Annotated in this window: 34 protein-coding genes and 4 pseudogenes (1 of these 38 running past the window's edge); 25 read left to right on the top strand and 13 right to left on the bottom strand. The window is 42.4% G+C overall.

What is annotated here, in order from left to right:
• The 4 genes in view from ACESQI_RS17540 to ACESQI_RS17525 are tightly spaced (at most 54 nt apart) and all read left to right on the top strand, a layout consistent with a single transcriptional unit that may run on beyond the window.
• A protein-coding gene (locus ACESQI_RS17540; protein ID WP_304322044.1) for a cation:proton antiporter crosses the window boundary here: on the top strand, positions 1 to 298 show its end. Its footprint begins 1,949 nt before the window's first position; 298 of the gene's 2,247 nt are visible here — the last part of the coding sequence; the start codon falls outside the window, past its left edge; it ends in the stop codon at positions 296 to 298.
• A gap of 21 nt (positions 299 to 319) precedes the next feature.
• Positions 320 to 2,878: an alpha-glucan family phosphorylase gene (gene glgP, locus ACESQI_RS17535; RefSeq protein ID WP_004295277.1), complete on the top strand. Its 2,559-nt coding sequence runs from the start codon at positions 320 to 322 to the stop codon at positions 2,876 to 2,878.
• Between the two features lie 16 nt (positions 2,879 to 2,894).
• Positions 2,895 to 3,704, top strand: a complete 810-nt coding sequence (locus ACESQI_RS17530; RefSeq protein WP_004295276.1) for an arginase family protein — start codon at positions 2,895 to 2,897, stop codon at positions 3,702 to 3,704.
• Between the two features lie 54 nt (positions 3,705 to 3,758).
• Positions 3,759 to 4,295 carry a methylglyoxal synthase gene (locus ACESQI_RS17525; protein ID WP_004295275.1) on the top strand — a complete coding sequence of 179 codons (537 nt, stop codon included), beginning with the start codon at positions 3,759 to 3,761 and terminating at the stop codon, positions 4,293 to 4,295.
• A 210-nt stretch (positions 4,296 to 4,505) separates the two neighbouring features.
• Here the strand turns inward: ACESQI_RS17525 and ACESQI_RS17520 are convergent.
• Together ACESQI_RS17520 and ACESQI_RS17515 are read right to left on the bottom strand one after the other, a co-directional pair.
• Positions 4,506 to 4,634: pseudogene (locus tag ACESQI_RS17520) on the bottom strand (transposase); the annotation flags it as partial.
• Between the two features lie 128 nt (positions 4,635 to 4,762).
• Positions 4,763 to 4,939, bottom strand: a pseudogene (locus tag ACESQI_RS17515) (Ppx/GppA family phosphatase); the annotation flags it as partial.
• A gap of 73 nt (positions 4,940 to 5,012) precedes the next feature.
• Here ACESQI_RS17515 and ACESQI_RS17510 point away from each other — a divergent pair.
• The 20 genes and pseudogenes from ACESQI_RS17510 (at position 5,013) to ACESQI_RS17415 (ending at position 30,625) form a co-directional block, all read left to right on the top strand.
• Positions 5,013 to 5,329 (top strand): annotated as a pseudogene (locus tag ACESQI_RS17510) (helix-turn-helix domain-containing protein).
• A 224-nt stretch (positions 5,330 to 5,553) separates the two neighbouring features.
• Entirely contained in the window at positions 5,554 to 5,925 is a 372-nt protein-coding gene (locus ACESQI_RS17505) for a transposase family protein (RefSeq protein WP_005641938.1), read from the top strand.
• Complete coding sequence (locus ACESQI_RS17500) at positions 5,879 to 6,343, top strand: IS5 family transposase (RefSeq protein ID WP_005650024.1); 465 nt, start codon at positions 5,879 to 5,881, stop codon at positions 6,341 to 6,343. Before ACESQI_RS17505 ends, ACESQI_RS17500 begins: the two co-directional genes overlap by 47 nt.
• An 8-nt stretch (positions 6,344 to 6,351) precedes the next feature.
• Entirely contained in the window at positions 6,352 to 6,663 is a 312-nt protein-coding gene (locus ACESQI_RS17495) for a helix-turn-helix domain-containing protein (protein ID WP_004295270.1), read from the top strand.
• A gap of 833 nt (positions 6,664 to 7,496) precedes the next feature.
• Positions 7,497 to 9,698, top strand: a pseudogene (locus ACESQI_RS17490) (SusC/RagA family TonB-linked outer membrane protein); the annotation flags it as partial.
• 11 nt (positions 9,699 to 9,709) lie between these two features.
• A complete protein-coding gene (locus ACESQI_RS17485) occupies positions 9,710 to 11,479 on the top strand; it encodes a RagB/SusD family nutrient uptake outer membrane protein (protein WP_195661008.1) in 1,770 nt (589 codons plus the stop codon).
• A gap of 29 nt (positions 11,480 to 11,508) precedes the next feature.
• A complete protein-coding gene (locus ACESQI_RS17480) occupies positions 11,509 to 13,155 on the top strand; it encodes a hypothetical protein (protein WP_195661007.1) in 1,647 nt (548 codons plus the stop codon).
• Positions 13,152 to 14,000 (top strand): endonuclease/exonuclease/phosphatase family protein, encoded by an 849-nt coding sequence (locus ACESQI_RS17475; RefSeq protein WP_195661006.1) that lies wholly within the window; start codon positions 13,152 to 13,154, stop codon positions 13,998 to 14,000. The genes ACESQI_RS17480 and ACESQI_RS17475 overlap by 4 nt, the downstream gene beginning before the upstream one ends.
• A 17-nt stretch (positions 14,001 to 14,017) precedes the next feature.
• Positions 14,018 to 16,525: an endonuclease/exonuclease/phosphatase family protein gene (locus tag ACESQI_RS17470; protein ID WP_373126611.1), complete on the top strand. Its 2,508-nt coding sequence runs from the start codon at positions 14,018 to 14,020 to the stop codon at positions 16,523 to 16,525.
• Between the two features lie 33 nt (positions 16,526 to 16,558).
• Positions 16,559 to 18,277 carry an alkaline phosphatase gene (locus tag ACESQI_RS17465; RefSeq protein WP_195661004.1) on the top strand — a complete coding sequence of 573 codons (1,719 nt, stop codon included), beginning with the start codon at positions 16,559 to 16,561 and terminating at the stop codon, positions 18,275 to 18,277.
• A gap of 113 nt (positions 18,278 to 18,390) precedes the next feature.
• Positions 18,391 to 18,909 carry an RNA polymerase sigma factor gene (locus tag ACESQI_RS17460; protein ID WP_229127685.1) on the top strand — a complete coding sequence of 173 codons (519 nt, stop codon included), beginning with the start codon at positions 18,391 to 18,393 and terminating at the stop codon, positions 18,907 to 18,909.
• 137 nt (positions 18,910 to 19,046) lie between these two features.
• Positions 19,047 to 20,012: a PorP/SprF family type IX secretion system membrane protein gene (locus tag ACESQI_RS17455; protein ID WP_002558117.1), complete on the top strand. Its 966-nt coding sequence runs from the start codon at positions 19,047 to 19,049 to the stop codon at positions 20,010 to 20,012.
• Between the two features lie 14 nt (positions 20,013 to 20,026).
• Positions 20,027 to 21,463, top strand: a complete 1,437-nt coding sequence (locus ACESQI_RS17450; protein WP_002558116.1) for an SUMF1/EgtB/PvdO family nonheme iron enzyme — start codon at positions 20,027 to 20,029, stop codon at positions 21,461 to 21,463.
• A 2-nt stretch (positions 21,464 to 21,465) separates the two neighbouring features.
• A complete protein-coding gene (gene gldL, locus ACESQI_RS17445) occupies positions 21,466 to 22,242 on the top strand; it encodes a gliding motility protein GldL (protein ID WP_002558115.1) in 777 nt (258 codons plus the stop codon).
• 12 nt (positions 22,243 to 22,254) lie between these two features.
• Positions 22,255 to 23,751 (top strand): gliding motility protein GldM, encoded by a 1,497-nt coding sequence (gene gldM / locus ACESQI_RS17440; protein ID WP_196040043.1) that lies wholly within the window; start codon positions 22,255 to 22,257, stop codon positions 23,749 to 23,751.
• A gap of 27 nt (positions 23,752 to 23,778) precedes the next feature.
• The gene (gene gldN / locus ACESQI_RS17435) at positions 23,779 to 24,891 is read left to right on the top strand and encodes a gliding motility protein GldN (RefSeq protein ID WP_007487421.1); all 1,113 of its coding nucleotides are present in this window, start codon (positions 23,779 to 23,781) and stop codon (positions 24,889 to 24,891) included.
• A gap of 74 nt (positions 24,892 to 24,965) precedes the next feature.
• Positions 24,966 to 25,550, top strand: a complete 585-nt coding sequence (locus ACESQI_RS17430) for a porin family protein (protein WP_196040042.1) — start codon at positions 24,966 to 24,968, stop codon at positions 25,548 to 25,550.
• 242 nt (positions 25,551 to 25,792) lie between these two features.
• Positions 25,793 to 28,249 carry a primosomal protein N' gene (gene priA, locus ACESQI_RS17425; protein ID WP_234129908.1) on the top strand — a complete coding sequence of 819 codons (2,457 nt, stop codon included), beginning with the start codon at positions 25,793 to 25,795 and terminating at the stop codon, positions 28,247 to 28,249.
• A 34-nt stretch (positions 28,250 to 28,283) separates the two neighbouring features.
• Positions 28,284 to 30,083, top strand: a complete 1,800-nt coding sequence (locus tag ACESQI_RS17420; protein ID WP_278510314.1) for a glycoside hydrolase domain-containing protein — start codon at positions 28,284 to 28,286, stop codon at positions 30,081 to 30,083.
• A gap of 80 nt (positions 30,084 to 30,163) precedes the next feature.
• Positions 30,164 to 30,625 carry a low molecular weight protein-tyrosine-phosphatase gene (locus tag ACESQI_RS17415; RefSeq protein ID WP_007487419.1) on the top strand — a complete coding sequence of 154 codons (462 nt, stop codon included), beginning with the start codon at positions 30,164 to 30,166 and terminating at the stop codon, positions 30,623 to 30,625.
• 117 nt (positions 30,626 to 30,742) lie between these two features.
• On the opposite strand, the gene ACESQI_RS17410 is transcribed toward ACESQI_RS17415, so the two are convergent.
• The 10 genes from ACESQI_RS17410 to ACESQI_RS17365 all read right to left on the bottom strand — a co-directional run bounded on the left by ACESQI_RS17410 (position 30,743) and on the right by ACESQI_RS17365 (position 52,475).
• Positions 30,743 to 32,284 carry a Gfo/Idh/MocA family protein gene (locus ACESQI_RS17410; RefSeq protein ID WP_256143592.1) on the bottom strand — a complete coding sequence of 514 codons (1,542 nt, stop codon included), beginning with the start codon at positions 32,282 to 32,284 and terminating at the stop codon, positions 30,743 to 30,745.
• A gap of 54 nt (positions 32,285 to 32,338) precedes the next feature.
• Complete coding sequence (locus tag ACESQI_RS17405) at positions 32,339 to 34,429, bottom strand: glycoside hydrolase family 2 protein (protein ID WP_229091455.1); 2,091 nt, start codon at positions 34,427 to 34,429, stop codon at positions 32,339 to 32,341.
• 42 nt (positions 34,430 to 34,471) lie between these two features.
• Entirely contained in the window at positions 34,472 to 35,581 is a 1,110-nt protein-coding gene (locus ACESQI_RS17400; protein WP_373126610.1) for a glycoside hydrolase family 105 protein, read from the bottom strand.
• An 815-nt stretch (positions 35,582 to 36,396) separates the two neighbouring features.
• A complete protein-coding gene (locus ACESQI_RS17395) occupies positions 36,397 to 37,746 on the bottom strand; it encodes a glycoside hydrolase family 88 protein (RefSeq protein ID WP_281961975.1) in 1,350 nt (449 codons plus the stop codon).
• Between the two features lie 85 nt (positions 37,747 to 37,831).
• The gene (locus ACESQI_RS17390; RefSeq protein ID WP_373126609.1) at positions 37,832 to 42,289 is read right to left on the bottom strand and encodes a polysaccharide lyase family 8 super-sandwich domain-containing protein; all 4,458 of its coding nucleotides are present in this window, start codon (positions 42,287 to 42,289) and stop codon (positions 37,832 to 37,834) included.
• Between the two features lie 143 nt (positions 42,290 to 42,432).
• Positions 42,433 to 44,295 (bottom strand): RagB/SusD family nutrient uptake outer membrane protein, encoded by a 1,863-nt coding sequence (locus ACESQI_RS17385; RefSeq protein ID WP_195660996.1) that lies wholly within the window; start codon positions 44,293 to 44,295, stop codon positions 42,433 to 42,435.
• Positions 44,296 to 44,308: 13 nt separating this feature from the next.
• Entirely contained in the window at positions 44,309 to 47,665 is a 3,357-nt protein-coding gene (locus ACESQI_RS17380) for a TonB-dependent receptor (protein WP_195349636.1), read from the bottom strand.
• Positions 47,666 to 47,824: 159 nt separating this feature from the next.
• A complete protein-coding gene (locus tag ACESQI_RS17375; RefSeq protein WP_025867432.1) occupies positions 47,825 to 48,994 on the bottom strand; it encodes a discoidin domain-containing protein in 1,170 nt (389 codons plus the stop codon).
• Positions 48,995 to 49,019: 25 nt separating this feature from the next.
• A complete protein-coding gene (locus ACESQI_RS17370) occupies positions 49,020 to 51,353 on the bottom strand; it encodes a M60 family metallopeptidase (protein ID WP_122201736.1) in 2,334 nt (777 codons plus the stop codon).
• A gap of 102 nt (positions 51,354 to 51,455) precedes the next feature.
• A complete protein-coding gene (locus tag ACESQI_RS17365) occupies positions 51,456 to 52,475 on the bottom strand; it encodes a FecR family protein (RefSeq protein ID WP_122201735.1) in 1,020 nt (339 codons plus the stop codon).
• Positions 52,476 to 52,599: 124 nt separating this feature from the next.
• On the opposite strand from ACESQI_RS17365, the gene ACESQI_RS17360 reads away from it, so the two are divergent.
• Positions 52,600 to 53,142, top strand: coding sequence for an RNA polymerase sigma-70 factor (locus ACESQI_RS17360; protein WP_002558098.1), 543 nt, complete (start codon positions 52,600 to 52,602; stop codon positions 53,140 to 53,142).
• 95 nt (positions 53,143 to 53,237) lie between these two features.
• Here the strand turns inward: ACESQI_RS17360 and ACESQI_RS17355 are convergent, their stop codons facing one another.
• Entirely contained in the window at positions 53,238 to 57,101 is a 3,864-nt protein-coding gene (locus tag ACESQI_RS17355) for a TIM-barrel domain-containing protein (RefSeq protein WP_373126608.1), read from the bottom strand.
• Between the last annotated feature and the right edge of the window lie 570 nt (positions 57,102 to 57,671).

Here is a 57,671-nt window from a genome sequence, read left to right as displayed (position 1 = left end):
TACGGACCGACAGTTGGAAAGCTTCCGGACATCCATGGAGCAAAAGAAGGTAGAAAGGAACGGGAACGGAACATCCTCGCAGGATGAGATGGAAATAGGGCAATTTCCTGTCGAAGGAGGTTCACCATTGATCGGAAAGACGATTCGGGAGGCAGACATATCGGATAGCATCATTATCGGAATAGAGAGGAGTACCGTGAATATTATGAATCCAGACCCTGATACAATTTTCAAGGAGAATGATACGGTATGGATTGTCGGTAAACGAAAAATAATAAAAGGACTGAATAAAGATTAGGACTTATTTAATTAAAATGTCATGGAATATTCAAGTTATAATGTAAATACCCCTCAGTGGAGGGAGATTACAGTAGGTTCACATCTTCCTGCAGAACTGCGAAAACTTGCAGAAATCGCACATAATCTCTGGTGGACATGGAATGATGACGCAAAGAAACTGTATTGTGATTTGGATTCGGAACTTTGGAAAGAGGTGGAACAGAATCCGGTATTGTTTCTGGAGCGGATAAATTATGAGAAGCTTGTAGCGCTGGCACATGATGAGAACTTTGTCTATAAAATGGATGCCGTCTATTCCGCCTTCAAAAAATACGTAGATGTGGAACCGGATCACCAGCGCCCGTCAATAGCTTATTTCAGCATGGAATACGGCTTGGATGAAGTCCTTAAGATATATTCCGGCGGTTTGGGAATGTTGGCGGGGGATTACCTGAAAGAGGCGTCGGACAGCAATGTGGACCTTTGTGCCATAGGACTTTTGTACCGTTACGGTTATTTTGACCAGTCGCTTTCCATGGACGGCCAGCAGACAGTCAATTATAAAGCGCAGAATTTCGGGCAGCTCCCGATTGAAAAGGTAATGCAACCGGATGGGAAACAACTGGTAATCCACGTCCCCTATGCCGACAGTTTTGTGGTACATGCCAATGTCTGGAAAGCCAGTGTGGGGCGTATTCCCCTTTATCTGCTGGATACGGACAATGAACTCAACAGCGAGTTTGACCGCCCTATCACTCACCATCTGTATGGAGGCGACTGGGAGAATCGGCTAAAACAGGAAATACTGCTTGGCATAGGCGGGATGATAACGCTGAGAGCTTTAGGTATAACGAAAGATGTATATCACTGTAATGAGGGGCATGCCGCACTGATCAATATCCAGCGGCTTTGTGATTACATAAATGGCGGCTTGAATTTCGGGCAGGCCATGGAGCTGGTACGTGCTTCCTCACTTTATACCGTACATACTCCCGTACCCGCTGGTCATGATTATTTTGACGAAGGGCTTTTCAATAAATATATGAAGGGATATCCTGGCAAGTTGGGTATAACCTGGGATAACCTGATGGATCTCGGGCGTCACAATCCGGGAGACAAGGAGGAACGTTTCTGCATGTCTGTCTTCGCCTGCAAGACCTGCCAGGAGGTAAACGGTGTCAGCAAGTTGCATAAATCGGTATCCCAGCAAATGTTTGCGCCGATCTGGAAGGGATACTTCCCGGAAGAGAACCATGTGGGTTATGTAACCAACGGGGTACATCTGCCTACCTGGTGTGCGGCAGAATGGAAAAAGCTTTTCAAGGACAATTTTGATGAGAATTTTTTCTGCGACCAGTCCAATCAGAAAATCTGGGAGGCCGTCTATGGCATCCCGGATGAAGAGATATGGAATACCCGGTTAAAACAGAAAGCAAAATTGCTGGACTATATCAAAAGCAAATGCAGCAAGGACTGGCTCAGGAGTCAGATTGATCCGGCATTGAGCGTTTCCATTTTTGAGAGATTCAATCCCGATGCTCTTCTAATAGGCTTCGGACGCCGTTTTGCTACATATAAGAGGGCTCATCTTCTGTTCACGGATATAGACCGACTTGCCAGGATTGTGAATAATCCGAAATATCCGGTACAGTTCATCTTTGCAGGCAAAGCCCATCCCAATGACGGTGCCGGGCAGGGGCTGATCAAGCAAATCGTGGAAATATCCCGGCGTCCGGAATTTTTAGGTAAAATCATATTCTTGGAGAATTACGACATGGACCTGGCACGCCATCTTATCTCGGGGGTGGATATTTGGATGAACACCCCTACGCGGTTGGCAGAAGCTTCGGGTACGTCGGGCGAGAAGGCATTGATGAACGGTGTGCTTAATTTCTCCGTGCTGGACGGTTGGTGGTATGAAGGATACCGTAAGGATGCTGGATGGGCACTGACTGATAAAAGGACTTATCAGAATGAACAGTACCAAAACCAGCTGGATGCCGAAGCCATCTATTATTTGTTGGAGCATGACATCCTGCCACTGTATTACGAGCATGGGGGGAAGAACTATTCGGAAGACTGGGTCAAGTATATCAAGAACTCAATCGCACAAATCGCTCCCCATTTTACCATGAAAAGACAGTTGGACGACTACTATGACAGGTTCTATAACAAACTGTCAGAGCATTTCCACATTCTGGCAGCCGACAACTTTGCGAAGGCGAAAATGATGGCTGACTGGAAAGCAAACGTCCGAAGCAGATGGGATGCCATAGAAATCAAATCCATAGAGGCAGGGAATGGGCTGAATGCCACGGTTGAAGCCGGAAAGGAATATGAGGTGACGGTTGTCGTTGATGAGAAAGGCCTGGATGACGCAATCGGAATAGAATCGGTCATTATCAGGCGTGAAGACGGTCAGGATCACATATATGAGGTTATTCCCCTTTTGCCGGTTTCCAAGAATGGGAATTTATATACCTTTAAGGCGACATCCGGCATTTTCAACGCTGGAAGCTTCAAGCAGGCCTTCCGTATGTATCCCAAGAATGCTTTGTTACCTCACCGACAAGATTTCTGTTATGTACGATGGTTTTAATGAACAGTAAAAGGATATGCAAAAACAACGTATGAGCGGGCAAAATCAAAAAACAGATAAACGGATAGCATGGCCGATCATCATCATGAACTTCACGGGAGTGTATGACTACGAGGCGTTTGCCCGGAACAATAAATTTATATGGCTGGATTGTCGTCATCTTTATGGTACAGATGGCTACTGTGACAGGGAGGGGGCTTTGGCTTTGAAGGGGATGATTGCTGATTATCCGGCGGAGGGAGTCCATTTCATCGATTCAGGCAATTATCATTATTTGACTAAATTCTGGACAGACAAACTTGAAACTCCGTTTTCGCTGATTGTGTTCGACCACCATCCCGATATGCAGCCACCGTTGTTTGACAACATACTTTCTTGCGGAAGTTGGGTAAAGGATATATTGGACCATAACAACAACTGCAAGAAAGTAATTATCGTAGGTTCTTCAGACAAACTGATACAGGCTGTGCCGAAAGGATATGAAAGACAAGTTCGGTTTTACAGTGAAACTACGCTCATGCACGAAGAGGGTTGGCAGAACTTTTCTTCCGGACATATCAACGGACCGGTTTACATTTCCATAGACAAGGATGTCTTGAATCCGGCTTCGGCAGCAACAAACTGGGATCAAGGTTCTCTCAGCTTATGGGAATTGGAGAAACTGCTGGCTGTTATTCTTCAGAAAGAACAGGTAGTAGGCATTGACATCTGTGGGGAATGCTCCACAACACTCAATCTTTTTGAAGAAAAACGGGAAACCGTCATGGATAGCCAGGCAAACAAAGAATTGCTCAGATTTATCCGGTCATCCTCCGGCCTTCAATAGAATTAGTTTTTTTGTTATTATAATTATCATATAAAAATAAAATAATTTAGCTTTATGGAAACAATTGTTCGTAGAATTGGACTTGTTGCACACGATGCAATGAAAAAAGACATGATAGAGTGGGTTCTCTGGAACTCGGAACGTCTGATAGGACATAAATTCTATTGTACGGGTACAACCGGTACACTAATTAAAAAAGCCCTTGAAGAAAAACATCCTGAAATCAAATGGGATATCACAATCCTGAAATCTGGTCCTTTAGGAGGTGACCAGCAAATTGGTTCGCGGATCGTAGAAGGAGAAATAGACTATCTGTTCTTTTTTACAGATCCGATGACACTACAGCCGCATGATACGGATGTGAAAGCATTGACCAGACTGGCTGGAGTTGAAAATATTGTTTTCTGCTGTAACCGTTCGACTGCGGACCACATTATTACGAGTCCCTTATTCACTGACCCAACTTACGAACGTATTCACCCGGATTACACCAATTACACGCAGCGTTTTGAAAACAAGGGAATCATATCTGAAGCAGTGGAGCAAGTGAAAAAGCGGAGGAATAAAAGTGAGAATAACATTTCTAAATGAACTGTAATAAGTAGTAGAATATTTATAAGGCTATCTAAGAAACAAGTTGTTTACATCTTTCAGAATAGGTATCAGCTGAATAGTAATCTGCTAAGTTTGTGTCAAAACGTTGGCACAAACTCTTTTATATTTTACAGTTCTGCTATATTTTCTTTTGGCTATGCTGCTTTTTCCAGGGGCAGCGGATTTTTCCGGTTGGCAAGCTTTCCTTTAAGCGTATAGCCTAGCCAGTCTGAACATGAAGAATTTCAGATCAGCCACCCCTCTAAACTGGCTTCGAAGAGCTTTGATTTTAGCATTGAACGACTCCGCTGAAGCATTTGTCAATCGTTCTTCAAAATTTTAGGGGAAATACCTAAAGATACAAAAAGCCAACTAATTCGCAATACTTTTAGTATGAATTAGTTGGCTAATTTTATAGGATTTACTGAATATCCCCTAGTTAAAACAGCTATGCACAATTCCTTTTATTCCGTTTTCAGGTATATGGCATACAAATTGTCAATAATACCATCTGCTAAGCCAATGACCGGAACATGGATATACTCAGCTTTGACAATACCTGCAATTATCAGAAATATCTCAGCGGCGGGAACAATAACATCTGCACGGTCAGTTTTCAGATTAAATTCTTCCATGCGCTGTTATACCGGCACCACGAGTGACCGTTTCTCCGGATGGTATGAATTTGAAGTATCAACATAAAATCGGATTGTTATGGAAACCGTATGTTTTGAAAGGAAGGCGTTCGAGGAATTTGCCATGAAAATCGAACGGTTCATACATAGGGTGGAGGGAATCCCCATCTGGATTTGAAAGGCGTGAAGAGGACGGCTGGCTGGCTCGACCACCAGGATGTCTGCCTGAAGCTGAAAATCAGCAAGCGCACCTTGCAGACCTTGCGGGATAACGGCACGCTCGCCTATACCAAGATAGGCAACCGTACCTATTACCTGCCGGAAGACGTGGAGCGTATCGTCACGAAAGTGGAGGACAGACGCAAGGATGCACGCTACAGGGGGCACACCATTTGAAGGAATTGAACTGAAGTATCAACAAAAGACAAATGAGCAGTATGTATAATAGAGTTTATATCGAATAATTGATTAAAGCGTTCTTTGATTTATCTTTGTGATCTAAAAAGTTCAATTGATGTATTACGACAAGATTCGCCACCGTCATAGCCAAGTGCTTGCTGCGACAGGATTAACTCCTGCTGAGTTTGACGCTTTGCTAATAACTTTCAAGTACCATTGGGATGAATATTACAGCCATTTTACCTTGGAAGGTAAAGTGCGCCAACGTATATCTTACAACAGTGTTGTCTCTGATTCAGGACAAAATGTTCTTCATATTGGTATATCTGAAGACCAATCCCCTTCAGGAACTCCATGCTATTCAGTTTGAGATGACCCAGCCCCAGGCCAATAGATGGATTCACCTTCTTTCTGAGATTCTCCGGCGTACATTGAAAACGCTTGGTGAATTGCCTGACCGTAACTCCAAACGTCTGATACACATTCTTCAAGGGTGCGAAGAAGTCTTGTTGGACGGAACCGAGCGACCTATTCAGCGTCCTTTGGATGAAGACTGGCAGTCTGCATGCTATAGTGGTAAAAAAAACTCATAGCATAAAGAATAACCTGTTATGTACTAACAATCTTCGGATTGTATGGTTGAGCTCCACATACAAAGGTCATGTCCATGACAAAAAGATTTGTGATGAAGAACCTCTTCTACTTCCCAAAGGTATTAGGCTCTGGCAGGATACAGGTTTCATCGGACACAAACCGGATGGAGTTGAAATATGCATGCCCAAAAAGAAACCTAAAGGGAAAGAGCTTACTTGTGTTGAAAAACAAGAGAACAAGCGGATTTCCGGAGTTAGGATTAAAGTGGAGCATGCCATAGGTGGTATGAAAAAATGCCGTATTGTCAAAGAACGATTCAGATGCCATAAATTCGGTTTCGAAGATATGGTGATTCTTATTGCTTGTGGATTACACAACTTCAGAATCAGTCACAAAATGAGTCATATAACAAATTAATCTATATAATGTTTAATGAATTGAAAACGAAAGACGATGCGTGGATGCAGTCCATCCACGAGCGTATCGACCGGCTGTCGGCGATGATTGACGGCATTTTCGGAGATGGCGCGGTTCCGCCAAAAGAAGACGTGTACCTGTGCGACAGTGAGGTGGCGTGTATGCTGAAAGTCAGCCGCAGGACATTGGGCGAGTATCGGAGCAACGGCACGCTGCCTTACTATGTACTTGGTGGCAAGGTCTTGTACAAGAGGAGCGAGATCGAGCAGGTGTTGGAACGGGAATATAGGAGTGTCGGCAAGGCGCGGGGAAGCGGATGAAGATTCCATTTACCTGTTTTTTATGCACTTGTACAGGCTGCGGGCATTAAGACTGTCCGCATAAAGGCTGGACGTTTGCGTGCGCCAGCCACAGACTGTTTTTTAGAGGTGAGGGAGTTTGCCGTCTGGAAAAAGAACCTCTTTTTGGACTTTGGCACAAAGTCGTCCCCTGCCCGGTATCAGACTGTAATTCCTGTATGCAATCCTTTTCTGACTGTTCTCGTAACAGTCTGTTTCAATCCTGCCTGACCTTTGTTTACTTTTCATAAAGAGACTGTACCGCCTTTGTGACCGGGATATGAAACCGAAAGATTGTTTTTGACGGTTGCTAAAAAAGAAAAATCAAAGGTGTTTTGCATGTTCCGTAAAAAATCGTACCTTTACATAAAGTGAGTTGCACATCAACGCAATTGATGCAAGTATGTAGAAACCAGAACGGTTGCCAACTCGTTACCTCGTTTTTTGATGATCCGCATAAACTTTTATTCTTAGCGGATTATGTGATTCTTTCAAAAATAATCTCTATTTTGGGAATACGGCTTTCTGAATATCGGAAATTCTATGTGCCTGCCGTTTTACATCCCCTCCCTACAATCTACAACGACATGCTATCAGAACACTTCCCCATAAAATTTCTATTTTTCCTGTGAAATTATTCTCTTATTCAAAAAAAATAGTATCTTTGTCCTATAAAAGTTGTTCATAAGTATGAGACTGTAAAGTACTGAAATTAGCACAATCTCCAAATCGTTACCTTAGACTTTTCAGAACTTCCATAAGCGTTTGTCTTTCAAATTAATCCATCAAATTGATAAGAATTTAAAGTAAATTATTACATAAGCGGTCGCTATTTTCATCAGGACGGTATTATGAATGTGCATAATGATAAATATGACAGCTATTCCATCCGTTCAAAGATAAATGTACAAGCCACCTCATGGTTGAGGTATTCTAATAATACCAGTTATTATACGTCTAAACGTTTCTTCCCCGGCATGTCATCCATGGCGAACACACTACGTTTGTCTTATGTCCATGCATTGGCTTGTGTTCCGGCTACCAATCCCGACGGCACTGCTGTGTACATCAATCCCAATTCAAATGCTACGGCTACCGTTATGGATGGTGTGAGTGCTTTGTTGCTGCACAATAAGCACCGGAATACAAATTATGATCGGGAGGTGATTACCAGTAACAGGTTTGATTTTCAGATTTGTAAGGGATTGAATCTGATAGCCGAACATGCTTATTCGTTCAGATACCGTGAATATCGTAATCGTTCAACCAATGTGCCTTATTCTGAAAAGGCAGGTGAAGTACAGTGGCTCACCACAGAAAAGAATCAGGATTATTATCAGGAACAGCATTATCGTATACAGAATCATAATGTAAATGTTTTTGCTACTTATGATGCCAGCTTTAATCACAGCCATAATTTAAAATTCATGGTCGGAAGTCAATATGAAAGTTATGGCAATAACAATATGAAAGCGCGTCAGCTTGATCTGAAGAGTGATGAACTGGATGCTTTCAATCTGGCTACAGGTGAGATTACTGTTTTAGAGGGCAGCATCAAAGAGTCTGCTACATTAGGATTCTTCGGGCGCCTCAACTACGATTATCAAGGTCGATATCTGGTAGAACTTTCGGGGCGTACCGATGGTTCATCGCGTTTCGCACGGGGGCATCGCTGGGTATTTGTACCATCGGGTTCTCTGGGCTGGCGCATCAGCGAAGAAGAATTCTGGAAACCTTTGAAAAATGTATGGGATAATTGCAAAGTACGTTTGTCGGTAGGTAGCTTGGGTAATCAGAATGTCGACGATTATTACACTTATATAGAAAGTATTGATACCAGTGGAACAATCAATTATACTTTTGATGGAGAATCAAAAGCCAATATAGCAGTAGAAGATGCTCCGAAAGCTTCTGACCTTACCTGGGAGACTGCTACTACCTATGACTTGGGGATCGACCTGGGTTTCTTCGGCAACCGGCTTAACATAACTGCCGATGTATACATGCGTGATACGAAAAATATGTTGTGCGATGGGATGCAGTTACCATCGGTTTATGGTGCTCAGGTCCCTCGTCAGAATATTGCCGATATGCGTACCCGGGGTTGGGAACTAAGTGTAGCTTGGCAAGACCGGTTGGCTGTAGCGGGTAAACTTCTGAATTATTCCATATCGGCCGGAGTGAGTGACTACACCACTAAAGTGACACGTTATAATAATCCCTCCAAACTTCTTAGTAAATACTATGTGGGACAGACTTTAGGTGAGTTATGGGGCTTTTCTGTAGGCGGGTTTTTCGTTAGCGATGAAGAAGCTGCCAATTACCCGGTTGATCAGAGTTATCTGAATCAACAGATTATAACTTCAGTAGGTGAGCGCGGATTGCGTGCGGGTGATGTGAAATACCTTGATCTTGATGGTGATAATGAAATAAGTATTGGCTCTAACACGGTTGATAATCCCGGCGACCAGAGAATCATAGGTAATACACTGCCGCGTTATGCTTATAATTTTAAATTGGGAGCCTCCTGGAATGGGGTTGACTTTTCTGCATTCTTTCAGGGAATAGGACATCAGGACTGGTATCCGGCAGGAAATGCGATTTCATTTTGGGGACCGTATAGTCGTCCTTATTGTAGCTTTATTCCTACTCAGTTTATGGATGAAGTATGGACTGAAACCAATACTGGTGCCTATTTTCCGCGCGCCCGTGGCTATGAAGCATTGCAGACCAATTATTCATTGGGTTCGCCTAATGACCGTTATTTGCAGAATATAGCTTACTTCCGGCTCAAGAATCTGACAATCGGTTATACCATACCTGTTTTACCACGCTTCATAAAGGATTTACGTGTTTATTTCTCGGGTGAGAACTTGTTTTATTTTTCGCCTTTGAAGAAACATTCTAAGTATGTAGATCCCGAACAGGCCACTTCTTCTGATACACGGTATGAAAATACGGGTGTAGCTTACAATTTTAGTAAGACTTTCTCTTTTGGAGTATCTATTACATTATAAAAAAAATAGCCATGAAAATAAAAAATACATATATTGCACTGTTAGTCGCTCTCTTATTTATTTCTACTGCTTGCGACGATTGTTTGGACCGTTATCCCAAAGACTCTACTAACTCCAAAGTATTCTTTGCCACTGGTAGTGATCTAAAATTGTATACCGATCAGTTTTATATGATATTGCCAGACGCTTCGGACCTGTATGGAGAATTGTCGGATGAAGTGATCACTACAAATCTGCCTCCTGAAGTAATGGGTACCCGTAATATAACCAGTGGTGATGAATATTGGACATGGGATATGTTACGGCATATTAATTATTTTTTACAGCATAGTTCTCAATGCGATGATGTGGAAGAGCGTAATCATTATGAAGGCATTGCTTATTTTTTCAGAGCTTTCTTTTATTTTGATAAGGTGAAGCGATTTGGAGACGTTCCTTGGTATGATCAACCTATAGGAAGTAGCGAGGACGAACTTCTAAATAAATCTCGTGATAGCCGTGAGTTGGTTGTCGGCAATATTATTGGAGACTTGGACAATGCTATCAGATTGTTGCCCGGAGAATCCACTACCTATACGGTTAATAAATGGACGGCTTTAGCCTTAAAATCACGTGTATGCTTGTTTGAAGGAACCTACCATAAATATCATGGCATTGGTAGTGGAGAAGAATTGTTACAGAAATGTGCCGAGGCTTCGCTTGAACTGATGAATAAAGGAGGCTATACGCTTTATAAAGCAGGTGAGGAACCCTATCGTACTCTTTTTGCAAGCAATCATTCTGATACGAAAGAGGTCATTCTTTCTCGCCGGTACAATGCGTCGTTAGGTTTATTCCACAATGCTACGAGTTATACGGTATCTTTTACACAGGGGAGCCCGGGATTTACCAAACGGTTTGTCAACCAGTATCTTACTATTGACGGTTCACGTTTCACTGATATATCCTGTTACGATACACTTAGTTTGCACGATGAAATGACAGACCGTGATCCTCGTATGAGTCAGACGATATTTAAGCCGGGTGTTTATGTGAGAAAGGGAGAAACCAGTCTATCGAAGTTTTCGATGAAGACATCCGTTACGGGGTATCAGATTATCAAATATGTTATGGAGAGCAAGTACGATGTATACAACAGTTCGGAATGCGACATGCCCTTATTCCGTTTAGGGGAGGTATATCTTAATTATGCGGAGGCTAAAGCCGAACTGGGAACCATTACGCAGAACGATATTGATATTTCTGTCAATAGGTTGCGTGACCGTGTAGGTATGCCTCATCTCAATTTGGGAGATGCCAATGCTCATCCCGATACCTATATGAAGGCGCTCTATCCCAACGTTATTCCGGGTGATCAACTGGGTGTCATATTAGAAATCCGGCGTGAACGGGATATTGAACTTGTGCTGGAGGGGTTCCGATATTCTGATTTGATGCGCTGGAAGGAAGGGGCAGCCCTGATGCAACCCTTTCATGGGCAGAGTTTCAATGGTGAAGGCCTTTATGACCTTGACGGAGATGGGAAGACCGATCTTGTGGTCTGGAAAACGAACCGTCCTTTGGTCTTCGGTGCTGAGTATCTGCAGATAGGAAAAGACATTACGCTGTCTCAGGAAACCCATGGGTGTTTGCTGATACACGGCTCTGTAGATAACCCTTCGGGTGGACGCACATTCCGTGAAGATAGGGATTATCTATATCCTATACCGGTCAATGACCGTATTCTTACCAACGGTACACTCAAACAAAATTCCGGTTGGGATGATAAATTAGATTTATAACCATATATTAACTTTTTAATAATAGTGATATGAATACACAAAAAATGAAAATGCTACTTGTAGCATGTAGTACTTTATTTGTTTCGCAAGTCTTCGCTGAAGATTGGTTTGTACGCCCCGATATCGTGACAACGGCTGGAGATGGGCATAGTTGGGAAGGCGCCTTATGTGTCTCCGATTTTCAGATGTTATTGGCTAATGAACTTGCCACTTCGGGAGATATCTTTCATTTGGCTGGTGGTAGTTATATTCCAAACTCGAATGCGGAGAATTTTCGCATCACACAGGGAGTAAAACTGATAGGTGGATATGCTGGTAATCTTAAAGGCACTGATACTACACTGCCTGTCTATCCTTCGGCTACACCAACAATTTTCTCCGGTGATCGTAATAACGACGGAATGCCCAATGCCGGAGATATCCAAAACCTTCTGGTTATAAACAGTACCGATACTGTTACTGTGCAGGGAATTGAATTCAGGTGTGCTTATTATCAGGGTGGAGACTATGGAGCCGGTTCCGTTTATACCAATTTGTCGAATGTTGTACTGAAGAATTGTACTTTCAGAGATAATATGTCTACTTTTCACGGTGGTGCGGGATTTACTACAGTAGGTTCCTTTACACATTTGATTGATTGTGCTTTTACGAATAATAAGGCAAAATCAAGAGGAGGTGCTATTTTGGTGGATAATGCAAGTGCGGAGAATGGTGGTCGTAAAAGCCTTTGTGTACTCGAACGCTGTCAGCTTACAGATAATGTGCTGGAATATAACAGCACCGATGGAAAATACGGGGCAGCTATTCAGATAAGGCATGGCAATATGTGGATAATCAATTCTACGATAGCCAATAATAAAGCTTATTGCAATGGTGCAGGCATATCTGTAAGTGATGGTGATACGGTTCGTATTGTATCTTCCACTTTGGCTAATAATGTATGTACCCGTGTACAAATAGACCTGGGTAAACCAAACAGTTATGGTTCGTCCATTCGTATGGAGAAAGAGGCTGTGTTGTATATTGCTAATAGTATTTCACTGGAGGGACCTGAAGATGTAGGAGATAAACGAAATCCTACGTGCTACACAGAGAATTATACCAAAGGCATTGAAAACTATTTTATATCCGGAGGATATAATTATGTAGGTACATTCTATGATTTAACCAAAAAGTATCAGGACCCTGTCTGGAATACGGTATGGAAAACGACCGATCAGCCCGGTACCCCTGTTGATGTACATGTATATGCTGATATGTTCGGTACAAACGAACTGGCTGATAATGGTGGAGGTACCTATACTATTATGCCGGTTAGCAATACTGCTGGAGCTTCATTAACCGATTTGCAAAGCATTTTTGCCCAATGGAAATGTCCTGTTGATGTGGCTTTTAATCGTGACCAACGTGGTTATGTAAGAAAAGTAAATTCTTCTATCGGTGCCATTGACGTGAGTGGTACAGTCGGATTGAATATTACTGCGAAAGAAATGAAGAGACTTGTAGAATTGAGTCCGGGGCGTTATTTCATTGAAGGGGCGACCAATATCCGGGTATTCGGTATCAATGGTTCTTTACTTCTTGATACGAAGGGGGAAACGGTTGATTTGTCTGATTTGGCAAAAGGAGTATATTTGCTAAAAACAGATGGGGTTACTTATAAAGTGTTGAGATGAAACGAATCCATTTATTAGTGTTATTTGCGTTGGTCATGCCCTTTATGGGCATGGCTGCGCATACTTATCGGTTGGGTACTTACAATTTGCGTATACAGACTTCCAAAGATACGGGAGAAAAGGACTGGGACAATCGTAAGGGTTATATTGCAAGAACTGTTATTGACAATAAATACGATGTTATCGGTTTTCAGGAAATTGCAGGTAGTCGACAGAAACAGGATTTAGAGGCACTTTTACCCAACTATGAGTTAGTTGCCTGGGGGCGTAACTCTGCTTCTGACAGTGAGGGGGAAGGAGTAGGAGTTGCTTTTTTGAAAGACCGTTATACGCTTCTTGAACAGGGACACTTCTTTTTGACGGAGACTCCCGGGGAGCCGGGGATTGCATGGGATGCTGCCTATAAACGTGTATCGGTTTATGTGAAACTCAAAGATAAAAGGACAGGTGATGTTTTTTGTTTCTGTTCTACGCATTTTGATAATGAGGGTAAGACGGCACGTATGAAAGGAGCCGGACTGAATGTCAGCAAGATATTGGAGGTTGCCGGAGATACTCCCGCTTTTATTGTGGGTGATTTGAATGCCGAACCGCATGAAACGGCTGTTCACGAGGTGTTTGCTGAGCAATTTGAAGATAGCCGTATTGTCTCAAAAAAGAAGCCGGAAGGTTATGAAGGCACCTACTGTAATTGGTTACATCAGCCTACCACCCAGCGGATAGATTATGTGTACTGCCGTAAAGCAGAGGTCCTGTCTTATAAAACGATCGTAAAGGACTACGGTCGGGCACTAATGCCTTCTGATCATATTCCGGTGCAGATTAAGGTACGTTTGTCTAAATAACTTTCAAAATACCATATATGAAAAAATGTATTTACATATTGAGTCTGTTGTTGTTGCTACTTGCTCCGTTGCATGCAGATATTCACCGGATGGGATCTTATAATATCCGGGTACTTTCCGACAAGGATACCGGTGATAAGGCATGGACGAATAGGAAAGAGTATGTTGCCCGTATCATTACCGGTAAGGAGTACGATGTTATAGGCATTCAGGAAATGAAAAAAGTCCAGTACAATGACCTGAAATCACTTCTGCCAGATTACGGTCTGGAATATTGGGGGCGTGATTCTCATCTTTTAAGTGATGTGGGCGAAGGTGTGGGAGTTGCCTGGCGTACCAGCCGGTATACATTGCTGGATAAAGGACGTTTCTTTCTTTCAGAGGATCCTGAGAAACCTGTAATATCATGGGATGCCGCTTACCGGCGTGTTTCGGTATGGGTAAAATTGCAGGATAAACAGACAGATGAAATATTCTACTATTGCTCTACGCATCTCGACAATGCAGGCACCATTGCCAGGCGTGAGGGGGCTCGTGTCAATGTAGAAACAATGCTCGGGATAGCCGGGAACTATCCTTGTTTTATTTGTGGTGATTTCAACTCATCTCCGGGAGAGACAATGGTGCATACTACCTTTGGCGCTTTCTTCAGAGACAGTTATCTTTTATCGGCTACTGAACCGACAGGACAGGAAGGTACCTATAGTAATTGGGCTCTCTCTTTCGGGTCTCAGCGTATTGATTATATTTACTGCCGTAAAGCCAATGTGGGATCGTATGCAACGATAAACGAAGATTTTGGACGGGGAATGACTCCTTCGGATCACTTCCCGGTACAAATTACGGTTAGCTTTAAGGAGGTTAACAGAACTCCCCGTATTTATGTTTCTACTCAGGGGAATGATGATAACGATGGCTCTCTTAATAAGCCACTACGTACTTTGCAAAAGGCTACAACCATTGCGCAGCAATGTGATACCATATGTGTGACCGAAGGTCAGTTTTATATTGGTAATACCCGTGATGAATGTTTAGTATTGCCCCAGACGCTCAGTTTTATAGGTGGATATAACGATAACTTTACCCGGATTATAGGAAAGACTGTTGTATCCGGAGATTATAATCAAAATGGTTCTTGTGAAGACAACTCTCGGCATTTTATAGTGGCGGCTGCGCCGGCTTTTCTGCATCTTGAAAATTTTACGATATGTGATTTCTATTCCGATGAGAGCTTGTCGGTTAATGGTGGTGCTATACAGGCATTGGGTTTAGGGGTGAAAGCTGTCAATACGGATTTTATAGAAAACTATGTTAGTGGCTGTGGTGCCTGTATTTATTCAACGGGGAAAGTGCTGTTGGATGGTTGCAGGTTTACTTCAAACCGGGCTGTAACCGGAGGTGCCATACGTATTGATTCTTCATTGTGGCCGTATGATATCAGGCATTCATTGTTTAGTGATAATACGGCAACATCGGGTGCTGCTATACATGTGGGTGGTACGTCAAATGGTTATATGTATGCGAACTCATTTGTTACGAATACAGCTTCCCAACAAGGAACTTTCTGTTTTGATGATGCTGGTACCGCTGCTACAATAACTTTGGTAAATAATACGTTTGCCAATAATTCCTGTCGTGTGACAAGCGGTATTATGAATTCTATCATGGGAGGCGGCATTTACATATATGCAGCTTCCGGTGCAACCGTTTCGCTTGTAAACAATACGATTACCGGTAATTATAATGAGTGTTTAAAGCCGGATGGTGGTTTGGGAGCGAATTTCTATGGTGCGGCTGTTTATATCCGGAAAGGTAATGTGAATCTGTATAACAATGTTATTGCTGGTAATTTTTCTACGGCAACAACAGGTGGAGATATTTATTTCTCGGCCGACGCAATGCTACTTACGTCTCAATACAATGTATATACGTCACCCGAAAGTAATAATATAAAATCTGGAGCTACAGATATTCTGGCTTACACCCCATCCGATGGTCTGAATGCTATTAACCTCCTGTTTGAAGGAGATGTCAGCGAAGGGGTGTTTACTGCTCAGCTGGAGCAGATGCCGTATAGTGCATATGTCCGCATTAAAAATCCTGAGTTTGCCGGAAACTCTATTAATATTTTATCAACCGGACAATTGAGTGAAGAATCGCTTCATATTGATCTGGATAATGATGGAGATCTTCAAAATTTTTTATTGTATGACCAGATAGGAACTGCACGTTCCGCTTTGGGAAGTAGTACCATTGGAGCGATCGAATGTGGTAAAAATGTGGGCATCTCTACTATAAAAGAGAATGGTTGTCTGTTGAGTTATGTTGATGGCTGGCTAGTCGCGGATTCGGATAAAGTACCTGTAGGAACATCTTGTCATGTTTATGACAGGACAGGGAGAGTGGTTCTGATAAAGAATTTTGGTGAAAAGGGTGTACATATTGGTACCGCTTTGCCGGCGGGATTCTATATAGCACTGGTAACTGCTATCCATCAGAAAGTATTGCGATTTGTAAAAGAATGATATGTGATTTAATTATAAATTTAGGTCTATAAGATGTCTTATTATTTAAAACTGAGTCTACGGAAGCGATTTCTTCTGTATTTTGTTCTGGCATTGAATGGAATGCTGGTAATGGGACAGGACGATGGTGTTGCACATTATCGTTCTGTCGTGAGACCGACAAAGAATCTCATTGTGATGCTTACTGATGGTACTTCGGTTGATATATTATCGGCTGCCCGCTGGTATCAGATTTATAATCAGCTTGGTGGCAGTAATCTATATATTGACCCCTGGCTATGTGGTTTAGTAAAGACGTATTCGTCAAATGCTCCTATTGTTGATTCGGCTCCGGCAATGAGTGCCTATATGACAGGGATGCCTCAACAATCGGGGAATATATCTGTTTATCCGCCGGCAGATGGTGTTAATGATTTGTTGGAGGTTGATTCTACAATGGCATACCAACCTTTGGCAACCGTTCTGGAGGCTGCAAAAATATTGAAAAGCAGGTCTGTCGGTTTGGTAGTCACTGTGGAATTTCCACATGCTACTCCGGCTGCTTGTTCTACCCATGGGCCTCGTCGTAGTAATTATGCCGAGCTTGGTTCACAAATGATTTATCAGAATCTGGATGTTATGTTCGGAGGAGGAAATTCATTGATAACTGATGACATGAAAACACATCTTCAGAGTACCAATACGACTTATTTGTGTAATGATTTGCAAGGATTCCGCAGGCATAAAGAAGGCAAAGTATGGGCACTTTGGGAAGACATGGACTTACCGTATGTGCTTGATACGGATACGACACGAATACCGTCTTTGCATGAAATGACAGAAAAAGCGATTGAACTGTTGTCTCAGAATCCCAATGGATTCTTTTTGATGGTGGAGGGGAGTAAAGTAGATTGGGCTGCCCATGCCCATGATCCGGCAGCGTGTATCACCGAATATCTTGATTTCGACCGGGCCATTCATTCTGCAATTACCTTTGCTAAACAAGATGGGAATACTACAGTAGTTATATTATCCGATCATGGCAATAGTGGTTTCTCTATCGGAAGATATGATTTGAATGATTGTACAAGAGCAAGCATTGATACCTTGTTTCATTCTTTATCCGCGGTTCGTGCCAGTGTCCGCCATTTGGGTGATTTGCTTAAGAAAGCTCAATCTCAGGATTACAAAGGTATTGTTAAGAGATATACAAATATCGATATCACCGATGATGAAGTAGCCATGCTTGTGTCGGTTCAGAAACAAATACCTCAGGACTATATGAAAGCCAGTGACGAACAGACTCTTGTCGGAGCATTGAGCAATATACTCAACCGACATAACTACATTGGTTTTACTTCCGGAATGCATACCGGGGAAGATGTTATATTGGCTTGCTACCATCCCAAGGGGGATGTGCCTATGGGACTTAATACCAATATAGAGATTAACCGTTATCTGACTGATGTTTCCGGCTTTGATAAAAGTTTGCCTGCGCTGTCCCGCGAGTTATTCAGTAAACATACGGATGTCTTTGCAGATTGTAAATGGAGTATTGATAAAACAGATCCCCATTTTCCTGTTTTAACAGTGAAGAAAGGAAAGAATACTTTGTCTGTTCAGGCGAATAAGTCTGTGGGTACTTTCAATGGAAAACCCTTCCATGTGGGTTCCGTTGTGGTATATGTGGAGAGCACTAATATGTTTTATTTGCCTCGCAACTATCTTCTAATCTTTAATAGATTAGGAAATAAAGACATTGGAATTTTATAAAAGACAGTGACATTGAAGGATTTACCGGGAGGATATTGTCTTTCCGGTGACTCTTTCTTAGTTATAATACAGATTCATAAATGTTGCCCGATGATTACTATTTAGTAAAACAAATGCAAGAACATGATAGTCAGCTTGCGTTTACACACCTGTACAAAAAGTATGGGCGGGCTGTTTATGTGCTGTGTTATCATTATCTGCATTCTGCAGAGTTGGCGGAGGATGCTTTGCAGGATATCTTTTTTAGGATCTGGGACAAAAGGTGTACTAAAGATAAAAACACACCTTTCAGAAACTTTCTTTTTACCATTGCAAAAAATCACTTGCTGAATATATTGAAGTCGCAGCATTATCATGAAAATGTAGAGGATTATGTTAATCATGTAATTGATGATTCCAGCGATAAAGAAATAAAAATACTTAAAGAAAAACGATTGGATGATGTTCAACAAGCCATTCGGGAACTATCACCCCAAAAACGCAGAGTGGTAGAGATGAAATTATACCATAATAGTACTAATCAGGAGGTGGCAGACAAACTGGCTATTTCCGTTAATACGGTAAAGTCTCTTTATACTTCAGCACTTCATGATTTACGCAGGATTTTAGCTCTCTTGTTGTTTCTTATTTAACAAAATCCGGTTGTTTTGTTGCCCATTCATTGGTTTGATATGCGAATTTCGTGTTTTCTGAAAATCTGATTAACAGAAAAATAGTTGATTTACTCCTTCCGCACAATTTTTTTTCAGTTTCTCAGTTCTTTATACTGATGAATCGGTTTCTTTTTATATGTATCCTTACTACCTTGGCTTTGTTCTCTTCTTTGAAAGTCAAGGCGCAGTTTGATGTGCACTTCACTCAATACTGGGATTTGAAGGGCTTTTATAACCCTGCGTGGGCAGGACAGACTGATAAACTCAATATTTCCGGTACATATTCTATGCAAATGATGAACTTCACCCATGCTCCGCGTAGTATGTATTTTGGAGCTGACATGCCTTTTTCGCTGTTCAATAAAAAGCATGGAGTAGGAGCGGGTTTTTTCAATGAGGGTATCGGACTCTTTAGAAATCAACGTGTCTGGTTGCAGTATTCTTATAAGCACCAGATACGGAAAGGAAGGTTGGGCATTGGTTTACAGGTGGGCTTTATCAATGTCTCTTTTGATCCTGCAAATATTTATCTCGGAGAGGACCAACAGGATGATCCGGCTTTTCCTACCCAGCAACAAAGTGGTATGGGGCTTGATTTGGGGATAGGTGGATTTTATTCGCATCCGAAATTTTATGTCGGTTTTTCTGGGCAACATTTAACCTCACCAACCGTAGAATTCGGGACACAAGAGAGCGGTACGACCAATGAATTTAAGGTTGATCCAATGCTTTATTTCACGGGAGGATACAATATTCAGACTCGTAATCCGTTAGTTTCCATACAACCATCGCTCTTATTACAGAGTAATTTAACTTCGGTAAGACTCGATATGACAGGTCGTGTATTGTACACTTTTAACGAAAGAGTATTTGTTGGTGGACTCACCTATTCGCCGGGAGTTTCTGTTACAATCAGTCTGGGAGCTACGATTCGTGGAGTAACAGTAGGATATGCTTACGAGGCTTATACATCGAAGATTGGGATCGGAAACGGGAGCCATGATCTGGTAGTAAGTTATGCGATGGATATCAATTTATTTAAGAAAAGTAAGAATAAACATAAGAGTATACGAATCTTATAATTGTGAAGAAAAGAATGAGAAGTAAAAACTGTATAGCAGTGACGTTGCTGGTCGCTTTGCTTTCTTCGTGTATGGGACGCATGGTAGGAGGAGGCTCCGGCGCACCTGGCGGAGAGGTGACAGGTGTCAGTACTACGGCATGGAACGAACCCGCCCCTTATGGCATGGTGCTGATAAAACGAGGTTCTCTGAAGATGGGCCCCGAAGAACAGGATTCGCTTTGGGGGGCTCCCGTACCGACAAAAGAAATATCGGTGGAGTCTTTCTGGATGGATGAGACGGAGGTTTCCGTGGCCAAATACAAACAGTTTGTATATTGGGTGCGCGATTCTATTATTCGTGAACGTCTTGCTGATCCGGCATACGGAGGCAATGAACTTTATAAAATAGAGGAAGACCGGGAAGGTAATCCTATCAAACCTTATCTTAACTGGTCGAAACCTATTCCATGGAGAAAAGCCACAGAAGATGAGCAGATGGCTATCCAGAGCGTTTATAGGAAACATCCGGTGGATGGGACGATGATGCTGGATGCTTCACAAATGAACTATTACTATGAAGTTTATGACTATGTGGAGGCTGCTAAGCGCCGTAACCGTTTGAATCCTACGGAACGCAATAAGAATACAGATATTCCTGCCAATCCGGATGAGGTGATTATGATTTCTAAGGATACGGCTTACATTGATGATGACGGTCGTATTGTGAATCGTACGATTACGCGTCCGCTCTCCAGCGAATGGGATTTTCTGAACAGTTACATCATTAATATCTATCCCGATACAACGTGCTGGGTAAATGACTTCCCGAATGCGAACCATGAGTCATATATGCGTTTGTATTTCAATCATCCAAGTTATAATGACAATCCGATTGTGGGTATCAGCTGGGAACAGGCAAATGCTTTCTGTGTGTGGCGTACCAATTATTTGCTTGCCGGACTCAAGGGACAAGCCCGGTTCATACAGCGTTATCGCCTCCCGACAGAGGCCGAATGGGAATTTGCAGCACGCGGACGTGATGGCAATAAATACCCGTGGTCTGACGAAGAGACGAAAGATGAGAAGGGATGCTACAAAGCTAACTATAAACCTGGTAAGGGAGACTATACGAAAGACGGTAACCTGATTACTACCCGGGTAGGAGCATATTCACCCAATGTGAACGGACTTTATGATATGGCAGGTAATGTCTCTGAATGGACATCGACAGTATATACAGAGTCGGGCGTGATGTCAATGAGCGATGTCAATCCGGATTTGCGGTACAATGCTGCTATAGAAGATCCCTACAGGATGAAGAAGAAAGTGGTTCGTGGTGGTTCATGGAAAGATGTCAATGCATTTATCCGTTCGGATGCCCGAACTTCAGAATATCAAAACGAACAGCGTTCCTATATCGGTTTCCGATGCGTACGTACACAGGTTGGTTATAATAAGAAAGGAAGATAATTATGGCAAATAGAGATAATAAGAGAAGTCTGCGGCAGAAAATACAGGATTTTATGTCTACTCCTAAGGGACAGACAATCATGAACTACGCTTATAACTGGGGAGCATCGGTAGTAATCATGGGCACGCTCTTTAAATTAACTCATTTGCCGGGGGCCAACTTTATGTTGTTTGCCGGGATGGGTACTGAGGTATTGATATTCTTCCTTTCTGCTTTCGATCTTTCGGGGGTAAAGCGGAAAGAGGAGACAGGAGATTCAATGGTAGTGGGTGCTATACCCGCTGGGACTGTGGTTGCAGGTGATGCTATGTCTCAGCAGGGAGCAACGCCGGTGAATACAGGTGCTATGCTCGGAGGGAATGTAGCTACAGCCGGCGGAAGTCCTTCGATAGTAGTGGTACAAGGTGGTGGGCCTGTACAGGCAGGTGCTCCGGTGCCATCCGTGCAGTCTGTTGCTGATCCGGTGAATAATGCACCTGTTACTCCGGAGATGGAAGAAGCTACTGCTGCTTATCTGGAGCAGTTGAAGGCGATGACTGAAATGCTTTCCCGTTGTACGGAACAGGCACAGACTATTTCTCAGGATACGGAACAAATGAATCTGTTGAGCAAAAACCTTGCAGGTATCAATGCTATTTACGAAATGCAGTTGCGTAGTGTAAGTACACAAATAGGAACCATTGACCAGGTACATGAACAAACTCGCAGAATGGCCCGTCAGATTGAAGAACTCAACGAAGTGTATGCCCGTATGTTGCAGGCTATGACTTCAAAATAAAAAAGAACAATTATGAGCTTTGGATCACAGACACCGCGCCAAAAGATGATAAACCTTATGTATATCGTTCTTATGGCATTGCTGGCACTCAACGTCTCCTCGGATGTGTTGCGTGGCTTTACCCTTGTGGATGAAAGCCTGACGCGTACTACATCCAATTCCTCCGAACAGAACCGTTCGCTGTACAATGCATTGGCGGAGTCTATGGAGAAAAATCCTGAAAAGGTGGGACCGTGGTATGATAAAGCAATGCATGTAAAGCGGATGTCCGACTCACTCTATGTTTTCGTGGGAGACCTGAAAGCGAAGATTAATGAATCAAGCCAGGAAGACCTGGAAGCAGCTTCTTATGTGATGTTTTCCCCCCGTACGGGCAAAGGAAAAGAATTGGCTTCGTGGATCAGTAAATATAAAACCGAAATTCTGGCACAGATAGAAGATCCGGTACAGAAGAAAATCATCAGCGATAACCTTACGCTGAACATTCCCCGTCTTTTTGAAGGTACTCCAGTAGCTGCTGCAGTTACTCTGCTTACAAAACTGCAGAGCGATATACGTTATGCCGAAGGTGAAGTATTACATACATTGACAAAAGACATTGATGTACATGATGTGCGTGTGAATCAGATTAATGCTTACGTCATTCCCAGTTCGCAGAATGTGGTGCGTGGTGGTAAATTGAGTGCACAGATTATTCTGGCGGCAGTAGACTCTACCCAACGTCCTACTATCTACATTGGTGATAAGCAATTGCCCGAAGACGCTCATGGATTTTATGAGACGGTTTGTAATACTACCGGTGAGTTTACTCTTCAGGGATATATGGAATTAAACCGGGGGAATGGCGATATATTGCGTCGTGATTTCTCTCAGAAATATCATGTGGTAGAGCCTTCTGCTACTGTTTCTGCTACTTTGATGAATGTGTTGTATGCCGGATATGACAACCCGATCAGTATTTCCGTACCGGGGGTTCCCAGCGGACAGGTACAGGCAAGTATTGCAAATGGAAATGGAACACTGCAACGGGTAGGCGGTGGCTATGTGGCACGTCCTACAGCTATCGGAAAAGAAGCTGTGATACGTGTTACGGCAACAGTAGATGGACGTACACAGGTTATGGGCGATTATTCGTACCGGGTGCGCCAATTGCCCGATCCTTCTCCGTTTATAGAGTATAAGGATGCCAATGGTAATATGAAACGTTATCGCGGCGGAAGTGGTTTGCCAAAAGCTGTGTTGATGAATACGGACGGTATTATTGCTGCCATTGATGATGGACTGCTGAATATTAATTTCCAGGTATTAGGCTTCGAAACTACTTTCTTTGATAATATGGGTAATGCTGTACCGGAAGTTTCATCCGGTGCCAGTTTCTCGTCCCGGCAGAAAGAGATGTTCCGTCGTTTGTCACGTGGAAAACGCTTTTATATCTCACGGGTACGTGCTAAAGGGCCGGATGGTGTAGAACGTTCATTGCCAACGACACTGGAAGTGATAGTGAATTAATAACGAATTACAAATTACGAGTTACGAATGATGAAACGTAAAATTATTATAGCTGTTGGAGTTACCATGTTGTTAGGGATACTTCCCACATGGGCACAACCGAAGGCCCGCGCTGCTCAGGAAGAGAATAAGAGTGCCAACGAACTCTCTGTCCGTGCTCAGACCAGATATCCTGGTTCCAAATCACTTCCGCAAGATGTGGTATGGACACGTGAGATTTATCGTACATTGGATATGACGAAAGAAGAGAACGGAGCACTTTATTATCCGGTAGAACCAATGGGAGACAGAATGAATCTTTTCTCGTTGATTTTTAAATTGTTGGGGCAAAAGAAGATTCCGGCGTATGAGTATACGTTGGATGGCACAGAGCGATTGACGGCTGATAATGAGATCAAGTTCAAGGATGTGCTTGACCGTTTCAGTATCTATTACGAACAGAGAAAGCTGAAAGATCGTCGTGATAGCGTATTGGTTATAGAAAACAGTGATATACCTTCTGGTGATATATTGAGTTATTTTGTGAAGGAAGTGTGGTATTTTGACCAACGTTCTTCTACTTACGGTTCGGTGATAACAGCTCTTTGTCCGGTATATCATCGCTCAGAAGATTTTAGTTCGGAACGGGTAAAATTACCTATGTTTTGGGTGAACTATAAAGATATTGCTCCTTATTTAAATGGAGCTATGGTGATGGCCAGCAACTTTAATAATGTGGCCAACCGTAGTATGGATGATTTCTTTGTTACCCGTCAATATAACGGGGAGATCTATAAAACTACCAATTTACAGAATCGTCCTTTGGCCGAATATTGTAAGACCGATAGTGCAATGATGAAGGAGCAGAAGAGGATAGAAACAGAACTGGTTAGCTTTGAGAAACATTTGTATGGATCGGATACACTTTCTACAGTTGCCAAACCAGCTATCAAAGAAAAAGTTTCTGCAAAGAAAACTGCAAAAGCGGCTGCCGAAGAGACAGCGGTGGGACAGGAAGCTGCTGTTCAACCTGAGGAAACTGTAAAAACGAATTCAAAAAAGAAAGGGCGTGAAAAAACAACGAGTACTTCCAGCGCTCGTCAAGGCTCTAAACGTGAGGCGGCTGCTCCTAAAGCTTCAGTTCGTAGACAAAGACGGTGAACAAAATAGTCCTAATTTGTGTTTTTTAATTTTAAATACATATCTTTGTCCCGAATTTTAAACACAATTTGATTATGAAAAGAATTATAAGTGTATTATTGGTAGCTGTATGTATAGGTATGGCTATGCCTGCTCAGGCACAACTTAAGTGGGGTGTTAAAGGTGGTGTGAATGTTGCGAAAGTGACTTTTGATGATAAACTTCTGAAATCAGATAATATGGCAGGTTTCTTTATCGGCCCGATGGCTGAATTTACAATTCCTGTTGTAGGACTGGGAATCGATGGTTCGCTGTTGTTCTCTCAGAAAGGTATTAAGGCTGATAACGACGCTGTAAAGCAATATGGATTGGATATTCCTGTGAATCTGAAGTATAATATAGGTTTGGGAAGTTTGCTGGGAATTTATCTCGCTGCAGGTCCTGATTTTTATTTTGATTTCAAAGGCAATGAAAATGGTTATGACAAGAGACGTGCAATGGTAGGTGTCAATGTAGGTGCCGGCTTGAAGTTAGTTAAGCATTTGCAGATAGGTTTTAACTATAACATTCCTTTAGGAAAATCAGGTGATGTAACATGGAAAGATGGTTTTGATAGTGTCTTTAAAGCAGATAGTTATAAAACCAAGACCTGGCAGATTTCTGCTGCTTACCTTTTCTAAAATAGCTATTATTATATAACGCGGATTAACGCAAATTTACGCAGATAGTATGTTTAATCTGTGTAAATTTGCGTTAATCCGCGTTTTTGTTTAAAGTAGTCAATTGAGCCCTTTAACTCACTTTTCATACGTTTCTCTGCTTTGTATCTCTGCTCCAAAGCGGAGATAAACTGCATCTTGGCATAAAAAAGGAACGGGTTCATTTTATTCTGCTCCCGGTTTGCATTATCTTTGTCCTCGTAATGAAAAAATATGTTGATGTCATATTGCCACTGCCGCTTCCCCGGAGCTTTACGTATTCTCTCCCCGATGAGGGTGCGGAAAATATTCAGCCGGGGTGTCGGGTTGTGGTTCCTTTCGGACGGAAGAAGTTTTATACGGCTATTGTTTGTAATGTACATTTTTATGCCCCTGTTGAGTATGAAGTAAAAGAAATATCTGCTATACTTGATACTGATCCTGTTTTACTGCCGGTGCAGTTTAAATTCTGGGAGTGGTTGGCGGATTACTATCTCTGTACGCAGGGAGATGTTTACAAAGCTGCTCTGCCCTCAGGGCTTAAACTCGAGAGCGAGACAATTGTAGAGTATAATCCGGATTTTGAGGCGGAAGGACGTTTGTCTGAGAAAGAGCAACTCATTCTTGATTTATTGTCTAAAGAACCGGAGCAATGCGTCACCAAGCTGGAGAAGGAGAGTGGTATTAAAAACATTCTTACTGTTATTAAATCTTTGCTTGATAAAGAGGCTCTTTTTGTGAAGGAGGAACTTCGACGAACCTATAAACCCAAAATCGAGGTTCGTGTTCGTCTGGCAGGTGTTCCCGATGAAAGACGTCTGCATATTCTGTTTGACATTCTCTCCCGGGCGCCCAAGCAGTTGGCCTTGTTGATGAAATATGTAGAGCTTTCGGGAGTCTTAGGTAATGCTCCTGTGAGAGAGGTATCTAAGAAAGAATTGCTGGAACGTTCCGGTGTTTCTCCCGCTGTGCTGAATGGATTGGTGGAGAAGAAGATCTTTGAGGTCTACCCTTATGAAATCGGGCGTTTGAATGTTCAGGTCAACGATGTGGTATCTCTCAATCCGTTGAATGAACACCAACAGCGTGCATATGATGAGATAACAGAGCGGTTTCGGGATAAGAATGTCTGTTTGCTGCATGGTGTTACTTCCAGTGGAAAGACAGAAGTATATATTCATTTGATTAATGAAATGATCCGACAGGGGAAACAGGTACTGTATCTGTTGCCGGAAATAGCACTTACTACTCAGATTACCGAACGCTTGAAACGGGTATTTGGAGCTCGTTTGGGGATTTACCATTCAAAGTTTCCGGATGCGGAACGTGTGGAAATCTGGCAAAAGCAATTGGGTACTGAAGGATATGATATAATATTGGGAGTACGTTCTTCGGTTTTTCTTCCATTTCGCAACCTCGGGTTGGTGATAGTGGATGAAGAACATGAGAATACCTATAAACAGCAAGACCCTGCACCTCGTTACCATGCCCGTAATGCGGCAATTGTCTTGTCTTCTTTGTATGGTGCGAAAGTTTTATTGGGTACTGCTACTCCTTCAGTGGAAACCTGGTATAATGCTACTACCGGCAAATACGGTTTGGTTGAGTTGAAAGAGCGATATAAAGAAATCAGGTTACCGGAGATTATTCCCGTTGATATAAAGGAATTGCATCGTAAGAAGCGGATGGTAGGACAATTCTCTCCGTTGCTTCTTCAATACATACGTGAGGCACTGGAGCAAAAAGAGCAGGTTATTCTGTTTCAGAACCGTCGTGGGTTTGCTCCGATGATTGAATGCCGCACTTGTGGCTGGGTACCTAAGTGTAAGAATTGTGATGTCAGTCTGACTTATCATAAAGGTATCAATCAGCTGACTTGCCATTATTGTGGGTATACTTATCAGTTGCCCCGTTCCTGTCCTGCCTGTGATGGAACAGAGCTGGTCAATAGAGGATTTGGTACGGAGAAGATAGAAGATGATATAAAAATAGCTTTTCCCCAGGCAGCTGTGGCGCGTATGGATTTGGATACCACTCGTACCCGTTCTGCTTATGAAAAGATTATTGCCGACTTTGAACAGGGAAAAACGGATATTCTTATCGGTACACAGATGGTGTCTAAGGGATTGGATTTTGATCATGTCAGTGTGGTGGGAATTCTGAATGCCGATACTATGTTGAATTATCCGGATTTTCGTTCCTATGAACGGGCTTTTCAGTTGATGGCGCAAGTGTCCGGACGTGCCGGAAGAAGAAATAAGCAAGGCCGTGTCGTATTGCAGACTAAAAGTATAGATCATCCTATTATCTCACAGGTGATGGCAAATGATTATGAACAAATGGTAAACGGGCAGCTTGCCGAAAGACAGATGTTTCATTATCCTCCTTATTACCGGTTGGTCTATGTATACCTGAAAAACAGGAATGAAGCAATGTTGGAACAAACTGCTGATGTAATGGCAGGGAAATTACGTTCGGTATTCGGGGCACGGGTGTTAGGCCCGGATAAACCTCCGGTGGGGCGTATTCAGACTTTTTTTATAAAGAAGATCGTTGTTAAGATAGAGTATAATGCTCCTATGAGCCGTGCGCGGGAGTTGCTCCTGCAAGTACAGCGGGAAATGATTGAAGATGAGCGTTTCAAATCATTAATCGTGTACTACGACGTCGATCCTATGTAGATTTATATATTTATTTACCCTTAGAATAGAAACTATGAAGCGAATTACGGTATTTTTATTTTCTTGTATGTTGGGTACAGGAATCTCCTTTGCTCAGCAAGGAACAACCCAGTGTGGAGTGCCGACCGGGCAAGCTCCTTACCCGGTGAACTCTTATATAGAGTTGCCGGACCCGGTGCAGCCCTCGGCGCAGGAATGGGTTGCGGTTAAATCTCCGCATACTTCCTGGGGAACCACAGATGTACGTTATGCAAAACATGTTGTGCCGGGGTTAAAACAGCAAAACACTCTTCGGTTACGTGCCTGGCGTGGCGAAAGAGTAAATGCGCAGGCCGTTGTATGGACAGGTAGCGAGGTAAAAGAGTTGAATTGCAGCCTCACTGATTTGAAGAATAACAAAGGTGACCTGATTCCTGCTGATGCCTGCAACCTTGGCTTTGTCCGTTATGTAATGACGGATGAACTGAATAAGGATAAGAAAGGTGGTTGCGGATATCGTCCCGATCATTCTTTATTTGATTCTTTGTTGGTGGCAGATCCAATAGATCATATCATACAGGATATGCAACTTCTGCCAATGACTACACAACCTGTTTGGGTAAAATGTCAGATACCGCAATCGGTAGCTCCCGGAGTTTATAAAGGAGATTTACTGATTAAAGATGGTGAACAATTGTTGGGTAAGCTTCGGTTAGAAATTCAGGTGGCCAACCGGGTATTGCCTGTTCCTTCCCAGTGGGCTTACCATCTCGATCTTTGGCAAAATCCGTTTGCTGTGGCTCGTTATTATCAGGTACCGCTTTGGAGTCAGGAACATCTGGATGCCATGCGGCCGTTGATGAAGATGTTGGCAGATGCCGGCCAGAAGATTATTACTGCCAGTATAATGCACAAACCCTGGAACGGACAGACAGAAGATTTCTTTGAAACAATGGTGACTTGGATGAAAAAAGCGGATGGTACCTGGAGCTTTGATTATACAGTGTTCGACCGTTGGGTAGAGTTTATGATGAGTACGGGTATCAACCGGCAGATAAATTGTTATTCAATGGTACCTTGGGAACTCTCATTTCAATATTTTGACCAGGCTTCCAATACGTTGCAAGCGGTGAAGACAGCTCCCGGAGAAAAAGAGTACGAAGAAATGTGGGTGGCTATGTTATCCTCCTTTTCGAAGCATTTACGGGAAAAAGGTTGGTTTGATATTTGCACGATTGCTATGGATGAACGTCCGATGGAAGTGATGCAAAAGACATTGGCAGTGATTCGCAAAGCCGATCCGGAGTTCAAAGTATCTTTGGCAGGTAATTATCATGCAGAGATTGAACCGGCTCTTTATGATTACTGCATCAGTATCGGACAGGAGTTTCCGGTCGATGTGCGTATGCGCCGCGCTTCGGAGAATAAACCGACCACTTATTATACCTCTTGTGCTGAGGCTTATCCCAATACATTTACCTTTTCTGATCCGGCCGAGGCTGCTTGGATGAGTTTCTATTCAGCACAGAAACATTTGAATGGTTATCTGCGCTGGGCATACAATAGCTGGCCGCTCGAACCCTTGCTCGACTCTCGTTTCCGTACCTGGGCAGGAGGGGATACGTATCTGGTATATCCCGGTGCGCGTAGTTCTATCCGGTTCGAAAAGCTGATTGAAGGGATTCAGGCACATGAAAAGATAACTTTACTGCGTAAAGAGTTTTTGGAGAAAGGTAACAAAGCAGGCTGGAAAAAGATAGAGAAGATGTTGGCTGCTTTCCGACTGACTGATTTCCCGGAGACACCTGCTGCTGTAACTGTAAATAGGGCGAATGAGATTTTGAACTCATTGTAGTGCGGGAGTATGGTGCATCATAAAAATAGAACGCAGCTCCTTGTTCCCTTGTCTCTTAATCAACTAAACTTGCTGAATTTATGAAGAAAATATTGTTTGTTTGCCTCGGTAATATATGCCGTTCCTCTACAGCCGAAGGGGTGATGTTGCATCTTCTGAAAGAAGCTGGTCTGGAAAAGGAGTTTGTGATAGACTCTGCCGGCATTTTATCTTATCATCAGGGAGAGTTGCCGGATAGCCGGATGCGTGCTCATGCTGCCCGTCGTGGTTACAATCTGGTTCACCGTTCCCGTCCGGTACGTACTGAAGATTTTTATGATTTCGATCTTATTATCGGAATGGACGACCGGAACATTGATGATTTGAAAGAGCGTGCCCCGGGGCCGGAAGAGCAGAAGAAAATTCATCGCATGACGGAATATTGTACCCGTATTCCTGCCGATCACGTTCCCGATCCGTATTATGGAGGTGCTGAAGGTTTTGAGTATGTGATTGATGTGCTTGAAGATGCCTGTAGCGGGTTACTGAATAATCTACGGTAGAATATACTTAGTGTATCTTTGCATTTGTAATGCTTATCGATTAAAAGAAGAGCCATCTCCAACCTGTCCGACAGATTGAAGATGGCTCTCTTTATGATTAGAAGCTACAAACTCCTTTTATTTCTCTTCAGCCCACTCTTTGGCTCCCTGCTCTTTCAGTTTTTCTGTGAAAGCTTTGGCCTTTTCCATAGTGGTGGCTTCGTCTTCAGGGCTGGCATAAGCATGCTTATAACCTTGTACTTTATTCCATTCGCCACGGGTAAAGTCAGGGAAAGCCACTGCAGCACAATTGTTGTCCATAGACAATTCTCCCAGTTCTGCCAGGCAACACCATTCTGCCATATCATATACGTCCATATCCAGTGGCAAGCCATTTTGCAGACAGTATACCAGACGGCTGTCCATGATGAAGTCCATACCGCCATGTCCACCTACTTCTTTAGCCATTTCGCCATATTTCTTCAGAATAGGATGCTGGTATTTCTCTACTAAAGCACCCATCTCATCTTTGGGCAGGAAGCTATGAGAACTAAGATCGTCCACTTTGGGTTCTACTCCCGAAGCACTCATTTGCTTGGCATCCAGTGCATAACCCTGTACCGGGTATTTATTAGCAAAGCCTTTGGTTCCCGTAAGCTGATATAAACGGTTGTAAGGTTGCGGAGTCATTACATTGTGCTGTATTTCGATCACTTTTCCATTCTCTGTACGGATGAGTGTTGTAGTGTGGTCACCATTGCGGAAGTTGTTGCAGGTCTCACCAGTTCTTTCTTCTACCAGTGCTTTGCCTACTGCCGATTTGGTATCCATGGCAACCAGTGTTTTCATACGGTCTCCACGGTGTATATCCAGTGCCTGGGCTACAGGGCCAAGGCCATGAGTAGCGTATACATCACCCCGGTGTTTCATATTATAATCCAGACGCCAGCCTAACTTATCAGCTTCTCCGTTCTTCCAATAATGATCCCAGAATGGCTCCAGATTATGAATATAAGCACCCTGGGCGCGGAGAACTTCTCCGAATACTCCTTGTTGAGCCATATTCAATGTATTCATTTCAAACCAGTCATAACAGCAGTTTTCCAGAATCATGCAGTGCTTGCGTGTCTTTTCTGACATGTCAATCAATGCCCAGCACTCTTCCAGATTCATAGCCGAAGGAACTTCAATGGCTACATTTTTACCGTTTTCCATAGCACAGATAGCAACAGGGAAGTGGTGTAACCAGTCGGTAGCAATATAAACCAGGTCTATATCGTCACGTTTACACAACTCTTCGTATCCTTTTTCACCCGAGTAAACAGCCGCTTTAGGCATAGAAGCTTTTTTCAGATATTGCTGACATTTTTCAGCACGTTCCTGTTCGTAATCACAAAGGGCTACAATCTGTGTACCCGGAATGTGTGTGAAACGCTCTACTGCACCAGGGCCACGCATGCCCAATCCTACAAAACCAACGCGAACGACATCCATTTTCGGAGTAGTCAGCCCGATTACACTGGTCTGTCCTGCGGGGCGTTCCGGAGTCTCCACTACAATTGTTCCTTTATCCCAGCTCCAGTGGGTTCCTTTGTCCGATACTTGTACGGATGGTGACTGGGCAGAGCATGCGGCAAAAGCTACACAGACACCCAATAATAAAAACTTTAATCCTTTCATGATATATAATTTATAGTTTAAAAATGTGGCAAAACAAGTTTGATACTTTGTGTATTACCAGCCGGCATGTACACTTTTGTTGACATAGGAGTCTGCTTCCCGTTTTTTCTCACCGGTATAGTTCCATTCAATTTCGTCTTTGTATTCTTTGCCTTTATACCGGACGATAGCTGTTAATGTATTTTTACCATTATTCAAGGTCACTTCATCAAAGACGTAATGTACGTCTGTATATCCTTTTCGTATGCCATTCAACTCTTGACCGTTAAGATATACTTTCGGAGTACCTATATTGGAATATATAGTGACGGAAGTTACTTTTTTCTCTCGTTCGGTGTTTCTGCGTTGTGTAAGATACAGCACCGGATCTTTACTCCAATTAGCTTTGTACCAAAAGTAAGAATCTTTTTTTATTTTCCGGTCAAAAGTAACCAGTCCTTTTAAATTGCGTGCAGGTACTCCGCCGCGTCCCCACATCGGGACAGCGAAATCAAACGTATTCCAAAGGTAAGAAGCAATGATAGATGGATGTTCGGCTATTACGCTCCATTGATATTCGTGTGTTTTTGTCTGGAAGGTTTCCGGATAGAAGGGTTTGGTCCAGTTCAGGGCATCCCCTAAATATTCGGTTTGGTGCTCAATATTGGCATCTGCTCCGTATTCCGTAAGCATTAGCTTTTGCCAGGGATACTCTTTTTCCATATTTTCTATCCAGGGCTTAATATCCTGAACCTTTTTTTCGTACCAGCCGAAATAACGGTTCATCCCCTGTATGTCGGCATTTTGGTTTACAGGATGTTCTGCATGTCCATATCCGTTTACTGAGACTGTATACCTGTCGGGATCTTCCGTTTTAGCCAAATCATGTAAGGCTTGTGTTAATGAAGCCGTATATTCATGTGGTTGGTATACTTCATTATGGAGTCCCCATACGTAAATGGAAGGATGGTTGAAACTCTGCCTGATCAGTTCGCGCAATTGCGTCTGTGCGTTTTCTGCTTCATAGCCGGTTACACGATTAACGAAAGGTATTTCGGCCCAGATAATCAATCCAAGACTATCACAACGGGAATAAAGATAATCGGATTGTTGGTAGTGGGCAAAACGAACAGTTGTAGCTCCTACATCCATGATAGTAGCCAGGTCAAAATCGTGTTGCTCATTTTTAAGAGCACTTCCCAGGCCCCACCAGTCCTGATGTCTTGTCACTCCATACATCGGATATTTCTCTCCGTTCAGATAGAAACCTTTGCCGGCTATGATCTCGTATTTGCGTACTCCCAATGGCTGGGTCACTTCATCAATCACTTTACCATCGGCCAACAGACGGGAAACAACTTTGTATAAATAAGGGTCTTTGCGTCCTTGCCATAAATGAGGTTTCTTGAGTTTAAAAGTAGTGCAATAACTTTGAGTTCCTTGCGGAGTAAGCTCAATGGCTTGATCGTCAGAAGCTACTTTCTTTCCCTCCTGTGTGTAAATTGTATTTTGAAGTACCAAAGATTCCGGTTTCAGACTACCATTGTCCAGTTTCACTTTTACGGTAATATCTGCCGATTGATGCGATACATTTTTTTGTGTGATATAGACACCGGGCGAAGCACAATCCATAACTGTTATGTTACTTTGTTCCGTAACGATCAGCCACACGGGGCGATACATGCCTCCATATACTCCAAAAAGACTGTGATTGACCGGGATAACATCCGGGCGGGCCGTATTATCAGTTTTTACAAGAATCTCGTTATCTTCACCATATTTTAGAGCTGTTCCTATCTCTGTGGCGAAAGCGGAATACGCACCTTTGTGTGTACCTACCAGTTTTCCGTTTACATAAACTTCGGTACAGGTTCCTACTCCTTCAAATCGTAAGAATACTCGTTTGCCCTGCAAACTCTTGTCCGCATAATAGTTCTTTTTATAGTATCCTGTTCCTTCGTAAAAGGAGTTCACTTTTACCTGCATATCTTTAGCATTCCAGGTGTGGGGAATTTCCACTTCCTCCCATTTGGAATTCCATTGGGAGACAACCTTTGCCGGTTCACTTGAAAAAGGGCCTTTTTTGAATAGCCAGCCTTGATTGAAACTTATTGTCTCACGGGCGTGCAAGAGAGACGTGTAGCTGCATAAGCAAGCGATGAGCAATAAATAGATATAAATATGTTTCTTCACTGTATAGTATGATTATTAGTTTGCCATCTTGTAAATTTGATTGCCGGCCAACAAAAATGCACCGACTCCGTACACTTCGGTCATATCGCGGGTTACTTTGCGCGGATCTGCTCCGATGGGTTGTACATAACCTAATTTGCCGTCCGGTGCTACGGCATCCAGCATAGCCTGCCAACCTTTTGTGATAACAGGCGCGAAGGTGTTTTTATCCAGCAATCCCTCGTTCACTCCATATGCCAGGGCATAGACAATAAAGCCGGTGGCACTGGTTTCGGGCGAAGGGTAAGAAGCCGGGTCGAGCAGGCTGGCATGCCAGTACCCATCCGGACTCTGTAACTCTGCTACACGTGTGCACAAAGTAACAAATAATTTTGCATAAAAGTCACGATTCTTGTCTTTTTTAGGGAGTGCCTGGAGTATTTTGGCAAGACCTCCGAGTACCCAACCGTTACCACGTCCCCAGAAAACCTTCTTTCCGTTGGCTTCCTTTTTTCCGAAGTAGCGGCGGTCACGGTAAAATAAGTTTTCCTCTTTATCGAAAAGATAGTCGTAAGTAGCCTTGTATTCTTTATTCATGAACTTTATGTATTTTTTCTCTCCCGTGAGGGCATAGAGTTTGGCATATACGGGAGGTGCCATGAAAAGGGCATCGCACCATGCCCAGCGGTCCAGTGTCTCTAACTTTCCGTAATCCAGTTCCAGGGTTGTTTTGGCAGGATATTCTACCACCCAGTTGGCGCGGGCCATTACCGGCATGATCATTTTCTCCTGTTTGTACTTCTTGTATAAGTCGATAAAGGGTTGCCCCACCGCAATGAAATCGGCGTGGTACATCCATTTTCCTACCTGGAAATGATTCTTCCGCCCTATCTTCAATAACCATTTGTAGTAGGTATCGTTACCGTCTTCCTGTTCAGCTATTTCTGCCCAGTCTATCATGCCCATGTAGAGGGCCGCGTGCGTCCAGTCCAAGTCGTCGTGCTCAGCTCCGTTGTTGGGATTGGCTATCTGCCAATCGGCTACTCTTTTCATCACTTCTTTGGTGGCTGCCTTTGTGAAAGGTACCTGTGCCGATGCTACAGTTCCGATCAGATAGGCAACAAGGACCATAAAACCTTTTTTCATGAAATTGATTTAATTAATGATTCTACTTTAACTGTGGGACTATCATTTAGTATTACTACCCACTTTCTTTTTAGACACTAAAAATGGCGTTTACCCTATGTTGGTATCTTTAATTTTCATTGATTCATTACTGATCGGACATGAACTGAACTCACCACAGAGTAGCACAGAGTTTCACAGAGTATTATTTATCTGATGAAACGCGGATTAACACAGATTAAAGGACTGTAGTTATTTATCATACATTTGTTCCCTTTTGTGAAAATCTGCGTTAATCTGCGTTTCAATAAAGATTTAAACTCTGTGGAACTCCGTGTTACTCTGTGGTGAAATATATTCAAAACCGTACAGTGACGAAGATTATGATCCTATCTTTTTGATGGAGGAAGTATCCGTAGACGGCATTGTTACCGTTATCCGGTGTTGTACTTTGTCTTTCTCAGAAAGGAACGTTCCTTTCCCCGGTGTGCAGTCTTGTTTTACATGTACATGTAAAGCAGCATGAGATGCACATGTCGTACTGTCCCACATGCACATGTCGTACTGCTTTACATGTACATCTAAAACAATGTTACACACCGAGGCTTCCTACGTTACTCTACGAGATAGAGCTTTATCAATACCGGAGAAAGAGATAGATAGCAATGACAAACGTTATTAAGTTCAAAACTGAATCTATTTACGATTAGACGATTGACGATGTACGATTGGAATTACTCTGTCTCTAGCATCGCTGAAAAACAGGCTTTTAAAAGGGTAACTTCAATCGTACATCGTCAATCGTCTAATCGTAAATAGATTCGATTCATTATTGATCAGTATAAGTATTTGATGACTTTCTTTTTATTACCATTCCGTAGAACTATCACATACAGTCCGTTGGGTAGATTATTCTTTTGTATGATTGCTTGGCAAGTACGATCTCCCAATAACTCGTTAGCTACTTTGACTCCCTGTTCATTATAGATGGTAACTCTTGTTTCCGGGTAGGAAAGGAGATCTTCGTCCGTTTCTTCTTCCTCTATCCCTGTGCCGCCTCCTTTTGTCAGCTTATACATTTCGGTAGCTGCCAACAAAAAAGCTCCTACGCCGAAAGTAGCTGTCATATCTTTGGTTACCTTCTTCGGGTCCTGCCCGATAGGTTGTACCCAGCCTAATTTTCCATTTTCGTGTATCGCTTCACACAATACATTCCATGCTTTTATTGCAGGTTCATACGCTTCCTGTTGTGTCAGCAGCCCGTTGTTCAGTCCGTAAATCAGGGCATACGTAATGAGAGCCGTACAACTTGTTTCGGGTGCCGGATAGCTGTCCGGGTCCAGTAAGCTGGCATGCCATGCTCCTTTTCCATCCTGCAATTTGATGAGGCTTTGTGCCAATGAACGGAAGATATTTTCGTAATAATTTCTGTATTCAGAATTCGCAGGCAGTGATTTCAGAATATTGGCGATTCCGGCTATTGCCCAGCCGTTACCTCTGCCCCAAAATACCTTTTTGCCGTTGGCTTCCGTCTTGTTGAAATAGCTGTCGTCTCTATAAAACAGCTTTTCGGTTTTATCGAATAAGTAGTCGTAGGTTTTTCTGAACTCTTTGTCCATGAATTCAAAATAGCGGGTATCATTCTTTAAAACACTCATCCGGGCGTACAAGGGCGGTGCCATAAACAGGGCATCACACCACGTCCATGCCTCCTTGTTCCGGTAGCTCATAGAAGTATTACGAGTATCGGACATCACCCGTTCCATACGCTCCAGGGTTCCGGCAATCATCTTATCTTGTTTGTGTTTGCCATACATGGTAGCGAAGAACTGACCGATGCAGAACTCATCTGCATGATAAGGATAAATGCCATTCATTTTCCAGTTGCTTTGGGTGCCGATACCGGACAACCACTCCCAATAGGCAGCACTCTCTTCTTCTCTCAGCGTTGCCCACTCGGACAGGCCGATGTATAATACTGAATGTGCCCAGGAGGCTATGCCATTGTCGTGCAGGTTTCCTGAAGCCGAATAGTGGAAGTTATCTATCTGCCAGCTTACTACCCGTTTCACTTGGCTTTCAACATCTGTGTAGCTGGGAGGAGTATGGTTACCATTGGCGACTGTTACATTACATCCTAAGGAGAATAGGAGGAACAGTCCTGATACATATATGCTTTTCTTCATAAATAGAGGGTGTTAGCGTATAAAAAATCCGCAACACCTCCTTTGGGGGAGAAGGAGGCTGTTGCGGACATCGGAAAAGAAGGAATTAATGTACTATAAACTTAGCTGTGGCTCTCTGACCGGCAGCTTTATCTGTCACATGCAGGATATAAATACCTTGTGACAGACTGTTTGTATCAATCGTTGTGGTATTACCCTGTGCCCGAATACTACCTGTTGTATCATACAACTTGAATTCGATACCCTGAGTATTACCTGCGATGATCTGTACCTGTTCTCCTTGTTTCACCGGATTCGGATAAACTGATACGGTAAAGTCGCTGTTGCCGGCTTTTACTTCTGTAATGCCAGTCGGATCACCGCTTTCCGGGATATCCATCAGTGTTTTCTTACCGATGTTAAAGTCAGAAACCTGGATGGTGCTGCTGTTAATTTTGTCGTAATCTGTAATCGTTACTTTGATATAACGGAAAGATACTTTATTAGGCAACAATATCTTATTTTCGGCTACAGAAGTATCCAGGGTTATATTCTCCAGAACGGGAGTGAATTCGTCCGCTTCATTGTTCTTGCCATAGAAAGATATGCGATTGGCTCTCAGACCTGTTGTCGTATTGCTATAATCACGGTGGCGATAAACGAAATATTCCATTTCCTGCGGAGTCTGCATATCAATTGTGAACGAAGGAATATAATCTGCCGGTGCTACGATACCAGAGAAAGTCTTTCCCGGTTTCACAAACAAGAAGGATGTTACGGTACTGTCGTCAATTATATTCTTAGGATCGTCTCCTCCTACAGTTGCATCTGCCGGGCCTGCCAAAGAAGTAGTAATGGTCCATGCAGAACGGTCTGCCAAAACATCTCTACCGGTTGAGGCAGGTGTGTTTTCATTCACCACGAACTTCATAGAACGGCCTTGATAAGGAGCTTCACTCTGATAAGTAACAAGACGTCTGCCTTTCACAGCCGGAGTTTCAATGCCTAAGTTGATCGGGCTGCTACCATTTGTCGGATCGGAGATATATACTACTGTTTCTGCTTTATCGGCATCCTTCACCAATACTACGCAGCCCGCGTCAGCTTCCACTGTCAAACCATGTTTGCTGAAACCTGCTGATTTGTAGAATACTAATCCGTACATATTCAATTCCTTGTGATAAACAGCCTGTACAGAGTCAGTGTTGATGATGATCTCGACGTTATCGCTCTTATAAGCCTTTGCATCATCCTTGCTGATGCCCGGAACGATGATATAAGCGTATGATCCGTCAGTTGGTTGTGTGCCGTGGTTGAAAGATAAAGTAAAGACATTGTTCTTCACTGTTTCATCGGCATAGTTGGTGTTGATGTCATACCAGTTACCGGTTCTTTCACCTGCGTTCAGTTGCAATTTGCCCTTCTGCGGGAAATAGTAACCTACGTTTCCGTGGAAGGCCCAGTCCAGATTATCCTCGTAATTGTAATCTCCTGCCTGCAAGGTAGATTCGCTACCATTGGAAGAAACCACTACATCGCCATCCAGCAAACACTGGTTGACAGTTGTGTTCACCTGGAATTCAGAAGCAGACTTGATGCTGTTGCCCAGACAAACAATCTCTTTGTCGAAGAAGAACCATGCCTTATTAGCCGACGAATTTATATTAAATTCATTGTCTATGTATTTGTAAGCAGATACACTGCACAGGCTGTCTGTTACACCACCTGCAAATGCCGACTGTCCCATCTTGATATAGGTGCTGGCTTGCGGTATCTCTGTGAATTCCGGACAAGTTACACCAGGTACTTTCGCATAATTCCATACCGGGAAGATGTTATAGTATTCGTTTCCTTTTACCATGATTGCGGTAGAACCATCCGACATGAAGTACTGCTTGATACCTTCGCCGTTGTCCTTCAAATATTCATTGCGTGCCGTACGGGTAGAAACCAAGCGTAAATCTACTGTATACTCCGGACGCTGGTGGAGTGTGTAGTCACCACGGAAGAAATGTGTGCTTCGGGGTTCCAAACCATAAGACGGTTGTTGAGTTCCATTGATACGTGCGATGGTTTTCTCATATTTATCGGTATTGGCAGGATCTAATGCGATCATGCGTTCGATGATACCCGTTCCCTTCTTGGTTGCACCGGGGCGGGTAGAAGAACGGCCGATTACGTTATATGACATATATCCACCACGAATGGTACCTATATACGTATTTACCAGACTGCTCAGGATATCCAGCTGTTGTCCGGTTACTGTAAAACGAGTGCCGGCTGCATAGCTACAAGCCTTGGTGATACCATCCAGGAATACATCGCCGTATGCGCCGATATGTAATTGGTGTCCGTGTTGAGTAAATGAGTTATCATACTGGATACCTTCCGCACCAGTAGTATATTCAATAGTAGAGTAGATCTGATCCATTGCTTCACGCATCAGGTCGTCATCTTCTGTCAAGCAAGCGCGGTACATCCAGTGCAAAGCTACGTCCACACGGTTTGCTCCTGTCTGAGAACTGGGGCTTCCGCCTTTATTTTTCAAGCGGGCGATAGATTTATTGAACAGGTCTTCAGAGATTTTCTCTTTGCCTAAGTTCTGCATAACAATCAGGTACTGTCCCATACGTTGCGGTTCACCGATTTGATTCTGATACCAGTTGTTGGAACTTGGCTGTTTGCTATGCCAGTAGGTAAGCATTAAGTCCATCTTAGCTTTCAGCTCATCGTTGCCATAATACTTGCTTTCGGTTTGGGTATAAGCCAATCCCATAGCGAGCAGTCTGTCAAGATGTTGCATCGGCGGCCAGTCTGTACGAGCGTCAGATGCATAATCTATATCAGGGAATGAACCGTCGTCTTGCAATTGTGTCAGGTAAGAAGCTACGTTTCTATCGAGTTGGTCAATAGTGGAGATTTTACTTGCAACAACATCCGTAATAATACGATTGATGAAAGTCTTATAGACGGATTCTCCCAGTACTGTAACCTTGCAAGTGGTACTTACAGAAGCATTGTTCTTCAATTTGGCTGTGATTGTTGCCTCACCGGTAGCTTTACAAAGAACTTTACCATCTGCGGTAATTTCTACTACTCCCGTATTGCTTGATTCGAGCGTATACTCTTTGTCTGTAGCGAATAGCGGAGCAAATCTTACGTCAAGGTTCGTCGTTTCGTTGGCTACGAATTCATAAGAGTCCTGTCCAAAGAAGATTCCGGTAGTTGCTACTCCTTCTCCGGCACAGGAGATGGAAGTTTTATAGTTAGTAGGATTGTCATACATACCCTGCATCCAGAATACATCTGCAGGAGCATCTTTAATGGCTATCGGGCGGATATTCAGTTCACCTGCAGGAGTTCCAGAAGTGATGACCTCCTTCTCTGCCCAGGTAGCACCATTATCTGTGGTTTCGTAACGGTAGATTTCGAAAGTACCTCCGGCTGCCTTCTTTGACAAGTAAACGGTATTCAAATCATTTGCTCCGAAGCAGATACCTCCGGCCTGGTAAGACTTGGCTTTAAAAGTATTTCCCTCAACTGCTTTGTATTCGCTCATAGGAACTCCGTCTCCGGTGGTAATTGCTGTACTTTCCCATGCAGTTCCATTCCAGCGGGCATAATAGTAGGTGTGTCCTGTTGTAGTACCATCTTCTGCGGCTGTGAAAGCATCGTACAATACTACCGGATTACCACTGGCATCGAGTGCAATATCATACGCCCATACCTTGTTGGCATCCTCTCCTTTGGCAATAACATCCAGTTCACTACTTTTAGACTCGGTGACATGCATGCCGGAGATTGCGGTGCCATCCGCCTTTTTGAATTCTAATTTATCTCCTGCGGCATTTTTATTAATCTTCAGATAATGTACCGTGCTGTTTTTATAAGTCAGGCCAGTACCTAAGTGTGTAACCACCATGTGTATAGTGCCATCTGCAGCTTGGCAAGTACGCATTTGTGGAACTTCGTCGCGTTTTGCGTATGCATTTCCGATATCAGAGCCGATAAATCCTGCTCTTGTTTTAACTGCAGGTAAATTTCCGGTTTTATCGGCTACATTTGTAAAGAGAGAGTAACCTATATTGTTTTTTGAACGCCAGAATACGACCAGATCATTTCCCACCATGTGAGGAGTAGTGGAACTGATTCCATATCCAGTCTGTTTTTGAGAACTGGACCACTCTGTAATGTCTTCCGCATTGGTGGAATACCAACTATAGAAGCCATTTTCTTTCTTATTGTCTGAACTGAAAAGTAGTAACTGTCCATTTCCTCTCACTGTAATAGCAGGAGACGAGAAATCATCCGAATAACCGGTAGATACAACCTTTTCTTTGGTTTCTCCTGTTGTGTGATCGTAAGACGCAACAATTAATGCTTTACTGGAACTAATCCAGGTAAAATAAGTTTTTCCGTTGTAATAAACGGCACTGGGTTGAGAGTTAAAAGACCATGCACCATCTTCTGTTAATGGCACGGTGACTTTCTCTGCTTGTACGGTAGTAGGCCCACCCATAAGCAGCAAAGCCCCTAATGAAAGAGTAGTAAGTAAGTGTTTCATAATAAGTTAAATTTATAAGAGAATTTAAAGTGTCGTTAACAAACTTGTGTAAAAAGAATATCCTCTGCGACCTGATGCCGGTCGACAAAAGAGACGCGAGGATATTCTGGTTAAATATTCATAGAGAGATAGATTTTTATAGTTTATTCATCAAACGAGATATCCAGCGGTTCTATATTGTTTTCTGAACCGGTATATCCAGGAGTTTGATTGATATGTCCTTGCACATTTGTCGAAATGGCATTTAATGCAATTGGCCACAATACATGATGCGGAGCCATTGTGTAATAGTTTCCTGCAGAAGTCTTCACGCCCTTATTATAGAATTCGGTAACGTCCATGATGTGATCATAAAAGAAATTCTTTTCGGTAAAGTGCTCCATATCGTATGTACGTCCTTTGTCGTCAACTTTTCCTGTCTTGGCATAGATGAAAGCGATACGGGTTAACTCCGTTTTACGAGGTTCCTCGTAGTAGAGTTCACGAGCTCTCTCGTCCAATATAGTACGGATGGTCATGTCATTAGCTGTAAACTCAGATGCCTGTGCTCTGCGACGTACTTCGTTTACATCGTCAGCAGCTTTCTGGAGGTTGTCCATTCCACCTTTCCAAACATAAGCTTCTGCTCTTAACAGGTAGGTTTCTGCCAAACGGAAGACGTACCAGTCGGCCCATCCACCACGCCACCAGCTATCTTTCTGGTCGGCGATATTGGTTTTATAGTGTGGCCATCCCACCCAGTCACGGATGGTATCGTTCACTAATACATTGCCTTGCTCGTCTCTGAATTGCAGGGGCTTTCCATACCATGGAGATTTGCTTTTTTCTAACTCCGGATTGTTGTAAACCAGGTCGGTCATTTCGATCCAGTTACCTTTGGCATGACGTAAATCAGTATTATCGGGTGTCCAGATCATGTGAGTATGATACCAGGTGGAACGAGCAGTACATACACCGCGTCCGTACTCTTCGAGGTAAGGATTCTTTGTTGCATTATTATCAGTGAATCCATTTTTACCGTCTGGGGTTTTTATTTCTCCATCTTTGGAGTACCAAGGCAATACTTGGCGTTTAATTTCCAATCCGGCAGCAGAACGAACATCTTCTCCGGCATCATAACGGTCGAGTACCATATAAAGTACCTCTTTATTTTCCGGTAATGATTTGTTAGCTGACTGATGTAAATCCCAAACTACATTTTTGGTAGGATCTGCTTTGTCTACTCCGAAACGTTGGGTCATCAGGCTATGCACACCGTCATTAATCACCTTATTGGCTGATTCGATAGCATCATCGAATTCACCCAAAGCCAAGTTAATTTTAGTCAACAGGTGGTAAGCAGCAGCCTGAGTTACCATGCCGATATATACTTGATTGGACAGGGCAGGAGCAGTACGTTCCAGATCTTTCTTCAGATAGCGCAAAATAGCTTCACGCTTAGTAGTGTAGAAATCGTAACGGGGAGCAGTAACTTCCTCTGTAATGAACGGGATGTCGCCAAACTGGTTTACTAAGCGATAGTAACGGAAAGCGCGGTGGAAGCAGGCCAGACCTTCAATTTCCAAGCGTTGCTGTTCGTTATCGAATTTTGCAGTTTTTGAACGGGTCAGCAGAGTATTTGCATCTTTAATACCTTTGTAAAGGTATGTCCAGAAGTTATTAATCTGACTGGCATTTCCTGTCAATGAAGCGCTCGGAGTGATCTGGCGAATCAAATCTTGCGGAGAGTTGGCAGCATCTGTACGTCCGTTGACACTCATATCCGAGAAAAAGTATTCGGAAAGGATACAAGGGTCTGCCGAACCGGAAGTGGGGTAGAAGTCAAAATAGCGTACGTCGCGATTCAACATATCGGTTCCTGTCTTCAAACCGTTATAATTGATAAACGAGTTTTCCGGTGTATAGAATGACAGCGGTTTGGGATCCAACCAGTCTGAACAGCTACTGGCTAACATCGAAAATCCAATGATGCAGGCTATACCTGCTTTATTATTGATTAGTCTCATATTTCTTCGGGTATTATAAAGTCAAGTTAATTCCAAAATAAATGATTCTTGGGGTGTTTTTATCACTGTTTTCCGGGTCGTAACCAGGCCAGTTGGAGATATATCCCGCATTTTTCATGGTTGCATTGATGTTGAGTGCCTGGATCTTTAAGGGTTCGATTAATCTTTTTGGGAAAGAGTATCCCAATGAGATATTGTCGAAACGCAGGAAAGAAGCATTTTTATAAATGGCATAAGTAACGCCACTCGGCTTCTTGCTTGCCAGACGAGGATATTCGTTGTTACGGTTCTCCGGTGTCCAGTATTCGCGTTTGATTTGGTTCGTTACGTTTAGCAGCGCATTGTCATTCGTGAAACGTCCTAATGTCTGCTTATGTCCTAAATAAGAGTACATGCTGAAAGAGAAAGTCAGGTTCTTGAACAAGGTAAATTCATTACGCATGTTCCAACGGAAACGTGGAGTTTTTGTGCCTTGGAACACTTTGTCTTCATTGGTATATGATCCGTTACCGTCTACATCGAGCAAATGAACATCACCCGGTTGCTGACCGTATTTGGCTGCTTCTTCGCGATCTTCTTCCTGCCAGATACCAACTACTTTGTAATCCCAAATCTCGTCAATATCATGACCGATGAAACGCTTATTCTTGATATCATCGGCTTCTTTTTGTCCGATCACATTTCCGGCCTCATCTTTGATGTCTTCCATGATGCCATACAGATGCGTGATCTTGTTTTTGTTGTAAGCAAAGCTGAATGAAGTGCGCCATGTCAGATTCTTCATTTTGATATTGGTAGAGTTTAATGATAATTCAACACCGTGGTTCTGCACTTCACCAATATTTGACATTACTGTAGAGTATCCGATAAGATTGGGGAGTTCACGGCTTACCAACAGATCTTTTGTGATCTTCTTGTATACATCTAAACTACCGTTCAGGCGACCTTTCAGTAAAGTGAAGTCCAAACCGGCATTCCAAGAAACGGTAGATTCCCATTTCAGATTGGGATTTGCCATTGTCATAGCATAGAATGTGTTGATTGTAATAAGTTTACCTGTTGCCGGATCAACATACAAATATTTACGGGGAGACAGTTGCATGAAAGCGGCATAAGTATCGACGGCACGATTACCGTTTTTACCCCAGGAAAGGCGAAGCTTACCATATTCAAACCATTCCGGCATGTTTAACCATTTTTCTTCGGAGAATACCCAACCCAAAGCAACAGCCGGGAAAGTGGCACGCGGATTTGCCAAACCGAAAGCTGAGTAACCGTCACGACGTACAGTAGCTGTGATTAGATAGCGTTGATCGTATACATAGTGTAAACGTCCCATATAGGCATCGCCGGTGCGATAAATATCGTTACTTTCTATCTTTGGAGTGGTACCGAAACCAATACCGCCATAACCCAAGTCATCAGTTGGTTGGAAGTCTTCATTGGTCATCTCGTCTTGCCAGCGTTGGAATTTTTCCCAGTTGGCAAGGAAAGTGAAATCGAAGGAGTGCTTGCCAAAAACTTTGTTCCATTTCAGCATATTATCCCACTGCCAGTAAAAATCTTTAGTCTGTTTACGTTCTGCACGTCCGTTTTGTGAACCTGCACTCGGATGGTCTGCCGACTTCTGATAGAGGTAGTTAGTCCATTCAAAACGTGGAGAGTAAGTCGTTTGTATAGAGAATCCAAGCGGTAAGTTAATCTTCATATAGATAGAAGCATTCAGGTTCTCAATATCATTGCGTTTGGCTGTGTAAGCTGGTGTTACCAATGGGTTGATTTGGTTATTATTGCCCGTAGGATAATATTTGAGTGTTGTTCCATCTTCTTCGTAAATACTTCCATAAGGAGAAAGAGAAGAATAATAGCCAGTGTCGTTTCCAGTATAGCCTTCATCACGTGAAGTAAACTGTGCGTTTACACCATAGGTGAGGAAAGACTGTACTTTGTTCTCAAGGTTAATACGGGCACGAATGGCACTATAGCCTGCACCGCGAACGTTACTTTCATTTTTCAGGTAATTGACGGAAGAGTAATAAGACATTTCATCTTTTTTGCCAGCTACACTTACTGTATAGTCCTGACGAAGAGCTACATCTTGATAAATTACATCTCTCCAGTCTACAGTTCTGCCTGCCAGATAGTTGGCAACTTCCGTACTGGTCAGCTCAAGACGGGTCAGATATTCTTTAGTGGGATCTCCTTTGGAGTTTCCCATCCATGCTGCCAATTCAGTATTGGTCATATATGCTGGATTGTTGAAGTATCCTTGTGCAGCTTTTGTAGGATCTTTACTCAATTCCACATCTCGACGGAAGTTGATGAAATCTTCTCCTTCATATACGTCAGGCAATGAATTTACCATTGAGAGTCCCCATGTACCGCTGAAGTTGATAACCGGTTTCTTAGAGCCCGTTCCTTTTTTGGTAGTGATTAATACAACACCATTGGCTGCTTTTGCACCATATACGGCTGTTGAGCTGGCATCTTTCAAAATATCTATTTGTTCGATGTCATTCGGGTTGATATCCGTCATCTGTCCGGAATAGATAACGCCATCCAGTACGATTAATGGTTCCAAAGAACTCTTGTCATTATCTGTTGCACGTAAGTTATTCTTACCGCGGATCATCATGCTTGAATTTCCTTTTGTATCAGTCTCAATACCTACTGACAAACCGGCTACTCCTGTACGAAGCATATCCTGAATAGTTCTGGGCTGTTCTTTTTCCAAATCACTTCCTTTCAGTGAGGCTACTGCACCGGTCAAGTCTTTCTTCTTCATGGTACCGTAACCTACTACTACCACTTCTTCCAATGTTTTGGAGTCTTCTGCCATTTTTACGATTGTACTGCGACCGGCTTTCACAACTTGTGTAGCATATCCGATATAGGAAATCTTCAAGTTTGCACCGGCAGGAGCCATCAAAGTATAGTTACCGTCTAAGTCGGTAATTACTCCGTTAGTGGTTCCTTCTTCTACGACATTGGCTCCAATGATTGGTTCACCAGTCTCATCTACTACTTTTCCTTGAATATTGATTGGCTGTCCTACCTGTTTTACCTCTTTTTTAGGGAACAAAGCGATTTGAGTACTTGTTACCTCGAAATTCAAGTTTGTCTTGGAAAACATTTTCTTCAAGGCTTCAGAAATAAGTTCTTTTTTCGCATTTAAACTGACCGTCTGCTTGATGTCAGTCTGTTTTGCATCATAGAAGAAGGTATATCCGCTTGCTTTCTCTATGCGAGCCATAGCTTCAGACAGTGGTATGTTCGAGAAACTGATAGTAATCTGCTTCTCCTTAGTCTGTGCGGATAAATTAACACAGACGAACAGCAACAAAAGAAATACTAAATGTTTTAGATTCATATTTTTTTAAATTATAAGTTAACGATGAAGTGCAATAAGAGCCTTGGCTTAAAAGATTTAAGCCTACTCATTCCCTTAATCATTGATTGAATATTCAAGGGTGGGCAATGGGTTGACACCACCCTTGAAGTTCACTGGAGGGGGATTTTCCTCCCGAGGTTATTCTTCAGGCGAATGGTCTTCGGGAGTATAGTCCATAAATTTCTTATTACCAATATTGAAATCTGAGATTTGGATTGTATTACCGCTATTACTCCATCCATCGTAGGTTAATTTGAAGTAACGGTAACTTACATTTTCAGGTAGATCGACAGTTACACTACTAATTGTAGCTGCGGTGGCTATTGGAGCTTCTTTTATAACTTCCGTATAGTTTTCTCCGTCATTACTTCCATAAACGGATACTTTTGTTACACGGAGGTTAGCGCTTGTATTTTGATAAGTACGGTGACGCAATACAAAGAAGTCGAAATTTTGCGGGGTCTGCATGTCGATTACAAAGAATACGGATTCATCTTTACCGATTGTAAGCTTTCCTGGTTTAACCAGAGCCAGACAACTCTTTTCGTCGTCATCGATCAAACATTCGGGAGCGCCATTTATTACTCCGTCAGAGAAATAGTCATGAGAGGTAGTTACGGTCCAGTTGGTGCGATCCAATAAGCTCGAGTGATCAATATCACGTACATAAACCTCACAAGTTGCGCTTACATTGCTTCCATCCACGGCTTTTACAGTGATTGTAACATCTCCTAAAGCTTTGGTATACACTTCGCCATACTCATTTACTTCTGCAATCATGGCGTCGGAAGATGAATAAACTACATCAGGAGTAGTTGCATTGTCCGGGTTTACAGTCACTACACCACCTAAATTGAAAGTAGATTCTACGCCCATATAGTACTTCTGATACTTTTCGGGAATGGTGATGGAGGTAACCGGATAAATGCGTTTTTCCACTTTCACGAGGCAAGTAGTCCACATATCTGTGTTGTTAACAGACCATACGGTTAGCACGGATTCACCTATTCCGGTAGCAGTAATCACCCCATTTTCATCAACGGTGAATACTTTGTCGTTTCCGGTAGTGTACCGGTATGTATATTCATCAGCATCTATCGCACCTTCGGGCAATGTAGTGACTTTCGTATTCCAAGTGTCGCCTTCTATCAAAGAAATTACTTCATCCGGTACATCCGTTACCATCATGCGGTTCACTTTTATACTTGTGTTGTCATCTTTGTCATCGCAGGCTGCCATGCCGGACAGGAGTAAAACTCCTGTCAGCACCAATGCCAATTTATTAGTTATATATCTCAATGTTTTCATTATTATAAAAAATTAGATTCAGATTTTATTTTTTATACGATTCAAAGTTTTCATCAGTAATCAGGTACAAATTCTCCGGTGCTTTATTGTAACCCTTTGCCCGGATTTCCGCTTTCAAGTCGTCGATTTGTTTTTGGGTTACTGTGAAATTCTTGTTACCGTAATCATTGAATGTCTTATCCACCGGACGGAGGAACCCCCATTTTTCAAAGAAATCCAGGAAGTCTATTTTGGCTCCGTTACATACCTGACGAACAAAGTCTAATTGCAAGATACCTTGTGTATCAACTGAAGTATCCAGATCCGGAGTTGTGCGATAATGTTCATACAAATCGCGATAGAAGTCTTCTTGTCCCAACACATCCATAATGTAAAGCTTCAATTGCCAGAAAGGTACCAGTTTTACATAATATTCATCAGAAGCATTGTCCAGGCAATGGGGTTGTTCAGCTTCAATAATACGTTGAATGGCTTCTTCGTAAACAGTCATACCCGGCTTATCCTGATCCATTAATCTGGAGCCTTTTCCGAATGCACCTCTGACGTAGTTAGCACAAATATTATTGGTAACTTCGGTAGTACCTGTCCATTTCAGTCCCGGGCGAGTCTGATTGCTATGGCCGATCTCATGACCTAATACCCAAACACGGCTTTTCAATTCTGTAGTGGTACAGAATACCCCTTTGTAGCTTGGTAAGTAGGCTGTGTGGTTGGCAGCTGAATACGGATTCTTACTGTTGTATTCCACATGCAGGTACATGCGGTTGCCAAATAATTTATTGTATTTGAACAGTCCCATGAAATCCCATTCCAGACGAACGACTTCATCCATCAGATCCATTACTTCCAGGATCGGTGTATTGGCTTCTTTATAATCGTTCACTGTCCAGGTGATGTGTACATATTTGCCCAATACATCGATGTCCTGATATTTGGCATTGCGCAGTACTTCTTCAAATTCGGCTTGTGTACCGGTCTGTGCATCGAAGTAGCCATTTACTTTAGCGAACGGGAAATGTATTTTCACCGTTTTAGCTGCAGCAGCTTGCTTGTCAGCCTCAGTCTCCAATGTCAATGGAATTTTTTCATTAGTTAGATTCTGAATGTAAACCAAACCGTCGGATAATATTTTTATAGTGTTTTCTCCTTCTTTCAGTGCATAAGATTTGCTACTGTTGTAACCTAATCTCAAATCCTGTACAATCATGGAAAGGTTTTGACCTTTCGTATCGCCTACAAGTACTGTCAGTTCTTCACCTTGCTCTACATAGATGCCAGTGGGATTATCGCGTAAGCTATAAGTAGAGGTTTTGTTCACCTCTGCCATTACATTCGGATTCTGGTACGGACGATATTCTGCCACTCTGTATTCCGGATTATAGGAACCATTCAGTAGGGCTGTTGCCAGTTTTTTATATGTTTCGCCCGGCATTTTCCGAATATCAGTTTCGGTGATTCCTTCACGCAGTTCTGAACAAGTATTATCGGTAAATACTTTGGTGTAGTCGTATTTGTTAGCACTTATACGGAAAAATTCCATTTCAGCACAACTAATACGGTTGTTGTGAGCGGCGTTGATAACGAAGCGTACTTGTTTTACATTCTTTACCGGTTCATTTAAGTTCAGAATGGTGGCCGTAACATAATTGGTTTCCAGAGTATATTCTTTTACTTTCACGAATTCTGGTTTCTCTTCGGTAGATACCCAGACCTCAAAATCATTGAAAGCACCGTATTTTGTTCCATTGTCAGTACGTGGATGGTAAATGATGTAATCCAGTGATGTGCAGTCTTTCAATGTATATGTAATCAGGAAAGGCCAGTCGGTGAATGCTCCGAACTTGGAATTGAAATAACTGATGTAATCACCATCGTATGAATTGATGATGCCACGCTGCTCAGATTCTACTTCTTCAGTGGTAGCTTCAGCGTTTGTTACTTCTATCTTCACGTCAGCTGACCCGCTGGAAGCGGCCTGAGTTACAGGTATTTCTCTTCTTAGATCTCCATAGGTGAGTGTTATCACTGTAGCGCGTGGCTCTTCATAATAATTAGGCTCAAAGGTTACTTTTAGTAAATTATCTTCCAGCACCGGATAGCACCAGTCTTTTCCTTCTCCGATAACAGAAAACTGTACATTGGCAAGATCAACATCTTCGGTTACTACCAGATAGACTTCCTGATTTCCGCCACTTGCGGGAATATTCAATTCGAGAGGTAATACTCTTATCCAGCCTTCACGTCCGGGATCGGTATCGTCATCCTTGCAAGATGTGAATAAAAGCACAAATAAGATCAAAGCAATGTTCCATATGTTCAATGAACAGAGCTTACATTTTTTTTCATAAATGCTAATCATTGTTTATTTAATAGATTAAAGAAGGTAACTAATAGATTGCCATTCAAATCCTTACTCGAGATTAAACTTTACCTGGCAATCGGTTAATTTATTAATGAATTGTTATTTTTTACCAATAGTCACTACGTTTTCCTCATCGAACGAATATGCTATCGGATGTATACGTGACATAATTCGCAAAATTTCTTCCAGAGGTTCATGGCGCAGTGTAAACGTATATCTGAACTGATCTTTCAGCTCCGGTGAAAGATTTATTTTCACATTATACCATTTGGATAAGAATCGGCAAATTTCTCCCAAGTTTTTGTTTCGGAATAACATCTGGTCATTCGCCCAGGAAACTGCCAGGTTCACATCTCCTTTTTCTACTTTAATATCATGGTTACGTTTATTGTAAGTTGCAACTTCACCGGGACGCAACATATGATGTTCGTTCGCAGTTTCTAAAGAAACGGAACCTTTTTGCAGGCTGACATAGATGTTGTCCGATTCCGGAAAAGCTTCTACATTAAATTTAGTTCCGTGTACTACTACTTTTACGCCATCCATTTGTACTACAAAAGGATTATTTTTATCGTGAGTTACATCAAAATAAGCTTCTCCGGTCAGGTTCACCACTCTTTCTTTTACTTGAAAATTGGTATTATATCCTACGGTTGTTTTTGAATGAACCCACACGGAGGTTCCGTCAGGCAGTACTATTTTAGATTTTCCACCCCAGTTTGTGTAAGTCTGCTGTGCGAGTTCGGGACGCCCTATTTTCATGCCAAAATAAAAAGAAGCCGATGCAAATAGGGTTGCCAGAATACAAGCTGCGGCTACATATTTACGTATAAAGACCATTGCTTTATTGCTCTGCTTATTACCAACAACTTTTTTCTCCTCTTTTTTAGCCATTTCTTTTTCGTTCATACGACGTATTAGCTCGTTCCAGCATGAATCCGTATTCACAGTATATTCAACAGCTTTAGCGCGTACTTGCTTCCAAACTTCCTGAAGTTCTTCAAAAAGTTCTTTGTTTTCTGCAACGGACAACCATTTTTCAAACAGTTGTTCGTCGCCGGCAGTAAGTTCGCCTTTTAATTTAGAGATGATTAAATCCCAAGGGATATTTTTTTTCATATAACGTTTTTAGCTGTTTACAATACTATGACACGAGAATTCGAGTGTACCCTTATTTATACTATACACTTTTTTAAATTATTTTTTTGTATGTTTGTGAAATGAACTCAATATGAACTAAATAATGAATGATATCTTTTTATTAAGACTGCTCAAATCTGGGGATAAGCAAGCGTTTAAGCTATTATTTGATAGCTATTTTGAAGCGTTGTGTCGATTCATGTATATCTATCTGGGGAATAAACAGGATGCGGAAGAGATAGCAATTGATATTTTTATGTATCTTTGGGAAAATAGAGAAAAGATCGAGATTAAGCTGACTTTTAAAGGATATTTGTTTCAGACTGCTCGTAATCGATGTTTAAACGCATTGCGAGACCGTAAAAATACGCTGGCGATAGATGAAATAAGCGGAACTGAGATTCCTCAGGCGGATATGGGAAGTCCATTAGAGATGGAAGAGTTAAGTCGGTTGATAGAAGAGGCTGTTTTATCTTTACCTGGCAGATGTCATGAGATCTTTGTGAAGAGCCGTGAAGAGAAGTTGACTAATCAGGAAATAGCCGATGAAATGAATATATCCGTGAAGACAGTAGAAGCTCAGATAACCAAGGCTCTTAAGCGTATCCGCGAGTTTTTGGGAGAACAATATTATTACTTGTTTTAGTGCCGCTGGCATTCGAAGCAAAGTACTATTAGACTCAAAAAAACGGTTGCACTTTATTCAAATGCAACCGTCTTTCAAAAGGGACAGTTTCTATTTTAAAAATCAACCTTTATAACATTCATATTCTTGTCTACTAATATTCCATCCTGAGCTTTCAGATTGAACTTTACAGCTCGTCTGGCTTTGAACTTTAAAATGATTAACTCTTCATTTCCTTCCAGGTAAGGCTTCTCTCCCAAGTTGACAAAAGTGGGATAAAGTGCTTTTGTCCCGTTGGTGTGTAACCGGTCGTAAGTAAGGTTTTTCATTTTTTTCATATTGGGAGTTTCTACTGCAACAAATTCCCAATCTTTTGTATCGTAAGGCAATGCAAAACTAAGAGCATTTACAGACTGTAAATCGATTCCTTTCACGATGACCTCCATAACTTCACCTGCATGATAGGTTTGTTTGGTAGTCCGGATACTCAGATTGCCTGCAACCGGAGGAGTAGCCTGTCTGCTTACTCCGTCTTCCAACTCAATGGCTACTGCGGAGATATCGTATGTATCGATTAATCCATTGTTGTTCAGGTCTCCTTTACTGACATAGTCGAAGTCGGCATCTCCTTTACGCAGGCCGGTATAGTTCATATAGGATGTCAGATCATTTTCATCCAGTTTTCCATCCAGGTTTATATCACCTGGGATGTAGCTTTCGGAACCGGGAACTTTGAATACATACAATTCGCGTCCGGAACCGAAATTACCTACGGCTTCGCTGACTGCAATTTTTATATATCGGACTACAGGCTGGTCTTTGAAAATGAATGTTTTTACGTCATTGCCTTGCCACTCAAATGTTCCGGCCTCCTGCCAGTCGACTTTATCCCTGCTGTAATATACAATACCTTTCTGTAGGGTTCCGTTACCTCCATTCTGACGGGGCAGGTATTCAAATTTATCTAATACGTTGATGCTTCTTAAGTCCATAATGAGTTCGAATGGGACGGCACTACTCTGCCATTTGGTGTGCCAGAGGTCAGATTCATCAAAATTGAACATTCTGTCAATTCCTTGTCTTCTTTGGTTCTCACAAGTCGTTTCGGCCTGGATATCTGTAATGGCAAATTCCAGTGGGTTGGATTTTGTGGTAGCTGTAATTGTACTCCAGTCTGATTTTCCATCTTTGTTTACAGCGCGTAGCTTGAATTCGTACGTTGTTTCGGGAGTCAGATCCTCAAACAACAGTTCCGTATCCCGGATGGTGGTGTAGTTCATGCCATTATATTCTATCTCATAATAATCGGCATTTTCTACTCTATCCCATGAAGGAGTAAGTGAATAAGGTCCTGTATGCGCTTCTGTTATTTGTATTTGGGGAGTTGTGAGTGTACCTGTGGATTGCAGATGGCGATTCGCTGGTTGGTATACAAATCCCTTAACTTCTACTTCTATGGGATTTACCGTAATATCGGTAGAGGCTAGTTTGATGTGTAAAACCGGATTTTTGGTAAGGATCATATTGGCAAAATCTGTTCCGGGAGTTGCAAACGAGTTCATATTTGGTGCAGCCTCGTAGTAATATACATTCTCTCCTTTATCGAAACTATCTGAGGAGTTTACCTCGACTAACTTCACCTTTTTATTCCCTTGTTTAGCTGTTATTTTTTGAGGTTTCGCAGTTACGTTTATTCTCAATATAGTTACTTTCTCTTTTTCCATTTCCGGAAAACTGCCACTAGTGGGGGCAATGGTAACTCTTACTCTGTCCTTGTCTACAGTCGAAGTTATCAGTGTTGCAGTTGCTGCTCCGTTGCGGTAAGCTTCGGTAGTACCGTCGTCGTCGTATTCGGTGAACGTGCTGTTTCCGTAGGGATACAAATCGTATATGCGTACGTGTTTATCTATTTGGCTCACATTGTTGTGAGGTTTTGTCATTGGCAGAATTGCTCCTTGTTTGATGAAAACCGGAAGCTTCCAGAGCGGAGTATCGAAATTGTTAATAATGCAATTTCCTGCATATTGTTCACCTGTGAAATAGTCGATCCAGTTTCCTTCCGGAAGATAAATACCATTTCGTACGTCGTTACCTTCTTTATCTGCCTTCGTATTTTGGTAGATGGGGGCTACCAGTACGGACGGGCCATACATAAACTGATAACGGGTAGCTGTTCCCAAAGTATATTTGTTGGGATATTCGAGAAACATAGCCCGAATCATTGGCTTTCCATTTATTGCTTCTTTGGCGATACTATAGGCATAGGGCATGAATTCGGATTTCATTTTCAGATACCAGCGGTTGATAGAAGCTGCCGGCTCGCCCAGGATATGCGGATATTTGGGATTGGCTCCCCATCCGTCCATATTCAATTGCATCGGAGTGAAAGTTTTCCATTGGAAATCGCGTACATTGACCGGTACATTTTTTCCTCCGAATATGCCATCCATATCCGAACAAATGTTCGGTTGTCCCGAAAGACCGGAACCTATATAAGTCGGGATGTGGAAACGGATATATTCCCATTCACCGCCGGTCTGGTCGCCTGACCATATACCGGCATAGCGCTGGGTACCTGCCCAGCCATCCAGTGAAATAATGAAAGGACGGGCATTGTTACCATAATAAGGCATGATGGCACCTACATCTGCTACGCCATTTAGTCCGAATGAATAACCTGCACCTACCCATGCGACATCGGTTTTCAGTACGCGTACACCGGCATTGCGCACCTCTTTTACAATATCACGTTGCAGGAGGGCTTCGATACCTGCTTTGGGGTGTAAATCAGATTGTGTCCACAGGCCAATTTCAACTCCATGTTTGCGTGCATAATCACCGAACTCTTTTAAATTCTGTATGTTTCCATCCAGTGTTCCGGTTTGCCCGTATCCTGCACCATAGCCATCATTAGGAAGAACCCATCCCAGTGGCATGTCATATGCATTATAGCGGTCGATGACGGCACGGGCTGAGAACTGATAATTGTTTTTTTCACCATTCAGTGATTCTTTAATCCCTCCATTGTCTTTTTGGCTTTCTTTATATTTTTTGCCATCCTCAAAAAGAATACCCTTTTCGTCTTCTTTCCAATAGTCGCGATTGTAGGCATTCAGATGACCTTCATAAAATCCGAATTTGGGTAACAGGACCGGGTTGCCGGTCAGCTGGTAAAAATCGTTCAATAAAGCTACCGGAGTACTGTTTATCATGAAAAATAAATCCAGATAGTCCGTATCATGAGATAGTTGTACGATACCTTTTTGTGTAGCCCCAAAATCGTATTTACCTTTTTTGAATGTATGCCACATTATTCCGTATCCGTTTGTCGACCAGTAGTAGGGGGTTGGTGAAGCCACCCCGCCATCTGTCCAATTATTCGTGTTTTCGATGGCAATAATCTTTCCTTTATGTGAAAATCGTCCGTTTTGTACTCCACCACCATAAAAATATTCTTCAGGACTTTCTTTCAATGAAAGTTTGGTATGCTTACCGGAAAACTCTACCGGTGCCGTGGTTTCTGTTATTACTTTGTTCTCTATAAGGTTTATTATCTTAAATAATCCCGTCTGCTTGTCTATGGATATCCGGACGCGATTAGTGGCAATGTCAATGGTTCCGTTTTTATCGCTCAATGTTATTTGTCCTGCTTGTCTTCGGGGAGTGTTAACTAAGATCTGTGCTTCCGGGCTTGCCTGAGGATCGCGGATGATACCTCCGGAGTTATCCTGAAACATACGGAAAATGTTAGCTCCATAAAAATCGATATTCAGGAGCGTAGTGTCAGAGCGCAAAACCTCTACGGTAGTGAGGTTAATCATTCGTGCACTCGTAATGGCTGGCTGATGGTGGGATACTACTTGGGATAAGTTTGTTTTTTTACATAGAGCATGCATTGTAATGGGTGCATGGCTTAATGAAATTGTTAGAGCCAGAAAGACTACTCTACTCTGTCTCATACCTCGAAACGTTTTTTTCATGATCGTTTTGTGTATTGAATTAAATTTCTGTATTTTACATTTTTCTACTAAAATACAAGATAAAAAACATAGAAAATTAGATGCTACAAAAGTAATGCTCTATTTCATTTTTGAAAATTATTCTGCACATGTTTTTTCTTTGTATACAATTATTGTCTTATTTTAGCAGTCTGGCTGGCTTGTCATTCATTGTTTATCTTAAATATAAATTTCTGATCACTTTATGATGACTGTTTTGTAACATGTTGATAACCAATGATTTTAAAAGTGTACATTTTAGTTATGCAAGAATGTACAACCTTGCACTGTAAGAATGTACATTCTTGTTATATAAAAGTGTACACTCTGATCATGCAGGGAGCTACATTAAATCTCAAGTTCATAATGTTGGTAGATGTTAATTACAATATTCAGTGAAAATTTACGAGGCTTTTGTGATTCTATGTAAACTCTTATGGATATTCATACCGTTTGTCGTAGAGGAAAGAGACGTTTCTCTACCATTATCTTTGCCATGGAAAACATAGTTCTTTATGAACGTTAATAAGAATAAATTTCTTAATATTGTCT

It is taken from the genome of Bacteroides sp. HPS0048 (assembly GCF_964240755.1).
In the GTDB taxonomy this organism is placed as follows: Bacteria; Bacteroidota; Bacteroidia; order Bacteroidales; family Bacteroidaceae; genus Bacteroides; species Bacteroides nordii.
This window is presented reverse-complemented; position numbering and strand designations above follow the sequence as displayed.

What these genes read in the sequence shown, in the direction of transcription:
- glgP (WP_004295277.1), top strand. Translation starts at nt 320, where the DNA reads ATGGAATATTCAAGTTATAATGTAAATACCCCTCAGTGGAGGGAGATT.
- ACESQI_RS17530 (WP_004295276.1), top strand. Translation starts at nt 2,895, where the DNA reads ATGCAAAAACAACGTATGAGCGGGCAAAATCAAAAAACAGATAAACGG.
- ACESQI_RS17525 (WP_004295275.1), top strand. Translation starts at nt 3,759, where the DNA reads ATGGAAACAATTGTTCGTAGAATTGGACTTGTTGCACACGATGCAATG.
- ACESQI_RS17505 (WP_005641938.1), top strand. Translation starts at nt 5,554, where the DNA reads ATGAATATTACAGCCATTTTACCTTGGAAGGTAAAGTGCGCCAACGTA.
- ACESQI_RS17500 (WP_005650024.1), top strand. Translation starts at nt 5,879, where the DNA reads ATGAAGACTGGCAGTCTGCATGCTATAGTGGTAAAAAAAACTCATAGC.
- ACESQI_RS17495 (WP_004295270.1), top strand. Translation starts at nt 6,352, where the DNA reads ATGTTTAATGAATTGAAAACGAAAGACGATGCGTGGATGCAGTCCATC.
- ACESQI_RS17485 (WP_195661008.1), top strand. Translation starts at nt 9,710, where the DNA reads ATGAAAATAAAAAATACATATATTGCACTGTTAGTCGCTCTCTTATTT.
- ACESQI_RS17480 (WP_195661007.1), top strand. Translation starts at nt 11,509, where the DNA reads ATGAATACACAAAAAATGAAAATGCTACTTGTAGCATGTAGTACTTTA.
- ACESQI_RS17475 (WP_195661006.1), top strand. Translation starts at nt 13,152, where the DNA reads ATGAAACGAATCCATTTATTAGTGTTATTTGCGTTGGTCATGCCCTTT.
- ACESQI_RS17470 (WP_373126611.1), top strand. Translation starts at nt 14,018, where the DNA reads ATGAAAAAATGTATTTACATATTGAGTCTGTTGTTGTTGCTACTTGCT.
- ACESQI_RS17465 (WP_195661004.1), top strand. Translation starts at nt 16,559, where the DNA reads ATGTCTTATTATTTAAAACTGAGTCTACGGAAGCGATTTCTTCTGTAT.
- ACESQI_RS17460 (WP_229127685.1), top strand. Translation starts at nt 18,391, where the DNA reads ATGCAAGAACATGATAGTCAGCTTGCGTTTACACACCTGTACAAAAAG.
- ACESQI_RS17455 (WP_002558117.1), top strand. Translation starts at nt 19,047, where the DNA reads ATGAATCGGTTTCTTTTTATATGTATCCTTACTACCTTGGCTTTGTTC.
- ACESQI_RS17450 (WP_002558116.1), top strand. Translation starts at nt 20,027, where the DNA reads ATGAGAAGTAAAAACTGTATAGCAGTGACGTTGCTGGTCGCTTTGCTT.
- gldL (WP_002558115.1), top strand. Translation starts at nt 21,466, where the DNA reads ATGGCAAATAGAGATAATAAGAGAAGTCTGCGGCAGAAAATACAGGAT.
- gldM (WP_196040043.1), top strand. Translation starts at nt 22,255, where the DNA reads ATGAGCTTTGGATCACAGACACCGCGCCAAAAGATGATAAACCTTATG.
- gldN (WP_007487421.1), top strand. Translation starts at nt 23,779, where the DNA reads ATGATGAAACGTAAAATTATTATAGCTGTTGGAGTTACCATGTTGTTA.
- ACESQI_RS17430 (WP_196040042.1), top strand. Translation starts at nt 24,966, where the DNA reads ATGAAAAGAATTATAAGTGTATTATTGGTAGCTGTATGTATAGGTATG.
- priA (WP_234129908.1), top strand. Translation starts at nt 25,793, where the DNA reads ATGAAAAAATATGTTGATGTCATATTGCCACTGCCGCTTCCCCGGAGC.
- ACESQI_RS17420 (WP_278510314.1), top strand. Translation starts at nt 28,284, where the DNA reads ATGAAGCGAATTACGGTATTTTTATTTTCTTGTATGTTGGGTACAGGA.
- ACESQI_RS17415 (WP_007487419.1), top strand. Translation starts at nt 30,164, where the DNA reads ATGAAGAAAATATTGTTTGTTTGCCTCGGTAATATATGCCGTTCCTCT.
- ACESQI_RS17410 (WP_256143592.1), bottom strand. Translation starts at nt 32,284, where the DNA reads ATGAAAGGATTAAAGTTTTTATTATTGGGTGTCTGTGTAGCTTTTGCC.
- ACESQI_RS17400 (WP_373126610.1), bottom strand. Translation starts at nt 35,581, where the DNA reads ATGAAAAAAGGTTTTATGGTCCTTGTTGCCTATCTGATCGGAACTGTA.
- ACESQI_RS17395 (WP_281961975.1), bottom strand. Translation starts at nt 37,746, where the DNA reads ATGAAGAAAAGCATATATGTATCAGGACTGTTCCTCCTATTCTCCTTA.
- ACESQI_RS17390 (WP_373126609.1), bottom strand. Translation starts at nt 42,289, where the DNA reads ATGAAACACTTACTTACTACTCTTTCATTAGGGGCTTTGCTGCTTATG.
- ACESQI_RS17385 (WP_195660996.1), bottom strand. Translation starts at nt 44,295, where the DNA reads ATGAGACTAATCAATAATAAAGCAGGTATAGCCTGCATCATTGGATTT.
- ACESQI_RS17380 (WP_195349636.1), bottom strand. Translation starts at nt 47,665, where the DNA reads ATGAATCTAAAACATTTAGTATTTCTTTTGTTGCTGTTCGTCTGTGTT.
- ACESQI_RS17375 (WP_025867432.1), bottom strand. Translation starts at nt 48,994, where the DNA reads ATGAAAACATTGAGATATATAACTAATAAATTGGCATTGGTGCTGACA.
- ACESQI_RS17370 (WP_122201736.1), bottom strand. Translation starts at nt 51,353, where the DNA reads ATGATTAGCATTTATGAAAAAAAATGTAAGCTCTGTTCATTGAACATA.
- ACESQI_RS17365 (WP_122201735.1), bottom strand. Translation starts at nt 52,475, where the DNA reads ATGAAAAAAAATATCCCTTGGGATTTAATCATCTCTAAATTAAAAGGC.
- ACESQI_RS17360 (WP_002558098.1), top strand. Translation starts at nt 52,600, where the DNA reads ATGAATGATATCTTTTTATTAAGACTGCTCAAATCTGGGGATAAGCAA.
- ACESQI_RS17355 (WP_373126608.1), bottom strand. Translation starts at nt 57,101, where the DNA reads ATGAAAAAAACGTTTCGAGGTATGAGACAGAGTAGAGTAGTCTTTCTG.